Genomic DNA, 55,906 nt, shown 5'->3' with positions numbered 1-55,906 from the left:
CAATTAGGAGACGCACCGTATTCAATATGAAGGGCCCACCATCAAAGGAGATGCAATGCCCGAAGACACCGTCATTCCCGTCATTCCCCCGGCCGCCCCGAGCTTTCTCAGTGAAGCGGCCCGGGCTGGACTCGAAGTCCCGATCGTTCGAACCCCGTTTCCCGCTGTGGACGATGTGGCCGGCTGGACCAGCTACGTCGAGCAGTCCGACGCCTTCGTCGCTGAAATGCTCAGCGGGATGGCCTTCCCGATGGAGTCTTCACTGGAACAGATCGCCGGTGTCCCGACCTATGTCGTCACCCCCTCTGGCGCCCCGACCGGCGACGACTCCCCCGTGTTCCTGAGCATCCACGGTGGGGCACTCATCATGGGAGGCGGCGACCTCACCCGGGTGATGACCGAGATCTCCGCTCTCAGCGCGCCGGTCGTCCACTGGGCGCCGGACTACCGGATGCCGCCCGAGCACCCCTACCCCGCCGGCCTTGACGACGTCACGGCCGTCTACCGGGCGCTTCTGGAAGTCCGCGACCCTTCCCAGATCATCGTCGGTGGCGGCTCTGCCGGTGGCAACCTCGCCGCAGCGCTGATGCTGAAAGCGAAGGACGAGAACCTGCCCATGCCCGCCGGCCTCGTACTGCTGACTCCCGAGGTGGACCTCACCGAATCGGGAGACAGCTTTACCACCTTGGCCGACGTCAGCGTCGGCCTGCAGAGCCTTCTCGACGTCAACGCCCTCTACGCGAACCGGCACGACCTTACCGAGCCATACCTCTCCCCGCTCTTCGGCGACGTCACCGGGTTCCCGCCGACGATCCTGATCTCAGGAACCCGCGACCTCTACCTTTCGAACACCGTTCGCATGCACCGCAAGCTGCGCGAAGCCGGTGTGAATGCCGACCTGCACATCTTCGACGCCCGCCCCCACGCCGGATACGGCAACGCCCCAGAAGAGGCCGCCGTGTCCGCCGAAGTCGGAGCCTTCGTCCAGAGGTGCCTCCAATCGGCCTGATGAGCACATGACCGGTCCAACCCGGTGAATCATGCCCAGGCCGTCGCGATCGTGCTCGCCGCTGATAGAGGCACTCGGCGAACCCGCCACCGCAGACAGTTGGATCCAGGAACTCGCCATCTCCGACGACCAAACGCCGCGCTGGACCGCAACCCTCACCTGGGTCAGCGCGCGTACCACCGCGTGGGCGAAGAACGCCTCGGGACAGACCTACGGCGTGCAGAACGAGAAGGGAACACCCGATCTGATCGCTGTCACGGCCACGAACGGCAAAGACGGATACGTGTATGGCAAAGACCTCGACGAGATCGACGGCACCACCGCCTCAAAGAGCTTCACAACCCCCCAACAAGCGCTCGACTGGCAGAAGACCCACCACGGCGGCGACATCCCCGTCTTCAAATCAGACGGCACCACCAAGATCGGCACCTTTCACGTTGGCCAATAGGAACACGCGCCCGTCCGGCTTGCGCCCCGCCTCACTGACGGCATAGCATCGCAGAAACCGACCACTCGACGGTTTTCCGCATTCTTGCTCGATGGAGACGCTTCGCAATGACCGACCTGCTCACCCGCACGCCGTCGGCCGTGCGCGTCGTGCTCGGGAGTCCGCTCTACCGCGGTTCGACCGTCGCGCTGTTCCTCTCGGGGCTCGGAACCTCGGCAGCGGCGCCGCAGATCGCGCAGTTCCTGGTCAAGGATCTCGGGGCCTCGCTCACGGTCGCGGGCCTGTACTACCTCACCAGCCTCACGGCGCCGATCGCAGGTTATCTGATCGGACGCCGCTCCGACCGCATCGGTCGGAGACTCGGCCTCTTCCGGGTGAGCGCCGTGGCTGGTGCTCTCGGCGGGTTCGCCTTCGCATTCTCCAGTCAGCTCTGGATGCCGTTCGCCATCAGCGCCATCATCCTGGGCTTCGCCGGCGCCGCGGCGTCTCAGCTCTTCGCCGCGATCCATGACGAGCTCGCGGCCGCCCCGACGCCGGCCGGAGACGGTGTCGTCTCGATCGTTCGCATGGCTCTGACGTTCGGATGGGTGATCGGCCCGGTCGCCGGATCGTACCTCGCTGCACAGACCAGCCTCCGAGTGATGTTGATCGCGACCGCCGTCTGCACCCTCGCCCAGATCATCCCCCTCGGGAGGCTGCGCGACGGCGCAGACGCAGCGCCCTCCACGGAGCATGGCGACCCGGCTTCACGTGCGCACGTGCCGGTGCGGGCGATGGTTCCGCTTCTCGCGTTCACCGGGCTATACATCCTTGTCTACGCCGGCGAGTCCATCAAGTACGCCTATCTGCCGATCTACATGAACGAGCAGCTGCACCTTCCCGCGGCTCTCAGTGGCGCCATCATCGGCATCCAGCCACTCGTCGAACTGGCCCTCATGCCGGTGGCGGTCGTCGTCGCGCGTAGGACGGGCATGATCCCGCTCATGGTGGTCGGCGCTCTCTTCGGCATGGGGGCGAACCTTCTCTTCGCGACGACCGGGACCGCGGTCGGCCTCTTCGCCGGTCAGCTCCTCATGGGTGGTGTCTGGGGGATCTTCGCCGGGCTGGGCATCATCGTGGCCCAGCGGCTGCTACCCGTCGCTGTCGCCACGGCGTCGGCGATCTTCATCACGGCGCCGGCGCTGAGCTCGGCCCTCGGCGGTCTCGTCGGAGGCATCGGGGCAGGCACGGTGGGACTCCCACTCGTGTTCCTCATCCCATCCGTCTTCGCCCTCCTCGCATCGATCGGACTCGTCGTGCTTCACCGACAGATGGGGAATCCCGCCTGAGTGGCGCGCGACCCGAGGGATCTTCCTGATATCAGGTGTTCGTTGCAGGGAAGCGCTCGTCGCGCAATACCTCGTCCAAAGGAGGCGCGTCGAAGGCTAAGGGCGATAGTCTTTCTTCTCTGGTTCGTAGAGCGACCTTGCGGAGGCTGAGCGCCCACCATTCAGGCTCCCAATAAGGATCATCAGGATTCGGGCGATACGCGCTGGAATTGTCGCGAGCACTTCTCATCTGTTGCTGCGCCGCGGTTTTTAGGCGCTATTCGACAGAACCCGCCACCTGGATTGTCGTCTCGGAAAGACAATCTTCGTGGCGGAAAGACAATCTATGGTGACGGTCGACACGGGCCAGGCGCGCGCCCGGGCGACGGCGAATCAGCGGCGCCGAAATCACACGGACACGTCTTCAGCGAGCGCCAATTCAAGTGAATCACTGGGATCGAGGCGCGTTTCGCAAAGCGGAGGGCGTGGGATTCGAACCCACGAGACATTTCTGCCCACCAGTTTTCAAGACTGGCTCCATCGGCCGCTCGGACAGCCCTCCTGGCGCCGGCGCGAACCGGCGTCGCCCGATTCTAACGGACGACGACGGCCCGATCAGCCGTCGTACGGCTTCGAGCAGGTGTACTCGCTGGCCGTCTGACCGTGGACGTTCGACGGCAGGTCGACGGTGTCGCCCGCATCCGTCGAGCCGTCGGTCGAGGTGCCCGTCGCGGGCGCGTCGGTCGCCGGGGCCTCCGGGGTGCCGGTCGTCGGCGCGACCGGGGTCTCCGTGGCGGGCGCGTTCGGGTCGACCGTGGAGCCGACGCCCGCGTCGCCGGTGAGGGCGATCGACTGGTCGTTCTTCAGTGCGTTGAAGAGGGCCGTCGCCGCGGACGTCGTGGGCTCGACGCCACCGCCGCCCTCGACGTAGTGGTTCGGGTACTGCACGAACACGACCTTGTTGAGGTCGATGTTCTTCAGCGCGACAGCCATCGAAGCGATCGTGCCGACGTTGTTGAGGCTCTCGGAGAGAGTGATGCTGCTCGTCGCCGCCTTGGCGAGACCGTAGACCTTCACCGGGTTCGCGAGGGTGTCGGCGCTCTTGATCGTGCGCACGAGCGAGGAGAGGAACACCTGCTGGTTGCTGATGCGGCCGAGGTCCGAACCGTCGCCGACGCCGTGGCGCGTGCGGAGGAAGGCGAGTGCCTGCTGACCGAGGAGGGTGTTCTGGCCGGCCTTCACATCCAGGCCCGTGTACGGGTCTTTGATGTCGCCCGCGACACAGACGGGCACGCCGCCGACCGCGTTCGACATCTCGATCACACCGTCGAACTCGATGACACCCGCGTACGGGATGTCGAGCCCGGTCAGCTTCTCGACCGTGAGAACCGTGCACGCGAGCCCGCCGTACGACAGGGTGTTGTTGATCTTCTGCCGGCTCATCGCGGCGAAGTTGCCGCCCTTGGGGTCGGGGCACGACGGGATGGCCACGTACAGGTCGCGGGGAAAGCTGATGACCGTCGCGTTCTTGTGGTCGGCCGAGACGTGCAGCAGCATCGTCACGTCGTTGAGCACCTCGCCGCGCTTGCCGTAGGCCGCGTTGCCGCCGCCGGAGTCGCTGCCGGCGAGGAGGACGTTGAACGCACCGTCCATCGCGCCGACCTGCGGGGTCGCCGGGAGCGGGTCGCCCTTGGCGTTGACGAGCTTGACCGACGGCTTGAGGCTTGTCGACACATCCCAGATCGCATACGCAGCGACGGATGCGCTGCTCACCGCGACGACACCGACGACGGCCGCGATGATCATGGCGATGAAGCGGAAGGGGCGGTGCTGCTTGAGGCGCCCATGGCGCGCGATCGTGGGACCGACGGAGGTCTCTTTCGCACGCAACTGGGTGCGGGTGGGCAACTCGCTCATTCACTCCCTTTCATCGCGCAGACTAGGCGCCCGTGCATGGGCACGGACTTCTAGCGTCTCAAACCACCCTGGCAAACCTCTGGACAGACACGCAAGAAGTGCTGGTCACAGTGAATTGAGAACGCTCGCAAGGCCGTCCTCCACCACCGGTTCGGTGACGTGCGTCGCGACCGCTTTGACCTCATCCGGTGCCTGGCCCATCGCCACAGCGCGCCCTTCTGCGGCCGCCCACAGGAGCATGTCGATGTCGTTGCGCCCGTCGCCGACCGCGACGACACGGGACCGCGGGATGCCGGTCGCCTTGCGAACGCGCTCCAGTGCGGTCGCCTTGTTCACGCCGTCGGGCGCGATGTCGAGCCACGCCGTCCAGCCGATCGCGTAGCTGACCTTGTGCAACCCCATCCGCTCGACGATCGACAGGAACTCCTCCTCGTCGTGCTGCGGCGAGATCACCACCACGCGGGTCGCCGGATGCGCGGTGAGCTCCTCGAACGGAACCTCGATGCCGTTCGCCAGCTCCCACTCGCTCATGCCGGCGGTGTAGCGGCGGAACCCGGTCGCATCTTCGACCATGAAGCTTCCGCTCGGCAGGAAGGGGCGGATCGTCTCCAGCACCTCGGTCGGGTCGAACGACTCGATGAACTCGCGCCGGTACCCGCCCTCGACCCGGTCGTCGCGCTGCATCGTCAAGGCACCGTTCGCGCACACCACGAACTTGCTGGTGAGCCCGAACCGGTCGTGGATGGGGCGGGCCGTCTCCCAGCTGCGACCGGTGGCGAGCATGACCTCGTGCCCGGCTTCGCGCGCGCTGGTGACGGCATCGAGAACGGCCGCACCGATGGTCTCGTCCTCGTGGATGAGCGTGCCGTCGACGTCGAGCGCGATCAGCAGGCGGTTCTCGTCGTTCACCGCGCGATCGGCTCCAGCACGGCGAGCCCGCCGAGGTAGGGCCGCAGCGGTTCGGGGACCAGCACCGACCCGTCCTCCCGCTGGTGCGTCTCGAGGATGGCGACGAGCCAGCGGGTGGTGGCCAGCGTTCCGTTGAGCGTCGCCACCGGAGCTGTCTTGCCGCTCTCGGTGCGGTAGCGGATGTCGAGCCGGCGGGCCTGGAACGTCGTGCAGTTGGAGGTGGAGGTGAGCTCGCGGTAGCGGTCCTGCGTCGGCACCCACGCCTCGATGTCGAACTTGCGGGCGGCGCTCGAGCCGAGGTCGCCGGCGGCGGTGTCGATCACGCGGTAGCTGAGCCCGAGGTCTTGCAGCATGTCCTCCTGCAACTGCACGAGCCGAGCGTGCTCCGCCTCGGCGTCTTCGGGCAGGATATGCACGAACATCTCCAGCTTGTTGAACTGGTGCACCCGGATGATGCCACGGGTGTCCTTGCCGCCCGAGCCGGCCTCCTTGCGGTAGCAGGTCGACCATCCGGCATACCGGAGGGGCTCGGTGACGTCGAGGATCTCGTCGGCGTGATACCCGGCGAGCGCGACCTCGCTCGTGCCGGTGAGATACAGATCCTCACCCTCGATGCGGTACACCTCGTCGGCGTGCGCGCCCAGGAACCCGGTGCCCTGCATGATCTCGGGCTTCACGAGCGTCGGGGTGATCATCGGCGTGAAGCCGGCGGCGAGCGCGCGGTCGAGCGCCAGATTCATCAGCGCGATCTCCAGACGCGCGCCGACCCCGCGCAGGAAGTAGAAGCGGGCTCCGGAGACCTTCGCACCGCGTGCCATGTCGATCGCTCCGAGCAGTTCGCCGAGCTCGAGGTGATCTCTCGGCTCGAAGTCGAACGTCGGCTTCTCGCCGACGGTGCGGAGGGTCACGAAGTCGTCTTCGCCGCCGGCCGGCACGCCCTCGATGATCACGTTTCCGATTCCGCGGACCAGCTCGTCGAAGCGCGCATCCGCGTCGTTCGCGATCTGCTGCGCCTCCTTCACCCGTCCGGCGAGACTCTGCGCCTGAGCGACCAGCTCCTTCTTCTGCTCCTTGGGAGCGGCGGCGACCTGCTTGCCGAAGAGGTTCTGCTCGGCGCGCAGCTCCTCGAAGCGAGTGATGGTGGCACGGCGCTCGCGGTCGGCCTCCAGGGCTTCGTCGACGAGCGCGACGGAGTCGCCCCGTGCCTCCTGCGAACGCTTGATGAGGTCAGGGTTTTCGCGGAGAAGAACTGGATCGATCACTCGCACAGCTTATCGAGCAGGACACCTCGCCATTCGGGTTGTCCACAGGGAAACGAGTAGCGTGAGCGAGGTGACCGATCCCGACCGCGCCGCCCCAGCGCTGGTGGCCGTCGTCTTCAACCCGATCAAGGTCGACGAGACGCGCATCCGCACCGCTGTCGGTGCTGCCGCGACCCGGGCCGGCGTCGGCGGAGTGCTGTGGCTGCCGACGACCGTCGAGAACGGCGGTCAGTCGCAGACGCGGGAGGCACTTGCGGCCGGAGCGACCCTCGTGCTCGCGGCCGGCGGCGACGGAACCGTGCGTGCGGTGGCCGAGTCGCTGCGGGGCGAGGATGCCGAACTCGCCATCCTCCCCTCCGGCACCGGCAACCTGCTGGCCCGCAACATCGGCATCACCCACACCAGCCTCGACGTCGCCTGCGCGATCGCGTTCCAGGGCCGCACGCGAGCCATCGACCTCGGTGTCGCCGTCGCGACCGACGCGAGCGGCGCATCCGTCGAGCACGCCTTTCTGGTGATGGCCGGGCTCGGCATCGACGCAGCCCTGATCGCGAACACCCGCCCCCGCCTCAAGCGGCGGCTGGGCTGGCTCGCCTACGTCGACGCCGGATTCCGCGCACTGCCGAAATCCAAGAAGGTGCGCATCGGCTACAGTCTCGACGACGAGCCCGCCCGGTCGGCGCACGTCAGCACCATCCTCGTCGCCAACTGCGGCAGCCTGCCGGGCAACATCGAGCTCATCCCGGATGCCCTGGTCGACGACGGGATGCTCGACATCGCCGTTCTGCAGCCCAAGTCGCTGTTCGGCTGGCTCATGATCTGGCGAAAGGTCACCTGGGAGAACCGGGTGCTCCGCAAGTCAGCGCTCGGTCAGCGGATCATCCGCATCACGAATCGCGCAGTGCGCACGGAGCTCAGCTATCTGCGCGGACGCTCGGTGCGCCTGACCGTCGAGGCCCCGGAACCGTTCGAGCTCGACGGCGACGGATTCGGGCACGTCTCGACCGTCGAACTCACGGTCGAGCACGGCGGCCTGCGGGTGCGGGTGCCTTCCGCTGCCAGGTGAGCGCCCGCACGAACACGGCTCCGACAGCACTCGCCAGGGCGAACGTGATCGCCGGCGTGCGCACGAGGTCGGCCAGGCCGGCGACGAAGCTCCCCGGCGCCAGGAAGTAGTAGTACCGCGAGCCCGAGGGGAAGAAGGCGGGCACCAGTGCGCTCAGAAGGGCGACGCCCGCACAGGCCAGGGCGATCGTCACCAGGATCCGGAAGGTCTTCCGCACGTCAGTCCCGCTCTGGGCTCGGCGTCTTCGGGCGCGAGCGGAGAGCTGTCAGGAGCACCAGCGCGACGATGGTCGCCAGGCCCACGGTCACGAGCGGGCCTGCGAGCATCCAGCCGATCTGGCTGAAGACGAGGGTGGTGAGGTCGAGCTCCGTCGAGCTGGCGGTGTACGAGGTGTAGACGGAGACCGCGTAGAGCACGATTCCGAGCACGATGAATCCGCCGCCCAGAATCCAGAGGGCCAGAAAGAACGGGTTGCGCCTCGGGGAGACGTCGACACGGTCCAGGATGCTGCCCACTGCGATCGAGACCGGCTCGGCGGCCGCGACCGCGGGTTCGCCCTCGGAGTTGAACGTCTCGAACTGGACCGCCAGCGGATCCTCGGTCTCCGGCTCGCCGAGCAGGTCGCGGTCCATCCCGCGGTCGGCGGTGGGGAGAGGAGCGGCGGCCGGCTCGTCATCGACGACCGGCCGGCGGTAGGGCGACGTGCCGGTGGCCGGTGCGTTCCGAACGCGAGTGCCGAGCCGCTCTCCCGGCTGCGGCCGGTAGCCGCGCTGGAAGGCGGGGTCGTAGTTCGGATCGATGTCCGGGTTCGAACCGCTCGCCGGGGGCTGCTCGCGAGGGGTGTCTGCGCCGCGAGGATCCCCCGGTTCCCGACTCGTCTCATCCAGGATCATGGCGTCTCCTCGCTCCTGGATCGCAGCCTACTCCAGCGATTCGACGTCGGCGGATGCGTCGCTCTCGGCCTCGCTCACGGTGTCGTCCGCGGTCGTCAGCGAGGCGAGCCACTCGCGCGCTTCGGTGAAGACCTCGTCGCGATACCGGTGGTCGAAGTCGACCTGGGCGCCGTCGGCCCGCGGGTAGGAGCCGAGGAAGATGACGGCCGGGCTGAACCGGCGCAGGCCGAGCAGCGCATCCGCGACCCGCTCATCGTGGATGTGGCCGTCGGCGTCGATCACGAACCGGTAGCGGCCGAGGGAGTCGCCGATCGGGCGGGACTCGATGAGGCTCAAGTTCACGCCGCGCGTCGAGAACTGCTCCAGCAGATCGAGGAGGCTTCCCGGTCGGTCGTCGGGCAGCTCGGCGACGAGGCTGGTCTTGTCCGCACCGGTCGGGGCGGGAACGCTGCGCTCCCGGCTGACGAGCACGAACCGGGTGACGGCGTTCGGGTTGTCGCCGATGTTCTCGACGAGCACGACCACGTCGTGGTGGTCGACGATGCCGGGCGGGGCGACGGCTGCATCCGCCGTGCTGCCGTCGAAGAGCGAGGCCGCAGCGGCGACATTGCTCGAGGCCGGCAGATGACCGTGGTCAGGCAGGTTCGCGTCGAGCCACAGGTGGCACTGGGCGTAGGCGACCGGATGCGCGTTGATCAGCTTGACGTCGGCCAGCGTCGTCCCCGGCCGCGCCACCAGCACGAAGTTGACCGGAACGAGGTACTCGCCGACGATGCGCAGGCCGGGAACGGTGGCCAGCGCATCCTGCGCGACGGAGACACCGCCCTCGATCGAGTTCTCGATCGCGATCATCGCAGCGACGCTGCGGCCGGCGACGACGTCGGCGAGTGCTTCGCCCACGTTGTTGACCGAACGCCAGCGCTTGCCCGCCGCCTCGGGGACCTGCCTGAGAGCGGCCTCGGTGAACGTTCCGGACGGGCCCAGGAAGCTGTAGACCTCGTCGACGGCGGAGGGCAGGTCGGCGATGGGCTCAGCAGCTTCGGACATGCGGATCAGCTTAGCCAAGGCTCCTGCCCCCTTCGCGGACGGGAAAAGTTCGCCACATCGTCATCGGACCTGGTGGCGCGACTGGAGCCGAGTGGAAGTATGGAGACATGAACGAACGAGCTGGCACCCCCGCCCAGGAGTCCGACCTGATCGATGTCGATGCGCTGCGCAGGGCGTACTACGACCTCAAACCCGATGTGAGCATCCCTGAGCAGAGGGTGGTGTTCGGCACCTCCGGTCACCGCGGCAGCTCGCTCAACACCGCGTTCAACGAGAACCACATCGCGGCCACCACGCAGGCGATCGTCGAGTACCGGGCGTCCCAGGGCATCGACGGCCCCCTGTTCATCGGGGCCGACACGCACCTCCTCAGCGAGTTCGCGATGACCACGGCGCTGACCGTGCTCGTCGGCAACGAGGTCCGAGTTCTCGTCGACGAGTTCGACGACTGGGTGCCGACTCCGGCCGTCTCGCACGCCATCATCGCCTACAACCGGGCCGGCCACCCCGACCGGGCCGACGGCATCGTGGTCACGCCCAGCCACAACCCGCCCACCGACGGCGGGTTCAAGTACAACCCGCCGCATGGCGGTCCGGCCGACACCGATGCCACGAGCTGGATAGCCAACCGGGCCAACGAGATCATCGCCGACGAGATGCGCGGCGTCCGGATGAGCGAGCCGAGCGCCGTCGAGACGTACGACTTCCGCGGCAGATACGTCGACGACCTCGAGAACATCATCGACGTGAAGGCGATCAAAGACAGCGGAATCCGCATCGGCGCCGACCCGCTCGGCGGTGCGAGCGTGAACTACTGGCAGGCCATCGGCGAGCGCTACGGCCTGAACCTGACCGTGGTGAATCCGACGGTCGATCCGACCTGGCGTTTCATGACGCTCGACTGGGACGGCAAGATCCGCATGGATCCGTCGAGCCCCTCGGCCATGGCATCGGTGCTCGCGCACAAAGACGACTACGACATCCTCACGGGCAACGACGCCGACGCCGACCGGCACGGCATCGTGACGCCCGACGGCGGCCTGATGAACCCGAACCACTACCTCGCGGTGGCGATCGACTACCTCTACCGCACCCGCACCGGATGGCGGCAGGATGCTGCGGTCGGCAAGACCCTCGTCTCCTCGTCGATCATCGACCGCGTCGCAGAATCCCTCGGCCGCCGGCTCTGGGAGGTGCCCGTGGGCTTCAAGTGGTTCGTGCCAGGCCTCATCGACGGGTCGGTCGGATTCGGTGGAGAAGAGAGCGCCGGTGCGAGCTTCCTGCGCCTCGACGGCTCGGTCTGGACCACCGACAAAGACGGCATCCTGCTCGCGCTCCTTGCCAGCGAGATCCTCGCGGTCACCGGCAAGACGCCCTCGCAGCTGTACGCCGAGCTGACCGAGAAGTTCGGCGACCCGGTCTACGAACGCGTCGACGCCCCGGCGAGTCCGGCCGAGAAGTCCGCGCTCGGCAAGCTCGACGGCGACGCCATCGAAGCCACCGAACTGGCGGGTGAGCCCATCACGGCCAAGCTGAGTCGTGCTCCCGGCAACGACGCAGCCCTCGGCGGCGTCAAGGTCGAGACGGCGACAGCCTGGTTCGCGGCGCGACCGAGCGGTACCGAGAACGTCTACAAGATCTACGCGGAGTCGTTCGTCGGAGCGGAGAACCTCCGCGAGGTGCAGGAGCAGGCCAAACGGATCGTGGGCGACGCGCTGAAGGGCGCGTAGCGCCGACGGCGGCTCGGCCCTCGACGAGGGGCGGGGAGCCTGTTACTTGGACAGGCTCCAGAAGTGACCGATGGCGCCGGGGTGGTCGACGGTGATGGTCTCGTCGAGGTCCCGGTAGTCGCTGTCGGTGTTGTGGCCGGCCATCTTGATGGAGATCTTGCCGCCGACGTTCTGCACCCCGGAGACGATCTGCACGTGATCGAGTGAGTTGTTGTCGTTCCAGTCGAACATCACGATGTCGCCGACCTTGATCTTGTCGCGCTGGTCGAGCGGGTACTCGGTGAGGCCGAGAGCGCCCGCGTTCGAGCGGAAGTAGTTGTCCATCGCCGGCACGTAGCCCCAGGACGGGCTCCACTTGGCGGCGGCGTTCTTGTTGTACCAGGCTGCGGTCTGGGTCCAGCCGCGGGCGATCAGCGTCTGGCTCACGAAGTTCGCGCAGTCGCCGCCCACGGGATTGAGGTCGCCCCACTCGGCGGAGTTGTAGTTCTTCCAATACGTCAGGGCGTAGTTCAGCTGCTTGTCGACCGGCGTCACGACTTGATACGAGTACGCGTTCTCGCTGGCGAACGACTTGCCGCTGGCGGTCGTGACCGAGACGGCGACGGTGGCGGGCTGGAAGTTCACGGCGGCAGGCACCGCGACGACCACCTTCGAGCCGGATGCCTCCTGCACGGTGGCGGGCTGGCCGCCGATCTCGACGGTCTTGACGCCGGCGAGATTCGTGCCGCCGATGGTGACCGTTCCGCCGGAGATACTGCCTGTCGCGGGGGTCACGGAGGTGATCGTGGTCGCCTCGACCTTCGCGGGCTCGTTCGCACCTGCGACGGCCTTGGCGACGGGCGAGGGCTGGCCCGCGCATCCGGTGAGCAGCAGAGCGGTCGCTGCAACACCCGCAGCGAAGGCGAGCAGCCTGGCAGGGCGAGAGGATCGGACAGTGTGAAGCATGGGACCTTCGTGGTTCGCGCGCGGGATCGGACTCGATTCGGCTCCCAAGTTACGCCAGCGGAATATACGACACCTGAACACCTCGTGCGAGAGTCGGGAAACTCGCCGGTCCATCCACATAAACGCCCGAAAAATATGGGCACTCTCAGGAATGTTCGCCCTGAGCGAACGGTTCTGCGAGAGCCCTTCTGGTCATTGGTGGAAACCCCACAGAAGGTGTAACTTTGCAGTCTCCGCAAATTTCCTTTGTGCCCACACCGGTGTGATGCCCGTGGCTCGGGCGTCCCATCTTTCGACTCTCGACTCGGAGACTCATGTCAAGCCAAGCATCCCCGGCTCCGGCCGCCCCGACGAACGCGATCATGTCGCATAGGCAGATCCTGTTCGTCATTTTCGGCCTCATGGCCGGAATGTTCCTGTCCGCTCTCGACCAGACCGTGGTCGGCACCGCCATCCGCACCATCGGCGACGACCTGCACGGCCTCAGCCAGCAGGCCTGGGTGACCACCGCCTACCTGATCGTCTCCACGATCTCGACGCCCATCTACGGCAAGCTGTCCGACATCTTCGGCCGGCGCCCGCTCTTCATCATCGCCATCGTCATCTTCGTCGTCGGATCGATCCTGGCGGTCTTCTCGACCTCGATGATCGAGCTCGCGGTGTTCCGCGCCATCCAGGGCCTCGGCGCCGGTGGCCTCATGTCGATGCCGCTCGCGATCATGGGTGACATGCTCGCCCCGCGCGAGCGCGCCAAATACCAGGGGTACTTCCTGGCGGTCTTCGGCATCTCGAGCCTCGTCGGACCGCTGGTCGGCGGTCTCTTCGCCGGCGCGAACGAGATCCTGTTCATCGCCGGATGGCGCTGGGTGTTCCTCATCAACGTGCCGATCGGCATCATCGCCCTCCTCATCGTGCTGCGCTTCCTGCATCTGCCGAAGCACTCGCCAGGATCGGTGCGCATCGACTGGTGGGGCGCCACGGCCGTGGTCGTCGCACTCGTCCCGCTTCTCCTCATCGCCGAACAGGGCCGCGACTGGGGCTGGGACAGCCCGGGCGCCATCGCCTGCTACGTGATCGGTGCCATCGGCATCCTCGCCTTCATCCTCATCGAGAGGGCGATGAAGGACGACGCTCTGATCCCGCTCAAGCTGTTCCGTTCGTCGACGTTCTCGATGGCCACCATCATCGGTGTGTTCGTCGGCTTCGGGATGTTCGGCGCCATGCTGACCCTGCCGCTGTACCTCCAGCTCGTGCTCGGGTCCAGCCCGACCGAGAGCGGTCTCCAGCTGCTGCCGATGATCCTCGGTCTGATGATCTCCTCGATCGCCAGCGGCCAGATCATCGCGCGAACGGGCCGCTACCGGCAGTTCCCGATCATCGGAACCGCGTTCCTGGCGGGCGGGTTCTTCTACCTCACCTTCCTGCACTACAACACGTCGTACTGGTTCATCGCCGGCGCGATGCTGCTCATCGGACTCGGCCTCGGCCAGCTGATGCAGACGCTGACCATCGCCAGCCAGAACTCGGTCGGCCTGAAAGACATGGGTGTCGCGACCAGCGCATCCACGTTCTTCCGGCAGATCGGTGGAACGCTCGGCACCGCGGTGCTGCTCTCCCTGCTGTTCACGGTGTTCCCGACCAACCTCGCCAACTCGTTCACCAACACGGCGACGTTGACGAGCTCCCTGGATGCGGCACTCGACCCCGCTGTGGCGAACGCACCCGAGAACAAGCAGATCATGGCGCTCGCGTACAACAAGATCGTCACGCCGATCGAGCAGTCGCTCCCGCCGGGAACCGACCTGTCGAACGATCAGGTGCGCGCGAACGTCGTCGAGCAGACCGTCGCGCAGATCGAGGCCAACCCGACCAACGGCGCCGGTGCGGCGTCGACCGCGGGGTCCGCATCCCTCGACGACACGTCGTTCCTGAACGGCGCCGACCCGCGACTGACCAAGCCGTTCCTCGAGGGCTTCAACGCCTCGGCCGTCACCGTCTACTGGGTCGCCCTGTTCGTCGTGCTGATCGCGTTCGTCCTGACTCTGTTCTTCAAGACGCCGCCGCTGCGGGCCAAGTCGGCTCTGCAGGAGGCTGCTGACGACGAGGCCGAAGCGGAGGCGAAGAACGAGCGCGAGCGGATCACCGTCAGCGGAGTGCTCGCCTCGGCCGCGGAGGAGGACGACGGGGAGCTCAACACGGGCGTCCTCGCCCACCGCGCGGCAGACGATTTCGGCGCGCTGATCGAGCCGGGAGCGGACACGTCCTCGCTCCGCGCGCAGCGTCCGAATCCGTCCGCGGCGACCGAATAGGCGCCAGACCCAGGTCACGATTCGATCACAGTCCGACGGCCGTCGGCTCCTCCCCCGGAGCCGGCGGCCGTCGCTGTTTCCGAGCGCCGAGGGGCGCTGAGGCACGCTGACTCGCGGCAATTCGACCCTTCCGCGCCCCCGGAAGGTCGATCTGGCGCGAGTCGATCGGGGTCGGTGAGGGCAGAGGAAGGGCGGGCGTGCATCCGGGAGATGTTGACAGCGCCCGCGATGCATGCATATGGTTTGAGCGAACTCGTGAGAGCGCTCTCACGGCACATCGTGAGAGCGCTCTCACCGAGTAGGCACACCAGACCACGCACATCAAACCACGCACAAGGGAGTGACCGTGAAAACCTCACGACGCACCAAGGTCGCTGCGGCCATCGCCGGCGCAGCATCCTTCGCTCTCCTCGCAGCCGGATGCTCATCCAGCGGCGGGGACAGCGGCAGCAGCTCGAACCCGATCACGTTGACCGTCACCACGTTCGGAACCATGGGATTCGACAAGCTCTACTCGCAGTACGAGAAGGACCACCCGGAAATCAAGATCAAGGCCACGAACATCGACACCGGTGACAACGCCTTGACCGACTGGCAGACCAAGCAGGCAGCCGGAAGCGGACTGCCCGACGTGCAGGCCGTCGAAGAAGGCTGGCTCAGCAAGGTCATGCAGGTCTCCGACCAGTTCAACGACCTGAAGGACTACGGGGCGTCGAAGATCGACAGCCGCTGGGTCGACTGGAAGCTGAAGCAGGCCACCGACAAGGACGGCCGTGTCATCGGCTACGGCACCGACATCGGCCCGGAGGGTCTCTGCTACAACGGCAAGCTGTTCGCCGCTGCGGGCCTGCCGAGCGACCGCGAAGGCGTCGCCAAGCTCTTCGGCGGAGCCGACGCCACCTGGGAGGACTACTTCAAGGTCGGCGAGCAGTACAAGGCCGCCACCGGCAAGCCGTTCTACGACCAGTCCGGCTTCCTCTGGAACGCCATGGTGAACCAGCAGCCCGAGGGCTACTACACCAAGGACGGCAAGCTCAACATCGAGGACAACGCCGACCTGAAGGCTCTCTGGGGCCAGCTCGCCGACGGTGCGGCCGCCGGCCTCTCCTCCAACCAGACCCAGTGGGACTGGGGCAAGGGCAAGGCGTTCACCGACGGCTCGTTCGCCACGTTCGTCTGCCCGGGCTGGATGCTCGGCGTCGTTCAGGGCCAGGTCAAGGCCGGCGGCGGAGACGCATCGACCGGCTGGGACTTCGCCAACGTGTTCCCGGGCGGCGCAGCCAACTGGGGCGGCTCCTTCCTGACCGTGCCGAAGCAGTCGAAGCACCCGAAGGAGGCAGCAGCCCTCGCCGAGTGGCTGACCACCGCCAAGACGCAGGTCGCCACCTTCCAGGCAGCCGGCACCTTCCCGTCGGTCACCGAGGCGCAGAGCGACCCCGGAGTCACCGGTGAGAGCGACCTGACGAAGTTCTTCAACAACGCACCCCTCGGCCAGATCCTGTCCGAGCGCGCGAAGGGCGTCGTCGCCCAGTACAAGGGCCCGGACGACTCGGTCATCCAGTCCCAGGTGTTCGGCCCGTCTGTGCAGGAGCTCGACTCCGGCAAGGCGAACGGCGACCAGGCCTGGAGCAACGCCATGACGCTCCTCAACCAGCTCGTCGTCAACAAGTAAGCAATCCGATCGGGTCTCCGGATGCGCGACCAGCGCATCCGGAGACCCGCATCCTGGGGAGATCATGACCACCGTCACCACGCCACCCGCTACCGGCGCAGAGGCTGCCAAGCCCGGCCGCAACGGCAACGGCCGCCGCTCGGAGCGTCGTCCGGACCGCCGCCTCGATCGCGACGCCCGCGCAGCCCTCACCTTTCGGCAGAAGCTCAACCGCTTCGACGTGAAGGCGTCGCCATACTTCTACGTGGCGCCCTTCTTCGTGCTCTTCGGGCTCGTCGGACTGTTCCCCCTCGTCTACACGTTCGTCGTCTCGCTGAACAAGTGGAACCTGCTGACCGGGCCGGGCGAGTGGGTCGGCCTCGGCAACTACATCGCCGAGCTCAGCGATCCGTTCTTCTGGAACTCGCTGTTCAACACGGTGAGCATCTTCCTGCTGTCGGCGATCCCGCAGCTCATCGCGGCCGTATTCATCGCCGCGATCCTCGACCAGAACATCCGGGGCAAGACCTTCTGGCGGATGAGCGTGCTCCTCCCCTACGTCGTCACCCCCGTCGCCGTCACCCTCATCTTCTCCAGCGCCTTCGACGAGAAGTACGGACTGATCAACAACCTCCTCCAGTACTTCCACCTCAACCCGGTGGACTGGAAGACCGAGACCTTCCCGTCGCACGTCGCCATCGCCACGATGGTCAACTGGCGCTGGACCGGCTACAACGCGCTCATCCTGCTCGCAGCGATGCAGGCCGTGCCCCGCGACATCCACGAATCGGCCGCCCTCGACGGCGCCGGCTCGTTCCGGCGGTTCTTCTCGATCACGCTGCCGAGCATCCGGCCCACCATGATCTTCGTCATCATCACGGCGACGATCGGCGGCCTTCAGATCTTCACCGAGCCGAAACTGTTCAACCCGTCGAGCGCTGTTCCCGGAGGCCCGCAACGCCAGTACCAGACGACAGTGCTCTACCTCTGGGACATGGCGTTCAACCGGCAGAACTTCGGTAAGGCCTCAGCAATCGCCTGGCTGCTGTTCCTCATCATCGTGCTGTTCGGCGTGCTGAACTTCCTGATCTCGCGTCGCATCGCATCGACGGAGAGCCGGGCGCTGAAGAAACGCACAGCACGCAGGATCGCTCAGCACCAGGCCGAGAGTGCTGCCGCATCGGCTGCCGCCCCCGGCACTGGCGCCGCGACCACCACCGAGACCGACCCCGAGGAGACGAGAGCATGACCGCCACCGCGCCCCGCGTGAGCGAGTCCGCCCGCACCCCCGAGCGGCGCGCGAAGCGCCGGGCACTCGGGATCGACCGCCGGCCCGGGTTCCTGACCTACGGCCTCCTCATCGCCGTGTTCGTCGGCGGCGCCTACCCGCTGTGGTGGTCGTTCGTCGCCGGCTCGAGCCCGAGCACCGTGCTCACCTCCACCTGGCCGCCGCTGCTGCCGGGCGGACAGTTCTGGACCAATGTCGGGCAGGTGCTCAACACCGTCCCGTTCTGGCTCGCTCTCGGAAACTCGATCATCGTCGCCTCGGTCATCACCCTCTCGGTCGTGACGTTCTCGACGCTCGCCGGGTACGCGTTCGCGAAGCTGAAGTTCCGTGGACGCGAGGGGCTTATGGTCTTCGTGATCGCGACCCTCGCCGTTCCCACCCAGCTCGGCATCATCCCGCTGTTCATGGTGATGAAGCAGTTCGGCTGGACCGGCACGCTCGGCGCTGTGATCATCCCGACTCTCGTCACGGCCTTCGGCGTCTTCTTCATGAGGCAGTACCTCATCGACGTGATTCCGGATGAGCTGATCGAGGCCGCCCGTGTGGACGGCGCGAACATGCTCAGCACGTTCTGGCACGTCGGCGTTCCGGCAGCGCGCCCGGCCATGGCGATCCTCGGCCTGTTCACGTTCATGACCGCCTGGACCGACTATCTGTGGCCACTGCTCGTCGTTCCGCAGAACCCCACGCTTCAGGTCGCCCTCAGCCAGCTGCAGTCTGCGAAGTACGTCGACTACTCGATCGTGCTCGCCGGCGCCGTGCTCGCGACCATCCCCCTGCTCATCCTCTTCGTGCTCGCCGGCCGCCAGCTGGTCTCCGGCATCATGGCCGGCGCGGTGAAAGGCTAAGAATGAATTCCTCCCCGACCGCGACCCCGGCCGGCTGGCCCCACGGCTTCCTGTGGGGATCCGCGACCGCAGCCGCACAGATCGAGGGCGCTGCCCACGAGGACGGCAAAGAGGATTCCATCTGGGACCACTTCGCCCGCGTGCCCGACGCCATCGCCGGCGGCGACACCCCCGAGGTGGCGGTCGACCACTATCACCGGATGCCCGCCGACGTCGCCCTGATGAAGGAGCTCGGCCTGCAGTCCTACCGCTTCTCGACCTCCTGGGCGCGGGTGGTCCCGGGTGACCGTCACGCGAATCCCGCCGGCCTGGAATTCTACAGCCGGCTCGTCGACGAGCTGCTCGAGGCGGGCATCCTGCCCTGGCTCACGCTCTACCACTGGGATCTGCCGCAGGCGCTCGAGGATGCGGGCGGCTGGGCCAATCGCGACACCGCGTACCGCTTCCGCGACTACGCCGAGGTCGTCTTCGACGCTCTCGGCGACCGCGTGACGCACTGGACCACGTTCAACGAGCCGCTCTGCTCCTCGCTGATCGCCTACGCCGCGGGCGAGCACGCCCCCGGACGCCGCGAGTCGAGGGCCGCGCTGGCCGCGGTGCACCACCAGCACCTCGCCCACGGGCTCGCCGTGCAGTCGCTCCGCTCCCGGGGCGAGGCCGCATCCGCTCCCCTCCGATTCGGCATCACTCTGAATCTGACCAACGCCGTGCCGGCCGACCCCACCGACGCCGCCGACCGGGAGGCGGCGCGCCGTATCGACGGCCTCTGGAACCGGATGTTCCTCGAACCGCTCCTGCTCGGCGCCTACCCCGCCGACGTGCTCGACGATGTGAGCGACTACGACTTCGAGTCCCTGGTGCACGACGGCGACCTGGCCACGATCGCCCAGCCGATCGACTTCGTCGGCGTCAACCATTACCACGACGACAACGTCAGCGCGCATCCGTTGCCCGCGAACACTCCTGCGGGGCTCACCCCCACCGACCGACCCAAGGCGTCGCCGTTCGTCGGGAGCGAGTACGTCACGTTCCCCACGCGTCACCTGCCCACGACGGCGATGGGCTGGGACGTCAATCCCGACGGCCTGCGCAGCCTGCTCGTGCGCCTGAGCGAGGACTACCCGACGCTCCCGCCGCTCTACATCACCGAGAACGGCGCCGCCTACGACGATGTCGTCGATGCGGATGGACGGGTGCGGGATGCCGAGCGCGAGCAGTACATCCTCGACCATGTGGATGCGGTGCACGCGGCCATCGCGCAGGGCGCCGACGTTCGCGGCTACTTCGTCTGGTCGTTCCTCGACAACTTCGAGTGGGCGTGGGGCTACGAGAAGCGGTTCGGGATCGTACGGGTTGACTACGCGACGCAGGAGCGGACTGTGAAGGAGAGCGGCTGGGCGTTCGCACGGCTGGTCGCCGCCGCCGTCGAGGCCGACACGAACGCATCCCTCGAGCCGGCCGAAGTGGCGTCCGCCGGGCACCTCTAGCATGGGACGACGGCGAGAAAGGTGACTCGATGACGACGGACCAGGCTGCGCACACACCCGTGCCCACCCTCGAGGCGGTCGCGGCGCTGGCCGGCGTATCCCGCGCGACGGTCTCGCGCGTCGTCAACGGCTCCACCAAGGTCAACCCCGAGGTGATCGAGAACGTCACCAAAGCGATCGCCGATCTCAACTACGTGCCGAACCGCGCCGCCCGGTCGCTCGCCTCCCGGCGGACGCTCGTCGTCGCCCTGGTCGTGCCCGAGTCGACGGCGAAGGTGTTCGCCGACCCGTTCTTCGCATCCATCGTGCAGGGTGTCGCCCTCCACCTCGCCGACACCGACTACACACTCAACATCGTGATCTCGTCGGAGACCAACCCCGACAAGACCCGCCGCTACCTGATGGGCGGCAACGTCGACGGTGCGCTCGTGGTCTCCCACCACTCGGGCGACCACTCGTACGCGCAGCTCGGCAGCTCCCTCCCCATGGTGTTCGGCGGGCGACCGCTCAGCGACACCGAGCACAACTCGTACTTCGTCGATGTCGACAACATCTCCGGCGCCGCGGGAGCGACAGAGCACCTCATCAAGCGTGGCCGGCGCAACATCGCCCTCATCACGGGCCCGCAGGACATGCCCGCCGGCGTGGACCGCCTCACCGGATGGCGCAAGGCGATGGAGGCACACGGTCTCGACTGCACGCTCATCGAGTACGGCGACTTCTCCCCGATCTCCGGGATGGAGGCCATGCGCCGCCTCCTCGCGACCGGCCGTCCCATCGACGGGCTCTTCGCGACGAACGACCAGATGGCGGCTGGCGCATACTCGGCGATCCTCGAGACCGGGCGCAGCATCCCCGGCGACATCGCAGTGGTCGGCTACGACGACGACTACTTCGGGCTCACCGCGACCCCGCCGCTCACGACCGTGCACCAGCCGTCGGTCGGGCTCGGCGAGCGGATGGCGCAGGTGCTGGTGAGGCGGATCGAGGGCGAACCCGTCGACCGCGTGACCCTGCTCCCGACCGAGCTCGTCGTACGCCAGAGCACCTGACGACCGTTCAGGCGAGCGAGCGGAACATCCGGTTCGCCAGGACGGCGAGTGCGAACCCGACGGCGGCGATGGCGGCGACACCGCCGACGTAGGCGATGAAGAAGTGGGTGGAGCCGTTGTTCGCCGAGAAGTAGGTGACGACGAGCGAGACCACGGCTCCCACACCGCAGACCGCCGCGATCCAGACCAGCGGCCAGAGCTTCGTGCGAGGCGGGTTCGGAGTGGTGCGTGCGTGCATCCACGCCAGCACGGCGCCCGCGAGAGACCCCCAGAACGCCACGACGAGCAGCCCCGCGATCACGTCGCTCGGCCGGTGCCACTGCTCGACGAGAGTGGATGCGCCCGCCACGATCGCGAACACGGAGCCGATCACGGCCGCGAGCGGACGCAGCCGCGGGCTGGCCAGGAGGAACACGACGAGGACCGCCGACGCCGCGACCGTCGTGTGACCGGACGGGAGGGAGTTGCTGAGGCCGACATCCACGCCCTGCTCGGGACGGCTGAGGATCGTGTACTTGAGCAGCTGGGTGCTGGCATTGGCGAGCGCAGCGGCGGTGACGGCGACCACGAACACGCGCCAGTTGCGCCGGACGAGCACGATCACGACGGCGACGATGCACGCGAGCACGACCGAGACCACCGGTAGCGCGTTCAGGAACGCGTGAGCGAACGCGAGGGAGTCACCCTTCCACACGTCGGCCCCGGCGAAGGCGGTCTCGTCGACGACCTGCCCCATGTAGCTGCGCACGAACACCAGATAGACGACCACGAAAGCGACCGCGGACCCGAGCGCGCTCCACAGGAACGGAGAGGCCCGGAGGGCGGATGCGGAATCGGATCGCATAAGCACCAACCCTTCCATACGGCACCTGTGAAAGGCCGCATGCGAGCCGCGCGGCACCTGTGTCTCCGCCTGCCCTGCTCCCCCTTGCTGCCACTCCTCACGAATTGGCCGCCGAGTCCACGAACTCTCTGCGGACTCGAGCGTTTTTCGCCGATTTCGTGCGGACTCGACGGATGGGGGGGGCGGGAGCGAGGGGGCGGGGCGGGTCAGGGGAGGAAGTCGATGGGGGCGGCGGCGAAGCGGGTGCGCATGACCTCGATCGCTTCGGGGTTGCGATCGACGAGGAGGAACCGGCGCCCCAGCGCCGACGCGACCGCGCCCGTCGTCCCGCTGCCCGCGAAGAAGTCGAGCACCCAGTCGCCCTCACGGCTCGAGGCCTGAACGATTCGGCGCAGGATGCCCTCCGGCTTCTGCGTCGGATACCCGGTCTTCTCCCGGCCGGTCGGCGACACGATCGTGTGCCACCACACATCCGTCGGCAGCTTGCCGAGTTCCGCCTTCTCGGCCGTGACGAGTCCGGGCGCCATGTACGGTTCCCGGTCGACGGCCGTCGAATCGAAGAAGTAGCGGTCGGGGTTCTTCACGTAGACCAGGATCGTGTCGTGCTTCGTCGGCCAGCGATTCTTGGACTTCGCGCCGTAGTCGTACGCCCAGATCAGCTCGTTGAGAAAACACTCACGGCCGAACAGCGCATCCAGCAGCACCTTGGCGTAATGCGCCTCGCGGTAGTCGAGGTGCAGGTACAGGGTGCCGTCGTCCGCGAGCACCCGCCACGCTTCGATGAGGCGCGGCTCGAGGAACTCCCAGTAGTCGTCGAACCGATCGTCGTAGCTGAGCAGGTCACCCTTGATCCGTTCGTAGCTGCGGCCCTTGAATCCGGTGACCGAGCCGGCGCCGCCCTCCGACCGCACCGACGTGGTGCTGCGGCGGGCCTGCGAACGGCCGGTGTTGAACGGCGGGTCGAGGTAGATCAGGGTGAAGGATGCGTCGGGCAGCGTCGCGACGACGTCCAGGTTGTCGGCGTGCACGACCGCACTCGGGGAGTCCGGGTGCCAGAAGGCGGCGGGGACAGCATCCGCTGCGGTGGCGTCGTCGGGCATGCTCCCATTCTCGCAGTGCGCGGATGCCCGGGGTTGCGCATCCAGATTCCCGGATTAGCCTGTCGGCATGACCCTGACCGTCGAGAAAGAGCCCAATGCCTACGTGCTGATCAAGGACGGCGAACGCATCGGCCTCACCGCGTACGACCTCAGCGACGACACGATCACCTTCACGCACACGGAGGTCGACCCCGAGAAGCGCGAGAAGGGGTTCGCGGAGACTCTCGTGCGGGCAGCGCTGGACGACATCCGAGCCAACTCGACTCTGCGGGTCGCGGCGACGTGCCCGTACGTGCGGCACTTTCTGAAGGAGCATCCCGACTACCAGGACCTGCTGACCCGGGGCAGCGCCGAGCGGGCCTCCTAGAGAACGTCGTCGCGGGCGGCTTCGTCGCGGCCGGGATGGTCGACGTCGCGGCCCTCAACGTGCTGCCCCCTGCCCTGTGCGCCGAGATCGAGCTGGATCTTGCCGTCCCAGATCCCCTTGTCGCCGTCGCCGGCGAGCGGAGCGGGGGCGGGCAACATGCTCTGCCGGTCGAGTTCGACCTGCGCTTCGTGACGGGTCGGGGCGAACACTTCGTCACCGATGCCGACGATGCTGCTCGACGAACCGCCGGTGCTCCTCGTCTTGTTGGAGAGGTCGATCCAGCCGAACTTCGCCGCGAGCACCGCAAGCACGATGACGACGGCGATCACGCCCACGATCCACCAGTTCACCGGTCCAGGGTAGCGGAGACAGTCGATCGCTCCCCGTGGTCCCTGAGACGCGGCGTCACGGCACGCGGTTGAGCCACTCCTCGGTGCCGAACTTCTCGGCGACGAGTTTGTCGGCGGCCGCGTACTCCTCGGGGGTGATGTCGCCCGGGGTCGCGCCGTAGAGCTCGGTGAACGTCCGCATCATCCGGTCGATGATCTCGGCGCGGCTCAGACCGGTCTGGCTGCGCAGCGGGTCGACGCGCTTGGCGGCGCTCGCGATGCCCTTGTCGCTGATCTTCTCGCGGCCGATCCGGAGCACCTCGGTCATCTTCTGGCCGTCCATGTCGTAGCTCATGGTCACGTGGTGCAGCACGGCCCCGGAGCCGAGACGCTTCTGGGCCGCCCCGCCGATCTTGCCCTTCGGGCTCGTGATGTCGTTGAGCGGCTGGTAGAAGGCGTCGATGCCGAGCGACTTGAGGGCCACCAGCACCCACTCGTCGAGGAAGGCGTAGCTGTCGGCGAAGCTCATCCCCTGCACCAGGTCGGCGGGCGCGTAGATCGAGTACGTGATGACGGACCCGGCCTCCATGAACATCGCTCCGCCGCCCGAGATGCGGCGCACGATGTCGAAGCCGTACTTCTTCGCGTTCTCGGCGTCGACCTCGTTGCGCACCGACTGGAAGCTGCCGATCACGACGGCCGGCTCCTCCCACTCCCAGATGCGGAGCGTCGGCTGGCGGCGGCCCTCGCCGACCTCGGTGGCGAGCACCTCGTCGAGGGCCATCTGCTGCACCGGATGCACGGCCTTCGAGTGCACGATCTGCCAGTCGTAGTCGCGCCAACTCGTCGCCCGGGCAAGCGAGCGACGGATCGCGACCGCGACGCCTTCGGGCGAGAAGCCGAGCAGGATCGCTCCCTCCGGCAGAGCGCCCCTCACCGCGGCGGCGATGTCTGTTGCGCTGGATTCGGCGGACAGGCCGTTCACCGCGTTGTCGATCGCCTCCAGGGCGGAGTCTGGTTCGAGGAAGAAGTCTCCCGCGAGGTGGAAATCGGTCAGCTTGCCGTCGACGACGTCGAGGTCTACCACGACCAGTTTTCCGCCGGGCACCTTGTATTCACCGTGCATGACTTCAGCCTAATTCGCGCGCGGGCCTATTCCGACGGGATTCAGCCCTGGGCTGACCGGATGCGCGGGCAGGTCTCAGCCGAGGACGACCAGGAACCCGAGGATCGCGGCGGCGAGCGCGAGCACGAGCAGAACAGCGGCGGGCACCGCGCTCTCCGAGCGGCGGACGTGAACGACGATCGCGCCGACCATGACGACAGCGAGTGCGACACCGGCGATGGGGCTCAGGATGGCGGCGATCCCGGTGAGCAGCGGCAGCACGAGGCCCAGCCCGCCCAATGCCTCTGCGAGTCCGATCAGCTTCACGCTCGGCGAGGCGAAGTCGCCCGCCCAGGCCATACCGGCCGCGGTGAGCGCTTCGCGCGGACGCGCGAGCTTCATGATGCCGGCGGCGAGGAAGACGAGGGCGGCGAGACCGTTGACGATCCAGAAGGCGATGAGCATGTCGCGGACACTCCGAGCGTTGATGGTTACGATTTGTTAGTAACCACATGATGCGTCATCGTCGAGCGCTCTGCAAAAGGCACATCGGTGTTCGTAGCCGTCACACCCCAGGAAGAACCACGACCAGCACGGTCGGGAGCGAGCCCATGCCGCCGAGTCCGTACGAGCGGGTCTGCGAGGGCCACGGCGATGCCGATCACGGCCGCGTGACCCTGCAGCAGGGCGGCGCTCAGGCGCGCTCCGCGCTCAGCCGCGCGCCGCGATCCGCGGGTCGAGCCACGCCGTGAGGTCGGCCATGACCTCCTCGCGGTTGAGCTCGTTGTAGACCTCGTGCCGGGCGCCCGGATAGACGATGGTCGTCACATCCGTCAGCCCGGACCGCTCCCGGTAGGCGCGCTCAAGACGGCGCGCACTGGCCTCCCCGCCGAGCGGATCGTCACCGCCCACCTGGATGAGCAGGGGCAGGTCGCGCGCGAGCCCGCGGGCGGGACGCCCGAGGAGGCGTGCGGCGTCCACCGGGCCGAACAGCTTCGGCAGCGGGGTCGAGGTGGTGAGCGGGTCGTCGACGAAGGCCTGCGACACCGCCGGGTCGCGGCTGAGCCACTCCGCGCCCGTCGTGCCGAGGTGGGCGTGGCGCTTGTTGAGGTTGTATCCGCTGTCCATCGAGCCGAGCATCCGGTACGCCGTGCCCGAGAGCACCGCGGCGTCGTACTCGTCGGAGTGCTTGTTGAGGATCAGCTGCACGACGAGCGACCCCCAGCTGTGGCCGAGGAACACGAGTGGCAGATCGGGGTTCTCGCCCCGGATCAGCCCACTGAACCGGTGGATCGCCTCGACCGCGGCACGCAGTCCGCCGACGCCGAGCTTGCCGAGCATCGCGGCATCGTTCCACTGCGCCATGCCCGTTCGGCCGTGCCCGCGGTGATCGTCGGCGTACACCGTGTAGCCGTTGGCGTTGAGATGCTCCGCGAGCGCACGGTAGCGCGCGGCGTGCTCCCCGACGCCGTGCGCGAGCTGCACCACGGCCCGCGGGTCGTCGACCGGCCACACGTCGTAGGTGATGGCGATCCCGTGGACGTCGGTGTAGGTAGGCACGCGCTCATTCTGGCGCACCGCATCCGGTCACGGGATTTATTTAGCGAGGCTAATTTGATAGGCTAACAATGTATGCCCCAACTCACCACGCACGATCTCAGCACCGCCCTCAGGATCGCGGTCGCCCGGCTCTCGCGCCGCCTGCGCGCCGAGAAGGCGGACGACGAGCTGAGCGACACGCAGATCTCGACGCTCGGGTACGTCGTGCGATCCGGTGCGCGCACGATCGGTGAGCTCAGCGAGTTCGAACGCGTCAAGCCTCCGTCGATGAACCGCGCGATCAACCGGCTGGAGGAGGCCGGGTACGTGGCGCGCACGCCTGACGCCGACGACGGCCGCAAAGTCGTCGTCGTCGCGACGGACGCGGGCCGGGAGCTCGTCGCCGAGACCCGCCGCCGCCGAGATGCCTGGCTGCACAAGCGCCTCCGCACGCTCACCAGAGAGCAGCGCGACACCCTCGCCGAGGCCGCCGAGATCATCCGAGAGCTGGCCGACTCGTGAGCGCCATGTTCCGGTCGCTGGCCGGCCTGAACTACCGCATCTGGGCAGCCGGTGCGATCGTCTCCAACGTCGGCACCTGGATGCAGCGCACGGCCCAGGACTGGATCGTGCTCACCCAGCTCACCCACAACAACGCGGCTGCGGTCGGATTCGTGATGGCGCTGCAGTTCGGTCCACAGCTCCTGCTGCTCCCGGTCACCGGATGGGCGGCCGACCGGCTCGACCGGCGCAAGCTGCTGATGGCGACGCAGGCGGCGATGGGCACGCTGGGTCTCGGGCTGGGCATCCTGACGGTCACCGGAGTCGTGCAGCTCTGGCATGTCTACGTCTTCGCGCTGCTGCTCGGATGCGTGGCCGCCTTCGACGCGCCCGCCCGCCAGACGTTCGTCTCCGAGCTCGTCGCAGGCCCGAACCTCTCGAACGCTGTGGCCCTGAACTCGGCCTCGTTCAATGTCGCCCGCCTGATCGGCCCCGCGGTCGCGGGCCTGCTCACCGCGGTCGTGGGCGCCGGATGGGTCTTCCTCATCAACGCGGCGACCTTCGGGGCCGTGCTGCTGTCACTCAAGTTCCTGCGCACAGACAAGTTCTTCCGCACCGATCGTGCGGGCAAGAAGCGCGGCGGACTGGTCGAGGGCTTCCGCTATGTGCGCCGCCGCCCCGACATCATGGTCATCCTCGTCATGGTGTTCCTCATCGGGACCTTCGGTCTCAACTTCCCGATCTTCATCTCGACCATGTCGGTCAGCGTCTTCCACAAGGGCGCAGGCGAGTTCGGCCTGCTCTCGTCGATCATGGCCATCGGGTCGGTGGTCGGCGCATTGCTGTCCGCCCGACGCGAGCGCCCGCGCGTCTCGCTGCTCTTCGCCGGCGCGGCCTTCTTCGGTTTCGGATGCGCGGTCGCCGCCGTCATGCCCGAGTACTGGCTGTTCGCCCTCGCCCTCATCATCATCGGCATCTCCTCGCAGACCCTGATGACCACCGCCAACGGCACGGTCCAGATGACCACCGACCCCCAGCTGCGCGGCCGCGTCATGGCGATCTACATGGCCATCTTCATGGGCGGAACCCCCATCGGCGCCCCGATCGTGGGCTGGGTGGCCGACACCTTCGGCCCCCGCTGGGCGCTCGGCGTCGGCGCCGCCTCCGGCTTCGCCGCCGCCCTCGTCGGCGTCTTCTACCTGGTGAAGTACCGCAACCTCCGCCTCCGCGTGCAGGCCTGGCGGCCCCGCTTCACCCTCGACGCCCGTGAAGAGGTGCGCGAGGAACTCGCCGAGTCCGAGGCCACCGCCGCCCGCGCATCCTGAACCCACGACAGGGTGCTACGGTGACCCTCGCCGCCCGCCGGCGGTGCCGCTGACGCAGAAGGGACCGACGAATGACCGTCACATCACTGCTGGACATGCACTTCTCCGAAGACCACCTGGAGGACGGGCCGCGAGCTCTCCTCGAGATCCTGAAGCAGACGCGGGCGTTCGACGGCTGCCTCGGCGTCCAGGTCGTCACCGACGTCGCCGATCCCGCCCACAGCGTCGCCGTCGAGCGGTGGGAGTCGATCGCCCACGACGACGCCTACCGCGCCTGGCGCGCAGGCCCCGGCGCCTCCGGTCTCGGCCACTACCTGACCGAGCCGGCGCGACTGACCCGGTTCGAGGACGTCGCCGCGCTCTGACGACGCGGGTGGCGGCGGCAGGAGGATTCGTCGCCTCCGCCCCGAATTCTCCGTCCGAACGGAAGACTCGCCGGGGTTCGCCGCGGATTCTCCTGCAGTGGCGCGCGCTGTGTGAGGAGCTGCCACGGGTCGGGCGTTGCCAGACCTGCGTCAGAGGGCTGCCGTGACCCCCGCGCCGGTGCTCTGCCGCACGACGAGTTCCGGCTGGTAGACGATGTGGCGTGGGGGCAGCGCGGGGTCGGCCGCTTCCTCGAGAAGGATCTGCACGGCCGTTTCGCCGATGAGCATGCTCGGCTGGTGGATGGACGAGAGCGGCACGACTGCGGCGCTGGCGAAGCCGATGTCGTCGTAGCCGATCAGCCCCACCTCGTCGGGCACATGCATCGACGCCTGTTCCATCGCCTGGAGCAGACCCATTGCCAGCAGGTCGTTCGCGGCGAAGATCCCGTCGGGGCGCGCATCCGCGGGTCGTGCTGCGAGCGCCTGACCGGCTTCCCGTCCTTCGGCGACGGTGAGCGCTCCCACCGGTACGACCTCGAGCGTGGCTCCCGGATGGGCGGCGACGGCCCGGCGTGCACCCTCGAGCCGATCGACGACCTGGCGGATCTCGGAGGGTCCGCCGACGTAGGCGATGCGGCGGCGACCGGTTGCGAGCAGGTGTGCGGCCGCCAGCTCGCCTCCGGCTTCGTCGTCCACGGACACCGAGCTGAAGGTCGAGTCCACGCTCGTACGGTCCACCAGCACGGCGGGGATGCCGCGCTCACGAAGTCGGCGCAGGCGCGGGATGATGTCGCCGAACGGGGAGACGAGAACGCCGTGCATCCGCTGCTCCTCGAAGAGGTCGAGGTACGCGGATTCGCGCTCGGCCTTCTCGTCGCTGTTGCCGAGGATGATGGACAGGCCTTCGGCCGCCGCCTTCGCCTCCGCGCCGCGCGCGAGGTCTGTGAAGAAGGGGTTGCCGACATCGAGGATGATCAGGCCGACGGCGCGGCTCCGGCCGGCCCGCAGCTGCCGGGCTGCGTCGTTGCGCACGAACCCGAGCTTCTCGATCGCGCCGTGCACCTTCTCGACGGTGTGCTCGGCGACCTTCTCGGGCCGGTTGAGCACGTTGGAGACGGTGCCGACCGATACTCCTGCGAGGGCAGCGACGTCGCGCACGCTCACCGAGGGCATGGGCACCGCCTTCCATTGGTCGTCGCGGCTCCGTCGCCGCATGAACGCCAGTGTACAGGCAGGAGTTGATATCTGAATCGTTTTAATGCAGTCTTGACGGTAGCGATCGTCCGCCACGGAGTGCAGGCGACCCGGTTCAATTAAAACGTTTCATCACGGCCATCTCTTCGGCGGCCCTCAACGCGGAGGCACAGGTTTCGTCAATGTCGACCGACCAGACACCCACCGGCGCAGCGCCCGGCACGTCGACGGACCCGGCCGCGCACGCCCTGCAACGCGCCTGCTTCCGGCTGCAGGTGCGGCCTGACCGGCTCGCCGAATACCGCGAACGACACGCCTCCGTCTGGCCCGACATGCTCACCGCCCTCAAAGAGACCGGCTGGAACAACTACTCCCTCTTCCTCGCCGACGACGGCCTGCTCATCGGCTACGTCGAGGCCACCGACGGTGTCGCGGATGCGCAGGCACGGATGGCGCTCACCGACGTGAACGCCCGCTGGCAGGCCGAGATGAACGACTTCTTCGTCGGTCTCGACGGGTCTGCACCCGACGAGGGCTTCGACCTCCTGCCCGAGATCTTCCACCTCGAAGACCAGCTCACCACCACCCACACCAATCGAATGACGGACGGCTCATGACTTCCTTCGCTTCCATCGCGCCCCAACTCGAACAGCAGGCGATCGAGCTCCCCTCCTGGGCGTTCGGCAACTCCGGCACCCGCTTCAAGGTGTTCGGTTCGCCCGGCACGCCTCGCGACCCCTTCGAGAAGGTCTCGGATGCCGCGCAGGTGAACAAGCACACCGGACTCGCACCCACGGTGGCCCTGCACATCCCGTGGGACCTGGTCGACTCGTACTCCGACCTGAAGAAGCACGCTGAAGACAACGGGGTCGGCCTCGGCACGATCAACTCGAACACCTTCCAGGACGACGACTACAAGCTCGGCTCGGTCACGCATTCCGACCCGCGCATCCGGCAGAAGGCGATCGACCACCACTTCGCCTGCATCGACGTGATGAACGAGACCGACTCGCGCGACCTCAAGATCTGGCTCGCGGACGGCACGAACTACCCCGGCCAGGACGACATGCGCGCCCGCCAGGACCGCCTCACCGACTCGCTCCAGCAGATCTACGCCCGCCTCGGCGACGACCAGCGGCTCGTGCTCGAGTACAAGTTCTTCGAGCCGGCGTTCTACCACACCGATGTTCCCGACTGGGGAACCAGCTACGCCCAGGTCGCGGCGCTGGGCGACAAGGCGATGGTCTGCCTCGACACCGGCCACCACGCACCGGGCACGAACATCGAGTTCATCGTGATGCAGCTGCTGCGCCTCGGAAAGCTCGGCTCCTTCGACTTCAACTCCCGGTTCTACGCCGACGACGACCTCATCGTGGGTGCGGCCGACCCGTTCCAGCTGTTCCGCATCCTCTCCGAGGTGATCCGCGGCGGCGGCTACGGTTCCGACTCGGGCGTGGCCTTCATGCTCGACCAGTGCCACAACATCGAGAAGAAGATCCCCGGCCAGATCCGTTCCGTGCTGAACGTTCAGGAGATGACCGCGCGCGCCCTCCTCGTCGACCGGGATGCGCTGGCCGCCGCCCAGGCGGAGGGTGACGTTCTCGGCGCCAACGGCATCGTGATGGATGCCTTCTACACCGACGTCAGGCCCGACCTCGCAGCGTGGCGCGAGTCCCGCGGCCTGCCCGCCGATCCGATGGCCGCCTACAAGGCCTCCGGCTACCAGGAGAAGATCGAAGCCGACCGCGTGGGCGGCACCCAAGCCGGATGGGGAGCATGATGACCAACCCGACCGTTGAAGCGCTGATCGAGCGCTCCAATCGCCTGGGCTCCGACCCGAAGAACACGAACTACGCCGGCGGCAACACCTCCGCCAAGGGCACGGAGACCGACCCCGTCACGGGCGAGCCGGTCGAGCTGCTCTGGGTGAAGGGATCCGGAGGCGACCTCGGCACCCTGACCGAGAGCGGCCTCGCTGTGCTCCGGCTCGACCGGATGCGCGCCCTCGCCGACGTCTACCCGGGAGTCGAACGCGAAGACGAGATGGTCGCCGCCTTCGACTACACCCTGCACGGCAAGGGCGGCGCGGCCCCCTCGATCGACACGGCCATGCACGGCCTGGTGGATGCGGCGCACGTCGACCACCTGCATCCCGACTCCGGCATCGCCATCGCGACCGCGGCCGACGGAGAACGACTCACGGCCGACGCGTTCGGCGGCAGGGTCGTCTGGGTGCCGTGGCGCCGCCCCGGCTTCCAGCTCGGCCTCGACATCGCAGCGATCAAGGCGGCGAACCCGGATGCGATCGGCACCATCCTCGGTGGCCATGGCATCACTGCATGGGGCGACACCAGCGAGGAGGCGGAGGCCAACTCGCTGTGGATCATCGAGACGGCTGCTTCCTACATCGCCGAGCACGGCCGGCCGGATCCGTTCGGCACGATCCTCCCCGGCTACGAGGCATTGCCCGAGGACGAGCGGCGCGCCAAGGCCGCCGCGCTGGCCCCGCACATCCGGGCGCTCGCGTCGACCGACCGCGCTCAGGTCGGCCACTTCACGGATTCGGACGTCGTGCTCGACTTCCTGGCGTCGTCCGAGCACCCGCGTCTGTCGGACCTCGGCACCAGCTGCCCCGACCACTTCCTGCGCACCAAGATCAAGCCACTCGTGCTCGACCTGCCGGCCGACGCCTCGATCGAGGACTCCGTGGCCCGGCTCGAGCAGCTGCACGAGCAGTACCGCGCCGACTACCAGGCGTACTACGACCGGCACGCGACCTCCGACTCGCCCGCCATCCGCGGCGCCGACCCCGCCATCGTTCTCATCCCGGGCGTCGGGATGTTCTCCTACGGCGCGAACAAGCAGACCGCCCGCGTCGCCGGCGAGTTCTACGTCAATGCGATCAACGTCATGCGGGGAGCCGAGGCCCTGTCGACCTACGCCCCGATCGACGAGGCCGAGAAGTTCCGCATCGAGTACTGGGCGCTCGAGGAGGCCAAGCTGCAGCGCATGCCGAAGCCGAAGCCGCTCGCATCCCGGATCGCGCTGGTCACCGGCGCCGCATCCGGAATCGGAAAGGCCATCGCCACCCGGCTCGCGGCCGAGGGCGCCTGCGTCGTCATCGCCGACCTCGACCTCGAGAAGGCCCAGGCGGCGGCAGCCGAACTGGGCAACACGGACGTCGCGATCGGCATCAAGGCGGACGTCACGGACGAGCGCGCGGTCGCCGCCGCCGTCGACGCGACCCTGCTCGCCTTCGGCGGACTCGACCTCGTCGTCAACAACGCCGGGCTCTCCCTGTCCAAGTCGCTCCTCGACACCACGGTGGCCGACTGGGACCTGCAGCACAACGTGATGGCCAAGGGCTCGTTCCTGGTATCGCGCGCTGCGGCCCGGGTGCTCATCGACCAGAAGCTCGGCGGCGACATCGTCTACATCTCGTCGAAGAACTCGATCTTCGCCGGTCCGAACAACATCGCGTACTCCGCCACCAAGGCGGACCAGGCCCACCAGGTGCGCCTCCTCGCCGCCGAGCTCGGCGAGTACGGCGTGCGCGTGAACGGGATCAACCCCGACGGCGTCGTGCGCGGCTCCGGGATCTTCGCCGGCGGCTGGGGCGCCAAGCGCGCGGCCGTGTACGGCGTGCCCGAGGAGGAGCTCGGCAAGTACTACGCACAGCGCACCCTGCTGAAGCGCGAGGTGCTCCCCGAGCACGTCGCCAACGCGGTGTTCGTGCTCTGCACCAGCGACCTCGACCACACCACGGGGCTGCACATCCCGGTCGACGCGGGCGTTGCGGCCGCGTTCCTGCGATGAGCGGGACGCACGGTGCCGGTGACCGTGCCGGCGACGCGGACGCGGTCGGTGCCGTCGCGGCGGTCGACCTCGGCGCGACCAGTGGACGGGTCATGCTCGGCCGGGTGGGCCCGAACACGCTGGAGCTCACCGAGGTCGCGCGCTTCGACAACACCCCGGTGCGCCTCTGGGACGGCACGCGGGCCGCTCTGCACTGGGATGTGGTCGGCCTCTTCTCCGAGGCCGTCCAGGGCTTGGCCGCGGCCGTGCGCAGCGAGCCCGGACTGCGCAGCATCGGGGTCGACTCCTGGGCCGTCGACTACGGCCTGCTGTCCGGCGGCCGTCTGCGCGGCATCCCCCACCACTACCGCGACGAACGCAGCGAGCGCGGAGTCGCGGCCGTGCACCGGATCACCGACCCCGCCGCGCTCTATCAGGAGAACGGCCTGCAGTTCCTGCCGTTCAACAGCCTGTACCAGTTCGCAGCCGACGCGGAAGACGGACTGCTTCAGGATGCGGACACCGCGCTCCTCATCCCCGACCTGATCGCCTACTGGCTCACCGGTCGCCGCGTCGCCGAGCGCACGAACGCCTCGACCACGGGCCTGCTCACCCTCGCCGGCGAGTGGAACGACCAGCTGATCGACCGGCTCGGACTCCCCCGGCGCATCCTTCCCCCTCTCGTCGACCCCGGCGAGGTCATCGGAACCCTGCTCCCCGCGATTGCGAGCGAACTCCAGCTTCCGTCTGGCGGCACGGGCGCACCGGTCGTCACCGCCGTCGGGTCGCACGACACCGCATCCGCAGTGCTCGCGGTCCCCATGCGGCCGGAGACCTCGGTCTACATCTCGTGCGGAACGTGGGGTCTCGTCGGCGTCGAGCTCGACCACGCCGTGCTGGGCGAGGCCGGCCGACTCGCGAACGTGACCAACGAGCGCGCCGTCGGGGGGCGCATCCGGTATCTCCACAACGTCATGGGGCTGTGGCTGCTGAGCGAGTCGCTGCGCACGTGGCGGGCACGGGGTGAGGATGCCGACCTCGCGTCGCTGCTCGAACGCGCCGGGCGTCACGGGGTGCCGTTCACCGTCTTCGACGCCGAGGATCCACGCTTTCTCGCGCCCGGCGACATCCCGTCGCGGATCGCGGACTGGTGCCGCGAGCACGATCTGTCGACTCCGGCCGACCACGTCTCGATGGTGCGCAGCATCATCGAGAGCCTCGCAGAAGCCCTGGCGTCGACGGCCCACCAGGTGGCTTCGCTCGCCGGCGTCCCGGTCGAGACCGTGCACATCGTCGGCGGCGGCGCCCGCAACGCGCTCCTCTGCCGTGCCGTCGCCGACCGCTCGGGCCTCCCAGTGGTCGCCGGGCCGGTCGAGGCCACCGCGATCGGCAACGTGCTCGTGCAGGCGGGTGCTGCGGGGCTCACGGATGCGTCGCCGGAAGCCCTGCGAGCCCTGGTCGCGACCGCCTTCCCCCCGACCCGCTACGTGCCGGCCGCCGAGCGCTGACGCGCCGCGCCCCGCTCGCGGGAACGCGCCCCTCGCGCCGCGGGAACGCGTGGCTGGGAACGTCTCTCAGCGTCGCCGCATAGGCTCGAGGGATGACTTCTTCCACTGAGACCTTCGACCGCGTGACCATGTTCGGCGCCGACTGGTGCCGCGACTGCCGCCGCTCCAAGGCCCTTTTCGAGCGACTCGGCACTGAGTTCGAGTACGTCGACGTCGAGGCCGTCGCCGATGGAGCCGACCGGGCCAAGGCCATCAGCGGTCGCACGAACATCCCCGTGATCGTCTTCCCCGACGGAGCCCACCTCGTCGAGCCGTCCGACGCCGAACTCGAAGAAGCCCTCGCGGCCCGCTAGCCACCCACCCGGGCCGCACGAACGCGAGTACGCCCGAAAGAGCAATCGAGTACGCCCGAAGTCGCCGTCTGAAGCGTTCGGTCGGAGATTTTGGGCGTACTCGATTGCGTTTCGGCGTGGGACTGGAGGCGGGTCAAGCCCGCAGGCGGTCGGGCTTTCCGTGGCCGGGGCAGACCAGGCGCGGGCGCAGGGAGGCGATCAGTTCGGCGGTGGCGAGCGCCGCATCCTTGTCGCTGATGAGGAAGGCCGGAAACTGCACGAGCCGCCCATCCTGAATCCGCACCGCATCCCCGCAGAACACGACGCCGTGCCATGTGAGGATCAGATGCCCGGGCGTGTGACCCGGTGCAGGCAACGCGGAGAGTCCGGGGATGATCGACGTCTCTCCATCGATCTCACGCAGCTCGGCGGGCGGATGCATCGGGTTGACCTTCTTCAGCAGCCTCCGCGCGCGCGTGGGCGGCTCCACCTCCCCGCGCAGGATCGCCGCATCGGCGCGACCCATCCACACCGTCACGCCGAGCGCCTCCTGGAGGGCCGGCGCCGCGCCCGAGTGATCGGGGTCGTAGTGGGTGAGCACCACATCCGTCACCCGCGGGATGCGTCGGTGCGCGCCGGCCAGTTCGGCCAGGACCGCCTTGGCTCCGGATGCGAGGCCGGGGTCGATCAGCACGCTGCGGCCGGACCCTGCCACGAGATACCCGTGCGCGCCGGCTGTCTTGTCGAGGGCGTAGACATTCTCGGTGAGCTCACGCATGGGTCCAGCATCCCACTCGCCCGCAGGGAATCCACGCACTCAGAAACTGGCGTGAATAATCCCATACACGCTTCCTGTTGGACATCTGACTCGCGCAGACGGATGCTGACCATATGGAGTACACACACCTCGGCCGTTCCGGCCTGACCGTCTCGCGTCTTGCGCTCGGCACCATGAACTTCGGTCCGCAGACGAGCGAAGAGGATTCGCACGCGATCATGGACACCGCCCTCGAAGAGGGCATCAACTACTTCGACACCGCCAACGTCTACGGCCAGCACAAGGGCCGCGGCGCCACCGAGTCGATCGTCGGCGACTGGTTCGCCAAGGGCGGCGGACGCCGCGAGAAGACCGTGCTCGCCACGAAGCTGTACGGCAACATGGGCGACTGGCCCAACGAGGGCAAGCTGTCGGCGCTGAACATCCGTCAGGCTCTAGATGCGAGCCTCGCCCGTCTGAAGACCGACCACATCGACATCTACCAGTTCCACCACGTCGACCGGGACACCCCCTGGGACGAGATCTGGCAGGCGATGGAGGTCGCGGTCGCGCAGGGCAAGATCCTCTACGCCGGCTCCAGCAACTTCGCCGGCTGGCACATCGCCACGGCACAGGCCGAGGCCCGCCGCCGCAACTACACGGGGCTGGTCAGCGAGCAATCGATCTACAACCTCCTCACGCGCCAGGTCGAGCTCGAGGTGCTGCCGGCCGCTCAGGCGAACGGTGTCGGCGTGATCGCCTGGTCGCCGCTCCACGGCGGCCTGCTCGGCGGCGTCATCCGCAAGCAGAACGAGGGCAAGCGCCGCCTCGAGGGGCGCTCGGCCGAAACGCTCGCGACCCACCGCGACGCGATCGAGGCGTACGAGGCGTTCGCCGACGAGCTCGGCCACGAGCCCGGCGACATCGCCCTCGCGTGGCTGCTCCACCAGCCGGCGGTCACCGCTCCCATCATCGGCCCGCGTACTGCCGGGCAACTGGATGCGGCCGTGCGCGCTCTCGACGTGAAGCTCGACGAAGCGGCACTCGCCCGCCTCGACGAGATCTTCCCCGGGCACAAGACCGCGCCCGAGGACTACGCCTGGTAGCCCGAGCATCCGGAACCCGCCGAGTCCCCTGAAACACCTGAACACCCGTAACACCCGAAGACCCCGGAAGGACTTTTCGACCAGATGAAGACCCGTACCATCGCCGACGTCGAGGTGAGCGCGATCGGCCTGGGCGGCATGCCCATGTCGATCGAGGGCCGCCCCGACGAGGCGCGCTCCATCGCCACCGTGCACGCGGCACTCGAGGTCGGTGTCACCTTCTTCGACACCGCCGACGCCTACCACCTGCACGCCGACGAGGTCGGCCACAACGAATCCCTCATCGCGAACGCGGTGCGGAGCTGGGGTGGCGACACCTCCGCCGTGCTCATCGCCACGAAGGGCGGACACCTCCGCCCAGGCGACGGCAGCTGGACCATCGACGGCCGGCCGGAGTACATCAAGGAGGCCGCAAAGGCGTCACTCGCTCGGCTCGGGGGCGACGCGATCGGCCTGTACCAGTTCCACCGGCCCGACCCCGAAGTGCCCTACTCGGACTCCGTCGGGGCCGTGCGAGACCTTCTCGACGAGGGCGTGATCCGGTTCGCCGGAATCTCGAACGCCGACCCCGCGCAGATCGAGCTGGCGAACGAGATCCTCGGCGGACGCCTCGTCTCGGTGCAGAACCAGTTCTCGCCGGCGTTCCGTTCCAGCGAGCCCGAACTCGAGCTGTCGGACCGGATGGGCATCGCCTTCCTCCCCTGGAGCCCGCTCGGCGGCATCACGTCGGCCGGTGCCCTCGGGCAGCGTTTCGCCCCCTTCCAGCAGGTCGCGGATGCGCGCGGCGTCAGCCCCCAGGTCGTCGCCCTGGCCTGGCACCTCGCCAAGAGCCCGCACGTCATCCCCATCCCCGGCGCATCCCGCCCCGAGTCCATCCGCGACTCGGCGACGGCCGTCGACCTCGCGCTCACCCCGGAGGAGTTCGCGGCGCTCGACGCTGCGTAGCCTCCGGCTCTCGCCACGCGCATCCGGGTGCCGGTTACCCCCGGATGCGCGTGATCCGGCTCCACGCAGGAGAAATCGCGGATCGCGACGGCGAGTCTTCCGTCCCGACGGAGATTTGGGCGCGGCCGCGTCAGAATCACCGACGCGCCAACCGCCCGCCGGACCGGCTGCCCGCTACCCCTCGATGTTGCTCACCAGCGCGGCCACCTCGGCCGCGCGTTGCTCGCGTGTGTCCACCCGGCCCGGGATGCCCGGGCGCGTCTGCCACGGCAGGGGCCCGGATGCGCGCCGGTACTCCACCCCGACAGCGTCCAGCCGGGCACGGTGCGCGTCGAGCCGGCCGGAGAACTCGCAGAAATCGCGCGGCCCCGACGACCACAGTGCCTCGGCCAGCGCGCAGAGGCGCGGGAACGCGAAGTAGTCGAGTGTTCGCGGCGAGTCCATGTACTCGGTCCACAGGTTCGCCTGGCCGCCCAGCACGTGTGCACGCTCCGCCTCGTCGAGGCCGGCCGGTACCGGGTCGAAGCGGTAGACGTCTTCGACCGTGATCACCACGACCAGCGGGATGGGCTCATCCGCCCGCTCCGACTGCCGGTAGTTGAGGTACATCGTGTGATCCGGGCACAGCACCACGTCGTGTCCGGCACGTGCCGCGGCGAGCGCGCCCGTCTCCCCTCGCCAGGAGGCGACGACCGCGCCGGGAGCGAGTCCGCCCTCGAGGATCTCGTCCCACCCGAACAGCCGTCGCCCGCGTGCCGTCAGGTGGTCGTCGAGCTGCCGGATGAACCAGCTCTGCAGCTGGTCCTCGTCGCCGATGCCGAGCTCGCGCATCCGCTCCTGGGTGCGCGCGTCCGTTCGCCACTGGTCTTTCACGCACTCGTCACCGCCCACGCCGATGTACGGCGACGGGAAGATGTCCAGCACCTCGTCGAGCACGTCGCGGAAGAACCGCAGCGTGGACTCTTCGACATTGAGCACGTGCGGGATGATCCCCCAGCGGGTGCCGACGTCGAGCGCTTCACCGGTGACACCGAGCTCCGGATACGCCGCGATCGCCGCCTGCACATGCCCGGGCATCTCGATCTCGGGCACGACCGTGATCCCGCGTAGGGCGGCGAACGCCACAATCTCACGCAGGTCGTCCTTGGTGTAGTACCCGCCGTGCGGGCGGCCGTCGCCGGGCGCGTCCTTGCCGTAGCCGACCTGCGACTCCCGGCGCCACGCCCCCACCTCGGTCAACCGCGGGTACCGGTCGATCTGGATGCGCCAGCCCTGGTCGTCGGTCAGGTGCAGCTGCAGCACGTTCAACCGGTGCATCGCCATCAGGTCGACGAAGCGCAGCACGTCGTGCTTGGGAAGGAAGTGGCGGGCCACGTCGAGCATCACGCCGCGCCAGCCGTACTGCGGCGCATCCTCGATCTCGCAGGCGGGCGCCGCCCAGCGCACGCCCGGCACGAACGCGCGGCGGTACACGTCGGCGGGCAGCAACTGCAGAAACGCCTGCGAACCGTGGTGGACCCCGGATGCGCTGCCGCCGACGATCCGCACGCCCTCGATCGTGACGCTCACGCGGTAGGCCTCCGCGGCGAGCTCGGGGTCGATGGCGAGGCGGATGCTGCCGGCCGATTCTGCGGGAGCACCGGCCACCGCATCCGGGAGCCCCAGCCCGGTCGACGCCGTGAGCACCGACCGCAGCCAGGCCGCCGGATGCTCGGCACCCGCATCCGCCTCGAGCCGCGTGCCGTGCGTGAGGGCGAACTCGCCGTCACCGTCGACCACTCGTGCGGGTGCGGGCAGCAGGCGAGCGGCGGCGGTCACGCGTCGTTCTCTTCGGGCGGGACACTCTGCCCGTCGTGCTGCCGTTCGGGATACCGCTCGGCCAGACGCTCCGCATGCCGGTCGCTGTGCCGTTCCGGCGCGAGCCGCTGGCTGCGCACCGCCTCGTACGTCAGCCGCAGGGACTCCGTCATCTGGTCGTAGAGCTGCTGTGCGATCCGCACGAACAGGAAGTCGACCAGGGCGAGTTGCGCGATCCGGCTCGACATCGCACCCGACCGGTAGAGACTCTCGCGAGCCTGGGTCGTGAGCACGAAGTCGCACACGTCGGCGATACGCGAATCGGGGAAGTTCGTGATCGCCACCGTCGTCGCTCCCGCCGCGTGGGCCACGGCGAGCGCGTGATTCGTCTCCGCGGTCAGCCCCGAGTGGGAGACGCCGATCGCTACGTTGCCCGGCTTCTGCAGCGCCGCCGAGGAAAGTGCGAGGTGCGAGTCGGGCGAGCAGAACGCGGTGATCCCGATGCGGGAGAGCTTCTGCTGCAGGTCCTGGGCGGTGAGGCTGCTCGATCCCACCCCGTAGACGTCGACACGGGGTGCGCGGACGACGGCGGCCACCACCTTGTCGAGGGTCTCGACGTCGAGTTCCTTGGCGGTCTGCTCGATCGCGATGACCTCCTGATAGGCGATTTTCGCAACAACCTCCTGCACCGAGTCGGTGGGGTCGATCTCGCTCTCGGTGAGCTCGAAGCGCTCGCGGGTGACCTGCTCGCGGCTGGTCGCGGCCGCGACGGCCAGGCGGAAGTCGCGGTACCCCGAATATCCGAGCCCTTGGCAGAACCGGGCGACGGTTGCCTGGGACGAGTCGCAGACGGCCGCGAGTTCGGTGATGGTGAGATCGACGACGCGCACAGGGTCGTCCATGATCACCCTCGCGACGCGGGCCTCGGCGGCGCTCAGGCGCGGGAGGGCCTGCCGCACCGCGGAGAGCACGTCAGCGGACATGGGCCGCCTCGGCTGCCTCGAGAGCGTCGCGCAGGCGTCCGCCGTGCTCGGTGAGCAGACGCACGGCGCTGACCGCGTCGAGGGTGGTCTCACTCATCAGGATCGCCGCCTTTATCCAGCCGCCGGTCGCATCCAGCGTCTGCGCAGCGGTTTCCGCATCGACGCCCGTCGCCAGCATAACCGTCCGCTCAGACCTCGCCCGCAACTTGTCGTTGGTGGCACGCATGTCGACCATGAGGTTGCCGTGCACCTTGCCGAGACGCACCATCGTGATGGTGCTGATCATGTTCACGACGAGCTTCTGCGCCGTGCCGGCCTTGAGGCGCGTGGACCCCGTGAGGATCTCGGGCCCCACCACGACCTCGATGCCGACGTCGGCCGCGCGTCCGAGCGCCGACCCGGCGTTGCACGCGATCCCGGCGGTGAACGCTCCCACCTGCCGGGCGTACGCGATCGCGCCGAGCACGTACGGCGTGCGACCGGATGCGGAGATCCCGACCACCGAGTCGTCCGGCCCCAGAGCCAGCTCGCGCAGATCGGCCGCTCCCGCGGACTCGTCGTCTTCTGCGTTCTCGATCGCGGTCCGGATGGCATCGCTGCCGCCCGCGATCACCCCGACGACCAGTTCGGGCGGAGCGCCGAACGTCGGCGGGATCTCGCTCGCATCGAGGATCCCCATGCGTCCCGCCGTGCCAGCGCCGACGTAGATCAGGCGGCCGCCGCGGCGCATCCCCTCGACGACGCCGTTCACGGCTGCCACGATGTGCGGGGTCTCCCGGGCGACCGCGAGCGGCACTTCGGCGTTGTGCGCGTTCATGCCTTCGACGAGCTGCTCGACGGTCATCAGGTCGAGGTCGCCGTAGCGGTCGCTCACGGCCTCGGTCGCGAGAGTGCCGAGCGTGGCTCGGAGGTCGGCGAGTGGATGCGGCTCAGCCACGGAGGATCCTTTCTTCGTAGGGCAGTGAGCGGTGCACGGCGATCAACGTGACGCCGGAGAGCGCGTCGCCTTTCGGTGCCCGTTCGCGCAGCCCGTGCGCTTCGAGTGCGGCGGTGATCCTCGCCGCGAAGAATGGATGCGCGGCGAGCCCGCCCGCGACGCAGACGGTCGCGAGTCCGGCGGCCGCGCAACTGTCGGCGAGGTGCCCGGCGGCACGCTCGACGATGTCGACCGCGACCGCGTCGCCGGCGGCCGCCCGCTCGATCACGGTCGGGGCGAAGGTTCCGAGCTGCCTCGCCGGCGCCCCGCTCTGCGAGACCCAGTGCGGCAACGACGTGATCGTTCCGGTGAGCTCCGTCGCATCGTCGAGCAGAGCGGTGCGCGGACCGCGCCGGTCATGGGCGCGCATCGCGGCCATGAGCCCGTGCCTGCCGATCCACTGACCGCTGCCCTCGTCGCCGAGCCAGGGGCCCCATCCGTCGACCTGGTGCACGCGCCCGGCGGGATCGACCGAGAAGACGACCGCCCCGGTGCCGGCGATGAGCACGGTTCCGGGGTCGCCGGCGAACGCGCCCGCGTGTGCGGCCAGGGCATCGTTGATGATGGCGATCGGGCCGGAGAACCGTTCCCGCAGCATGGTGATCAGGCTCTGGGCGGCAGCGGGAGCGGCCTCGCGTCCGGCCGCGCCGATGCCGACCGCGGTCGCCTCGGCCAGGGGGATGCGCATCCGCTCGACCGCGTCGACGATCGCCCGGAAGGAGAGCACGGCGCCGTCGGCCTCCGCCAGGCCGGGTGCACCGGTCGTATGGGCTTCGCCGGCGACCTCGTCGTTCACCGAGAGCCGCACGCGGCAGCTGGTCTTGCCGAGGTCGACCGCGAGAACGGGCATCGTGTCGGTCATTCGTGGCCCCTCCCGATCGTGAGGCCCGCGATTCCGCGCAGTCGCGGGCCGAGCGTCGTCTCCGGCCTCAACGTGAGCTGGCCGAGCACCCGCGCGCGGCCCTCCGGGGTGGCGGGGAGCGCGGCCGGAATGCCGTGCCAGCTCAGAAAGCCGACGAGCGCGAACAGCAGCGACTCCTTGTCGTCGGGTGAGATCCCCCACTCGTCGCTCGTGCTCACCGCGATCCCGTGCAGCGCGAGGATCGCGGCGATCCCCCGCATGAGCGCGGGATTGTGCACTCCTCCGCCCGAGACGATCACGCGACCGGGCGGCTCGGGCGTCGCCGAACGGACTGCGCCGGCGACGGTGCGAGCGGTGAGAGTGGTCAGCGTGGCGACCAGGTCGGGCAGCGCCGGCTCCCGCCCGGCCGCAGCGACGGCCCGGTCGACGACACCGAGGTCGAACGTCTCACGGCCGGTGCTCTTCGGCGGAGCGGCGAGGAAGTACGGATGCGCGAGCAGCTCGGAGAGCACCCGCTCGTCCACCTGCCCCGCGCTCGCGAGCGCTCCCTCCGCGTCCCGTGTATCGCGTCCGCCGGTAGCGCGCGAGACCACACCGTCGATGAGCGCGTTGGCCGGCCCGCTGTCGAACGCGACCAGACCGCCGTCGGGCGAGACGACCTGCACGTTCGCGATTCCGCCGAGGTTGACCGTGGCGATCGGCCGTCCGCTCGCAGCCGCCTCGCCGGCGAGCCAGGCACGATCGAACAGCCCCATGAGCGGAGCCCCGTCGCCACCGGCGGCGATGTCGGCCGAACGGACGTTGGAGAGCACCGGGGCACCGAGCGCCTCGGCGATCCACGCGGGCTCTCCGATCTGCAGCGTGCCCTGGGCGTGGCCCCCGTTCACCCAGTGGAAGAGGGTCTGCCCGTGCGAGACGGCGAGGTCGATTCCTCCGACCTCGTGCGCCGCCGGTTCGGCCGCCGATGCGAACTCGCGGCCCGCGAGGGTGTCGAGCTCGCAGAACCCCGCCGGCGTCAGGCTCGCTCCATCGACAGCAGCGATCAGGCGATGCCGCAGACCGGGCGACCACGCGACCGTGCGCGTGAGCAGGGGGCGGATGCTCACCTCCGGCGTCGGGGAGTCGTCGAGCGCCTGCACCTCCGCCACCGCGACGTCGATGCCGTCGACGGAGGTGCCCGACTGCAGCGACAGGATCTTCATCGGCCCGCCCCTCCGGTCACGAGCTCGGCGACCGCCTGCGCCGTCACCCTGCTCACCCCGAACGCATCGATGGTCGGCACGGCCAGCGGCTGCTGCGCCGGAAGTCCGGCATTCACTGCGATGCTCCCCGGACGTGCGGCGGCGAGCACCCGCACGGCCTGTCGTTGCGCAGAACCCGGCTGCACCGCATCCACCAGAGCCACGACGGCGCGGTCCGAGGGGATGTGGGCGAGCGCGTCGGCGAGCACCGCCACGACGTCCCGCTGCAGCAGCGGGCCCACGCCGACCCGCTCGCAAGCGACGGATGCGCTGAGCGCCTCGGTGAACGGATCGGCCGTGGACGCGACGGCGACGGTGGCGCGGTCACGAAGGTCGAGCACTGTGAGTTCGCGGCCCGCGAGCTCGACCGGATCGCTCACCCGGATCGCACCCCGCACGACCGCCTCGGCGTCGAACGTCGCTTCGTCCGGCACCGGCACGTGCTCCCCGGCGGAGACCCAGGCCGAGAGATTTGCAACGGAGCGCGACGCCCGCTCGACCTCGGCGACGCTCAGCTCGCCGTCGTCGAGGGCCGCGAGGATCGCATCCCGGACCTCCCGGTAGTCGGCGAGGTCGTCCGTCGTCCCGCCTTTGGGTCCGAGAGCGGACGGATTGCCGATGCAAAGCAGGTCGGCGCCCGCTTTGAGTGCCAGCACGGCACCGCGTCCCGACCCGAATCCGGAGCGGATCGCGGCCATGTCGAGCGCGTCGGTGACGATCGTGCCGGCGAAGCCGCGCTCGCGCAGGTCGCCGAGCAGCGCGGCGTTGAGTGTTGCAGGCAGTTCGCCGAAGGCCGGTACGACGACGTGCGAGGTCATGATCGCGGCGACCCCTGCCTCGATCGCGGCCTGGAACGGCGGCAGATGCTCGGCCTCGAGCGTCCGGCGATCCAGCTCGACCCGCGGGAGGCCGTGATGCGAGTCGACCACGGTGTCGCCGTGACCGGGGAAGTGCTTGGCGCAGGCGGCGACCCCGGCCGACTGAATACCCTCTGTCATCGCTGCGACGTGGCGCCCGACCAGCTCGGGCGTGCTTCCGAACGAGCGCACGCCGATCACCGGATTGCGCGGGTTGGTGTTCACATCGGCCACCGGTGCCAGCACGACGGTCGCGCCCGCCGCCCGCACCCGGCGACCGAGCTCCACGCCGACCGCGCGCGTCGTATCGACGTCATCGACGCGACCGAGTTGCGCGGCGCCGGGCAGGGTCGAGCCGTGCGCCGACTCGAGACGGGAGACGCTGCCACCCTCTTCGTCGACACCGAGCAGCACCCCGGGTCGCGCATCCTTCAGGCTGCGGGAGAGGGTCGCGAGCTGGTCGGGCGAGCCGGCGTCGACGTTGTGCCCGAAGTAGACGGCTCCCGCCAGGCCTTCGTCGAGTGCGCGCAGGAGCCAGTCCGGCGCCCGGTGGCCGAGGAATCCGGGCCAGAGCACGCCGGCCACGAGGGCGCGCACCGCGGGATCGGTGCTGTGGCTCATCCCTTCACCGCGCCTGCGACGAGTCCGCTGGAGAGCTTGCGCTGCACCAGCACGAAGAAGATCATCACGGGGATGGTGATGATCGTGGAGGCCGCCATCACGTAGCCCCACTCGTTGGAGTGCTCTCCGAAGAACTGCTTGAGCCCGATGGCGACCGTGTAGTTGTCGGTCGCCCCGCCGAGCAGGGTCATCGCGAAGATGAACTCGTTCCAGGCGGTGATGAACGAGAACACGCTCGTCGCCACGAGACCCGGCATGACCAGTGGGAACAGGACGGACCGGAACATCCGCCACCAGCTCGCGCCGTCGAGGTACGCGGCCTCCTCCAGCTCGACCGGGACCGCGGCGACGAAGCCCCGCAGCATCCAGATGCCGAACGGCAATGAGAGAGCGATGTACACGATGACGAGTCCGAGCAGCTGGTTGAGCAGCCCCAGGTCGCGCACCTGGACGAACAGCGGGATGACGAGCGCCTCCAGCGGCACCATCTGCACCGTGAGCACGGTGAACAGGATCGCGGTGCGGAACTTGAACTTGAATCGCGCGACGGCGACGGATGCGAGCAGCGCGACGATTCCCGCCAGCACGACGACGGCCACCGCGACGATCGCCGAGTTGCGCAGGAAGACGTCGAATCCACCGGTGGTGAGCACGTACGTGAAGTTGTCGAACGTGAACTCCTGCGGGATGAGCGACTGACCGCCGCTCGACGCCTTCTTGTCGAAGGCGCTGGAGATCATCCAGTAGACGGGGAAGAGCGTGAAGACGAGGAGCAGGGTGACGAGGATCGCCTTGATCACGTTGCCGCGGATGGTTCGCGTCACAGCTTGTCCTCCTTCAGCATCGTGCGCACATAGACGACGGTGATGGCGAGCAGCACGAGGGTGAGCAGAACGGCGATCGCCGATCCGAACCCGTAGCGGTTCTGGCCGAACGACTCGACGTACGACCACACGCCGAGGTTCAGCACCGAACGGTTGGAGCCGGCACCGCCCGGCATCAGGTAGACCTGCGCGAAGACTTTGAAGTCCCAGATCGTGGAGAGGATGATCACCACGGCGAACACCTGTTTCAGCGACGGCACGATGATGCTGAAGAAGCGGCGGATCCCGCCGGCGCCGTCCATCTCGGCGGCCTCCAGCATCTCCTTCGGCACGCCGAGCAGCCCGGCGAGGATCGTGATGGCGATGAACGGGAAGCCGTGGTGCACGATGTTCAGCAGCACGATCCCGTAGAAGCTCACCGGGTTGGTGAACCAGTTGTAGGACTCGGTCATGAGCCCGAGGTTCTTGAGGGTCTGGTTGACGATGCCGTTGTCGGCGTCGAAGATCCACACCCACACGTACGTGCCGGTCACGGCCGGCATCGCCCAGGCGACCATGATCGCGCTGCCGACGATGGTGCGCCAGAAGGGGCCGAGCGAGGCCATCAGCAGCGCGACCAGGGTGCCGAGAACGACCGTGCACGAGACCGACAGGATCGCGAACACCACCGTGTTGGGGAGCGCGACCGTCCACAGCGTGGAGTTTCCGAAGACCTCGGCGTAGTTGGCGAGCCCGATGAAGTTCGTCTTGCCGCTGACGATCTCGCGCAGGCCGTAGTCCTGCAGCGAAAACAGCACGACCCGGATGAGCGGCCACAGCAGCAGCCCCGCCAGCACCACCAGGGCGGGAGCGAGGAGGAGCCAGGGGCGTGCGACGGAGAGCCGGCGCGTGCGGCGCTGCGGCCGGTCGCCGGCCGCACGCGGGTTGCGCACGGCCGGCGGCTGGGTGTGGACGTCAACGGACACGGACGGCTACTTCGTGTTCAGGATGGTGTCCATCTCCTTGGCAGCGTCGCTGGTGGCCTGTTCGACCGTCTTCTGCCCGGAGAGGATGGACTGCATCATGGCGTTGGTGGTCTGCTTGGCCTGCACGGCGCCGAACTGAGGTGTGACGGGCACGGATGCGCCGCCCTCGACCATCTGCGTGGCGAACGGCTTGACCAGCGGGTCGTCCGAGTTCTGCGCCGGCTTGAGCAGCGAGTTCAGGCCGGGGAAGTATCCGGTCTGCGAAGCCCACTCGCTGGCGTACTTGCCCGTGGTCATCATCTTCACGAACTGCCAGGCCAGGTCTTTGTTCTTGGCCGTGTTGAAGATGCTGAGGTGCGAACCGCCGAGCACGGACGGGCTGATGCCGCTCTCCTGGCCGGGGATCGGGGCCGCCGCGATCTTGCCCTCGAGATCGGGGGCCTTCTGCACGATGGTGGCCGGTGTCCAGGAGCCCTGGATCGCCATGGCGACCTTGCCCTGGTTGAAGTTGTCGAGCACGTCGGTCTCCTTCCAGGTGGTGGCACCCGAGGTGGAGAACCCGTACTTGGTGGCGAGGTCGGTGTAGAACTGGATCCCCTCGCGCGACTTGGCGCTGTCCATCCCGGAGACCCACTTCTTGCCGTCGAGTTTCGCGACGTCGCCGCCGGCGCCCCAGACCCACGGGTACACGCCGAACTCGGCATTGCCAGGAACCGCGAACGGGATCATGTCGGGCTTGGCCGCCTTGATCTTCTCGCCGGCTGCGACGATGTCGTCCCAGCTGGTCGGGGCCTTCAACCCGAGCTCCTCGAACACGTCGGAGCGGTAGACCAGGGAGCGGACGCCCGCATACCAGGGCATGCCGTAGAGGTCGCCGTCGTAGGTTCCGGACTCCTGGAGGCCCTTGACCAGGTCGCTCTCGATACCGGCCTTCTTCACGTCGTCGGTGATCGGGGCGAGCGCCCCGGCGTCGGCGAACTCGGCCGTCCAGGTGGTGCCCGTCTCTGCGACGTCGGGGGTGGTGTTGCCGGCGATCGAGGTGACGAACCGGTCGTGAGCATCCGCCCACTGCACGAACTCGACTTTGAGTGTCGCGCCGGTCTCCTTCTTGAATGCGTCGCCGACCTCACTGAAGAAGTCGGAGGAATCGGGGTTGGTGCCCTGCATGATCCACACGGTGAGCTTCTGGCCCTTCGCGTCGACCGTGCCTCCGTCTCCGCTCGTCCCACTGGAACAGGCGGTGAGCCCGAGCGCAGCGATGGCGAGTGCGGCGATGGAGAGATAGCGCTTCTTCATGGTGCTGTCTCCTCTTCGAAACTGTCAGGGGGCGAGTGCCCGAACATGATTGGAAGTAGTCTCCAGGACCAGCACGAATTCTGCAAGTTATTTCCAGCGCGGTGTGTAAAGAGTTTGTTACGACTGACCGCGACGGGCGTTCAGGCCGTCTGCAGTTGACGGAGGAACGCCCCAGCGGCCGGGCTCGGCTCTTCCGCCACGGCGACGGCGACCGTCCACGACGGCACATCGCCGAGCAGGCCGACGGCCCTCAGCTGGTCGGGACGCTTCTTGGCGAAGCTAGCCGGAACGATCGCGACACCGAGGTTGTAGCCGACCAGGTCGAGCAACGGATGCACGTCGTTCACTTCCATCGCCGCCCGGTAGTCGAACCCGGCCGCGGCGAAGGCACGACGGGCGAGCGCCTGAGCACCCCACCCCTCCTGGAAGCCGACGAGCGGCTCCCCGCGCAGCTCCTCGAGCGGGATGCTGACCTCGGAAGCGAAACGGTGCTCCGGATGGCACAGCACGAGCATCTCCTGCGTGCTCAGCGGCCGCAGCTGCACACCGGGCGGCGTGTGCCCGGTGTCGACGACGAGCGCGACATCCACGCGGCCGCCGGCAACCGCATCCACCAGCTCCTCGGAACCCGAGTAGCGCAACCGCACCTCGACGCCCGGGTTGGCGGTGCGGAACGAGGCGAGCTCAGCGGGAAGATCGACCGCGCCCAGGCACGGCTCTGCGCCGATCGTGAGGCGGCCGCGCACGAGTCCGCGAACGGCGGCGACCGCGTTGCGGGCCGCTGCAGCGCTGGCGAGGGTGCGCACCGAGTCGGCGAGCAAGGCCTGGCCGGCGGTCGTCAGCTCGACGCGGCGGGTGCTGCGGATGAAGAGGGAGGTACCGAGCTCCTGCTCGAGCGAGCGGATCGACGCCGAGAGTCCCGACTGCGAGATCTGCAGCAGTTCGGCGGCCCGAGTGAAGTGCCGCTCTTCGGCGACGGTGACGAAATGCTCGAGCTGCCTGAGTTCCATTCAGCGATTCTACGTCTGAATCGACCCTCGTTTCATCGCCGTGGTGATCAGGTGGGGCGCCGTCGGCCCTAGCCGACTATGGGGGCGTCGTGAGCGTGACCGAGAATCCGGCGCCCCACCTGTCAGCGGCCGCAGTATCCCTGCGGCTCGCTTCCGGCGGGGACGTCTCCGCGTCGCCGGGGGTCGATGTCGTGCAGTCGCACGGAACCGCGTGCGGGGACCGCGATCAGGTCGCCCTCGCGGAGGTCGCCAGGCAGTTCGAGCACGGCAGCACGGATATGCACCATCACGTCCCGCGCCGTCGAGATGCGCCCGATGAGTCGGGCTTCGGCCGTTTCGGCCGCCACTGTGGTGAGCTCGCCGTCGAGATCGACGGTCAAGCCCCCGTCGGATCGTCGGTGGACCGCGGTGACGGAGACGACGACAGCGGATGCGAGCTCGGTGTCGCTGGGGCGTCCGCCGGTCCCGGGGATCACAGCTGCGGCGCTGTGAACGCACGGGGTTCCGCACCATTCTGCGAGGCGGACGAGGGAGACCCCCGCGATCACGACATCCGAGGTGGTGACCGAGGTGAACTCGGGCCAGCGGTCGCAATTGAGGGGGTCGGGGATGGATTGTCGAAGGGTGGGAAGGATATGAGTGAGTGTCACAACGACAGGTCTACGCCTGCTGAGAGAGCTCTCATCGAGCCCTAACGGTACTCGTGCGCCTGTGACTCGGAAGCTAACGAATCCCTATCGAGGCGTCCCTCTGCGCGACCTTGGCCATCACCTCGAGCATCTCCGGCACGAGGGCGACCGAGCCCGCACGGGCGGCGACCTCGAGCGCTTCGGCCTGGTCGGCATCCGCATCCGTGAACCAGGATGCGATGCTCACGCCGTGACCCGGACGCGACAGCACCTCGATGCGGTCGCCGGCGCCGATGGTCCCGGAATGAACGATCCTGAGGTAGGCGCCCGGGCGGCCCGCGGCGGTGAAGCGCTTGACCCACTGCGGTTCGCCCATCCAGCGCTGGAAGGTCGCGCACGGCATCCGCGGGCAGGTGACCTCGACCACCAGTTCGTGGCCGATCCGCCACCGCTCGCCGATCTCGGCCCCGCTCACGTCGAGCCCCGCCGTGCGGAGATTCTCGCCGAACAGTCCCGGCGTGATCTCGCGATCGAGCTCCGCCGCCCAGTAGCGCGCATCCTCGTCCGCGTACGCGTACAGCGCCTTCGTCGGGCCGCCGTGATGCTTTCTGTCGGCCTGCACATCCCCGAACAGGCCGTACGGACGAACCCGCAGCGGCGCACCGACGGGCTGCTTGTCGATCGCGGTGACCCCGACGGTCCCCGCATCCGGAAGCAGTTTCTCGACCCTGCACAGCGCCAGCAGCTCAGCCATGCGTCCATCCTGCCCTGTGAGTCGCGGCGAATCGATGTTGCCAGGCCGCCGGAGGGTCGATGTGCCGCGACTCAGCGCACCCCGCGCATCATCTTGAGCACCCACGGACTGATGATGGCGAGAATCACGCCGATCACGATCGCCACGGCACCGAGCACCCCGAAGTAGATCCCTTCCGTCTCCGGCGAGTACAGCTTGGCGAGCTGTCCGGCCAGCGCGGTCCCCAAGGAGACCGAGAGGAAGTACAGCGCGATCATCTGCGCCCGGAAGGCGTGCGGCGCCAGTTTGGTCGACACCGACAACCCGACCGGCGAGATGAGCAGCTCGGCGATGGTGAAGACGAAGAGGATTCCGATGATCGCCAGCAGAGGCGTGCTGTTCGGGCCGCCTCCCACCCAGAACAGGAAGAGGAGGAAGGCGATGCCCATCACGACCGTTCCCGCGGCGAACTTCAGCGGCGTCGACGGCTGCTTATCGCCCCACTTCGTCCAGATCGCCGCGAACACCCCCGACAGGATGATGACGAAGATCGGGTTGATCGACTGCACCCACGAGACTGGGAACTCCCATCCGAAGAGGTTTCGGTTCAGGCGCTCGTCCGAGTAGATCGTGATGACCGTGAACTGCTGCTGGTAGAGCGACCAGAACGCCGCGTTCACCACGAACAACGGGATGAACGCCACGATCCGGCTGCGCTCCTCACTGTTCACCAGCTTCGAGGTGAGGATGACCACGAAGTAGGCGATCGTCGCCACGATCACGAGGCCGATCACGATCAGGGTCAGATTCTCCGCCGTGATGACGCCGGTGAGCACCAGGACGACGACCACGACGATCGCCGCGACCGCGATCCCGATCACGAGCGGCCGGCGCGAGGCGGGCAGCGGGTTCGGCACCTCGCGCGCTTCGTCCGGGAGGCGTTTGCGACCGAGGGAGTACTGGATGAGGCCGATCGTCATCCCGACGGCCGCCAGTCCGAATCCCCAGTGGAAGCCGAGCGTGGTCTGCAGCAGGCCGGTGAGGAGCGGACCGAAGAACGCGCCCAGGTTGATGCCGAGGTAGAAGATCGAGAAGCCCGCATCCCGCCGGCTGTCATGCTCGTCGTAGAGCGTGCCCACGATCCGCGTCGCGTTCGCCTTCAGCCCGCCGCTTCCGAACGCGATGAAGATCAGCCCAGCGATCACACCGGATACGCCCGGAAGGATCGCCAGGGACAGGTGGCCGATCACGATGACGAAGGCGCTCCAGAACAGCACACGCTCCGAGCCGAACATGCGGTCGGCCAGCCAGGCGCCGAGGATGGTGGACAGGTAGACACCGCCGCCATACGCGCCGACGATGCCTGCCGCCGTCGCCTGGTCGATTCCCAGACCGCCGCGCGCGACCGAGTAATAGAGGTAGATGAGAAGGATGCCCTGCATCCCGTAGAACGAGAACCTCTCCCACATCTCCACGCCGAAGATGTTGGCGAGTGAACGAGGCTGGCCGAAGAAGGTCTTGTGCTCCCCCGCCGGCCCCGGTGTCTCTCTCCGCGCCGTCGCGTTGCTCATGCGCACATGCTCCCACTCCGCACGGCGAAGCGGAATGCTTTCAACGAAGGTCTTCGAGCACCGCCGCCAGCTGGTCGACCGCCCAGTCGAGGTCGGCGGGGTCGATCACGATCGGCGGGGCGAGCCTGATCGTGGAGCCGTGCGTGTCCTTGGCGAGCAGGCCGCGCTCCATCAGCAGTTCGCACACCTCACGGCCGGTCGCCAGCTCCGGGTCGATGTCGATGCCCGCCCAGAGTCCGGCCCCGCGCACCGCGACGACGCCGTGACCGACGAGACGCTCGAGTCCGGTGTGCAGGCGCCGGCCGAGCAGCTGCGCGCGCTCCTGGAGCTCGCCTGTGGCGAGCATCCCGACCACCGCTCGGCCGACGGCCGCTGCGAGCGGGTTGCCGCCGAAAGTCGAACCGTGCTCGCCGGGCTGGAGCACACCGAGCACATCCCTGTTTCCGACGACCGCCGACACCGGCACGATGCCCCCGCCCAATGCCTTGCCGAGGAGGTAGAGATCGGGGACGACCCCCACGAGGTCGCACGCGAACGTCGCGCCGGTGCGGCCGAGTCCCGACTGGATCTCGTCGGCGATGAAGAGCACGTTGCGCTCGTCGCAGATCCGGCGGACGGCCGGCAGGTAGTCGGCGGGTGGAACGAGGATGCCGGCCTCCCCCTGGATCGGCTCCACCAGCACAGCGACGGTGTCGTCGTCGATCGCGGCGGCGAGCGCCTCGGCGTCCCCGTACGGAACCATGCGGAACCCCGGCGTGAACGGACCGAAGCCGTCACGCGCCGTCGGGTCGTCCGAGAAGCTCACGATCGTGGTGGTGCGCCCGTGGAAGTTCCCCGACATCACGATGATGTTCGCCATCCCGTCGGACACCCCCTTCACGCGGTAGCCCCAGGCGCGCGCGACCTTGATCCCCGACTCGACGGCTTCGGCTCCGGTGTTCATCGGCAGCACCATGTCCTTGCCGGCGAGAGCGGCCAGCGCCTCGACGAACGGACCGAGCTGGTCGTTGTGGAAGGCGCGGCTCGTCAGGGTGACGCGGTCGAGCTGAGCCCTGGCCGCATCCAGGAGCACCGGATTCGAGTGCCCGAAGTTCACCGCGGAGTAGGCGGCCAGGCAGTCGAGGTAGCGACGGCCGTCCACATCCGTGACCCAGGCGCCCTCGCCCTCGGCGACCACGACCGGAAGCGGATGGTAGTTGTGCGCGGTGTGCGCCTCCTCGCGCTCGATCGCCACGGCCTGTCGCTCGGTGGCGGCCTTCGACACCGGGTGGATGCGGTGGGCGACTGTCTCGGCGTCTGCGCCGTGGGCCGTCGTGTCTGTGTCGGTCATGGACTGTCCTCTCAGCGACGCAGTTCGAGCGTGCAGCATTTGACGCCGCCCCCGCCGAGCAGCAGCTCGGACAGGTCGACACCGATCGGGTTGTAGCCGTGCCCGCGCAGCTGCCGCTCGAAGTCGAGCGCACGGGATGCGATGACGACGTTGTAGCCGTCGGAGAACGAGTTGAGGCCCAGCACGGATGCGTCCTCGTCGTTCACGATGATCGCATCGGGATAGCGTGCGCGAAGGATCCCCAGGCTCGGCTCGTCGAACGCGCTCGGCAGGTAGGCGATGTGCTCCCGACCGGGTGTGCCGTCGAGCACCGCCAGCGCGGTGTCCAGGTGGTAGAAGCTCGGGTCGATCAGGGTGAGACTGACGACCTCGCGACCGTACAGCCGGCCGAGCTCGAGGTGGCTGTCGCTCGCACTGCGGAACCCGGTGCCGGCGAGGATCGTGTCGCCGACGAGCAGGAAGTCGCCCTCCCCCTCGTTGATGTGCTCGGGCTCGGCCACCTCGAATCCGTTTCGCCGGAACCAGTCCATGTATGCCGGACCCTCCGGCTGCCGTTCGGGGTAGGTGAAGCTCGCGCCGTACGCGATGTTGTCGATGACGAAGCCGCCGTTGGCCGCGTAGACCATGTCGGGCAGCCCCTCGATCGGGTCGATGAGCTGAACGTCGAAGCCGAGTTCGAGATACGTGCGGTAGAGCGCATCCCACTGGCTCATGGCCAGCGATGTGTCGGTCGGCAGCTGCGGATCCATCCACGGGTTGATCCGGTAGACCACGGTGAAATGCTCCGGACGGCACATCAGCACCGACCGTGCGGTGGCCGTGCGCTCGGGCCGTTGCACCCGGGGCTCCGCATCCTCGTGAATCATCGACATGGGGATAGTGTCACACACGAATGTCGCCGAAATTCGGCCGATGTGCGCACGAAATCGTCGTGCATCGGTATCACGTGGCGATTATCTGCATCAGGTCTCCCCCACGACGGATTCTGACCGACCACAACCGCTCCGCGCGGCGCACGGAAACGTCGCGCAGGATTTCTGCGCACCCTGCCCTGACCGCGCAACGATCCGCCGTATGCTTGCCGCGTGGACAACCTCGATCGCAGCATCCTCGACCTCCTCCGGCAGAACGCCCGCGCCGGATACGGCGACATCGGCTCGGTCGTGGGGCTGTCCGCGTCCGCCGTCAAACGGCGCGTCGACCGACTCGTCGCCGACGGCGTCATCCGTGGATTCACCATCCAGGTCGACCCGACCATCGACGGGATGAGCACCGAGGCCTACGTCGAACTCTTCTGCCGCGGAACGGTCGCACCGGACGAACTGCTGCGCATCCTGTCGGCCGTCCCGGAGGTGGTGGAGGCGGGAACCGTCACCGGAAGCGCGGACGCCATCGTGCACATCCGGTCGCGGGACATCCCGAGCCTCGAGGCGGCCCTGGAGAAGGTGCGGCTCGCCCCCAACGTCGACCACACCCGCAGCGCGATCGTGCTGTCGCGGCTGATCCACCGCGGACACGACTGACCGGCACCGCTCGGACCGTCGTCTTTCTTCAAGCATTCCGCACCGGATGCGCGCAGCATGGTCCCATGACCGAGACAGCAGAAACCAGCATCCTCGTCGCCGCGCCGCAGCACGCCGTCTGGCGCGCGCTCACCGAGCCCGCCGCGATCGCGGAGTACCTGTTCGGAACCCAGGTCACCACCGACTGGAAGAAGGGCAGCCCGATCGTCTACCGGGGCGAATGGGAGGGCAAGCCCTACGAAGACAAGGGGACCATCCTCGAGATCGACCCGCCGCGCCTGCTGGCGACCAGCTACTACAGCCCGCTCAGCGGCAAACCGGATGCGCCCGAAAGCTACCAGAATGTGACCTACACCGTGGAGCCCGAGGGGTCGGGGACACGAGTGACGGTCAGGCAGGACGGCTGCG

At 68.2% G+C, this 55,906-nt stretch carries 54 protein-coding genes and 1 tRNA gene (1 of these 55 cut by a window edge); 24 read left to right on the top strand and 31 right to left on the bottom strand.

What is annotated here, in order from left to right; translation table 11 throughout:
• The first annotated feature begins 55 nt into the window (after positions 1-55).
• The 3 genes from ACFVV0_RS03255 (at position 56) to ACFVV0_RS03245 (ending at position 2,785) form a co-directional block, all read left to right on the top strand.
• A complete protein-coding gene (locus ACFVV0_RS03255) occupies positions 56-1,009 on the top strand; it encodes an alpha/beta hydrolase fold domain-containing protein (RefSeq protein ID WP_387058146.1) in 954 nt (317 codons plus the stop codon).
• Positions 1,010-1,040: 31 nt separating this feature from the next.
• Positions 1,041-1,457, top strand: coding sequence for a hypothetical protein (locus ACFVV0_RS03250; protein WP_387058144.1), 417 nt, complete (start codon positions 1,041-1,043; stop codon positions 1,455-1,457).
• 107 nt (positions 1,458-1,564) lie between these two features.
• Positions 1,565-2,785 (top strand): MFS transporter, encoded by a 1,221-nt coding sequence (locus ACFVV0_RS03245; protein ID WP_387058141.1) that lies wholly within the window; start codon positions 1,565-1,567, stop codon positions 2,783-2,785.
• A 456-nt stretch (positions 2,786-3,241) separates the two neighbouring features.
• On the opposite strand, the gene ACFVV0_RS03240 is transcribed toward ACFVV0_RS03245, so the two are convergent.
• The 4 genes from ACFVV0_RS03240 to serS form a co-directional block, all read right to left on the bottom strand.
• Positions 3,242-3,326 (bottom strand) — tRNA-Ser (locus tag ACFVV0_RS03240).
• A gap of 53 nt (positions 3,327-3,379) precedes the next feature.
• Positions 3,380-4,681 (bottom strand): LCP family protein, encoded by a 1,302-nt coding sequence (locus tag ACFVV0_RS03235; RefSeq protein ID WP_387058138.1) that lies wholly within the window; start codon positions 4,679-4,681, stop codon positions 3,380-3,382.
• A 105-nt stretch (positions 4,682-4,786) separates the two neighbouring features.
• On the bottom strand, positions 4,787-5,590 hold the full coding sequence (locus ACFVV0_RS03230; protein ID WP_387058136.1) for an HAD family hydrolase: 804 nt from the start codon (positions 5,588-5,590) through the stop codon (positions 4,787-4,789).
• Positions 5,587-6,852, bottom strand: coding sequence for a serine--tRNA ligase (serS, locus tag ACFVV0_RS03225; RefSeq protein ID WP_387058133.1), 1,266 nt, complete (start codon positions 6,850-6,852; stop codon positions 5,587-5,589). Before serS ends, ACFVV0_RS03230 begins: the two co-directional genes overlap by 4 nt.
• A gap of 70 nt (positions 6,853-6,922) precedes the next feature.
• Between serS and ACFVV0_RS03220 the strand changes: the two genes are divergently transcribed.
• Complete coding sequence (locus ACFVV0_RS03220) at positions 6,923-7,918, top strand: diacylglycerol/lipid kinase family protein (protein ID WP_387058130.1); 996 nt, start codon at positions 6,923-6,925, stop codon at positions 7,916-7,918.
• On the opposite strand, the gene ACFVV0_RS03215 is transcribed toward ACFVV0_RS03220, so the two are convergent.
• The 3 genes from ACFVV0_RS03215 to pheA are packed head-to-tail and all read right to left on the bottom strand — an operon-like array spanning position 7,866 to position 9,858.
• Complete coding sequence (locus tag ACFVV0_RS03215; protein WP_387058127.1) at positions 7,866-8,135, bottom strand: hypothetical protein; 270 nt, start codon at positions 8,133-8,135, stop codon at positions 7,866-7,868. The genes ACFVV0_RS03220 and ACFVV0_RS03215 overlap by 53 nt on opposite strands.
• A 1-nt stretch (position 8,136) precedes the next feature.
• Entirely contained in the window at positions 8,137-8,811 is a 675-nt protein-coding gene (locus ACFVV0_RS03210; protein ID WP_387058124.1) for a hypothetical protein, read from the bottom strand.
• A gap of 27 nt (positions 8,812-8,838) precedes the next feature.
• A complete protein-coding gene (gene pheA / locus ACFVV0_RS03205; RefSeq protein WP_387058122.1) occupies positions 8,839-9,858 on the bottom strand; it encodes a prephenate dehydratase in 1,020 nt (339 codons plus the stop codon).
• Between the two features lie 107 nt (positions 9,859-9,965).
• Between pheA and pgm the strand changes: the two genes are divergently transcribed.
• Positions 9,966-11,588, top strand: coding sequence for a phosphoglucomutase (alpha-D-glucose-1,6-bisphosphate-dependent) (gene pgm / locus ACFVV0_RS03200; RefSeq protein WP_387058119.1), 1,623 nt, complete (start codon positions 9,966-9,968; stop codon positions 11,586-11,588).
• Positions 11,589-11,630: 42 nt separating this feature from the next.
• Here pgm and ACFVV0_RS03195 read toward each other — a convergent pair whose 3' ends face one another.
• A complete protein-coding gene (locus tag ACFVV0_RS03195; protein WP_387058116.1) occupies positions 11,631-12,533 on the bottom strand; it encodes an amidase domain-containing protein in 903 nt (300 codons plus the stop codon).
• A 314-nt stretch (positions 12,534-12,847) separates the two neighbouring features.
• On the opposite strand from ACFVV0_RS03195, the gene ACFVV0_RS03190 reads away from it, so the two are divergent.
• From ACFVV0_RS03190 to ACFVV0_RS03165, 6 genes are all read left to right on the top strand, one after another.
• Positions 12,848-14,842, top strand: coding sequence for an MDR family MFS transporter (locus ACFVV0_RS03190; RefSeq protein WP_387058114.1), 1,995 nt, complete (start codon positions 12,848-12,850; stop codon positions 14,840-14,842).
• A 346-nt stretch (positions 14,843-15,188) separates the two neighbouring features.
• On the top strand, positions 15,189-16,514 hold the full coding sequence (locus ACFVV0_RS03185; RefSeq protein WP_387058111.1) for an ABC transporter substrate-binding protein: 1,326 nt from the start codon (positions 15,189-15,191) through the stop codon (positions 16,512-16,514).
• Between the two features lie 64 nt (positions 16,515-16,578).
• Positions 16,579-17,742: a carbohydrate ABC transporter permease gene (locus ACFVV0_RS03180; protein ID WP_387058108.1), complete on the top strand. Its 1,164-nt coding sequence runs from the start codon at positions 16,579-16,581 to the stop codon at positions 17,740-17,742.
• Positions 17,739-18,629 carry a carbohydrate ABC transporter permease gene (locus tag ACFVV0_RS03175; protein ID WP_387058105.1) on the top strand — a complete coding sequence of 297 codons (891 nt, stop codon included), beginning with the start codon at positions 17,739-17,741 and terminating at the stop codon, positions 18,627-18,629. The genes ACFVV0_RS03180 and ACFVV0_RS03175 overlap by 4 nt, the downstream gene beginning before the upstream one ends.
• 2 nt (positions 18,630-18,631) lie before the next feature.
• Positions 18,632-20,116 (top strand): GH1 family beta-glucosidase, encoded by a 1,485-nt coding sequence (locus tag ACFVV0_RS03170; protein ID WP_387058102.1) that lies wholly within the window; start codon positions 18,632-18,634, stop codon positions 20,114-20,116.
• A 29-nt stretch (positions 20,117-20,145) separates the two neighbouring features.
• Complete coding sequence (locus ACFVV0_RS03165; RefSeq protein WP_387058099.1) at positions 20,146-21,168, top strand: LacI family DNA-binding transcriptional regulator; 1,023 nt, start codon at positions 20,146-20,148, stop codon at positions 21,166-21,168.
• 7 nt (positions 21,169-21,175) lie between these two features.
• Here ACFVV0_RS03165 and ACFVV0_RS03160 read toward each other — a convergent pair whose 3' ends face one another.
• The gene (locus ACFVV0_RS03160; RefSeq protein WP_387058096.1) at positions 21,176-22,012 is read right to left on the bottom strand and encodes a phosphatase PAP2 family protein; all 837 of its coding nucleotides are present in this window, start codon (positions 22,010-22,012) and stop codon (positions 21,176-21,178) included.
• 206 nt (positions 22,013-22,218) lie between these two features.
• The gene (locus ACFVV0_RS03155) at positions 22,219-23,112 is read right to left on the bottom strand and encodes a DNA-methyltransferase (protein WP_387058093.1); all 894 of its coding nucleotides are present in this window, start codon (positions 23,110-23,112) and stop codon (positions 22,219-22,221) included.
• A gap of 67 nt (positions 23,113-23,179) precedes the next feature.
• Between ACFVV0_RS03155 and ACFVV0_RS03150 the strand changes: the two genes are divergently transcribed.
• The gene (locus tag ACFVV0_RS03150) at positions 23,180-23,479 is read left to right on the top strand and encodes a GNAT family N-acetyltransferase (protein ID WP_387058090.1); all 300 of its coding nucleotides are present in this window, start codon (positions 23,180-23,182) and stop codon (positions 23,477-23,479) included.
• On the opposite strand, the gene ACFVV0_RS03145 is transcribed toward ACFVV0_RS03150, so the two are convergent.
• The 4 genes from ACFVV0_RS03145 to ACFVV0_RS03130 all read right to left on the bottom strand — a co-directional run bounded on the left by ACFVV0_RS03145 (position 23,476) and on the right by ACFVV0_RS03130 (position 26,473).
• Positions 23,476-23,829, bottom strand: coding sequence for a hypothetical protein (locus tag ACFVV0_RS03145; RefSeq protein WP_387058088.1), 354 nt, complete (start codon positions 23,827-23,829; stop codon positions 23,476-23,478). The genes ACFVV0_RS03150 and ACFVV0_RS03145 overlap by 4 nt on opposite strands.
• A gap of 55 nt (positions 23,830-23,884) precedes the next feature.
• Positions 23,885-24,934 (bottom strand): biotin/lipoate A/B protein ligase family protein, encoded by a 1,050-nt coding sequence (locus ACFVV0_RS03140; RefSeq protein WP_387058085.1) that lies wholly within the window; start codon positions 24,932-24,934, stop codon positions 23,885-23,887.
• Between the two features lie 75 nt (positions 24,935-25,009).
• The gene (locus ACFVV0_RS03135; protein WP_387058082.1) at positions 25,010-25,378 is read right to left on the bottom strand and encodes a DoxX family protein; all 369 of its coding nucleotides are present in this window, start codon (positions 25,376-25,378) and stop codon (positions 25,010-25,012) included.
• Between the two features lie 246 nt (positions 25,379-25,624).
• Positions 25,625-26,473, bottom strand: a complete 849-nt coding sequence (locus ACFVV0_RS03130) for an alpha/beta fold hydrolase (RefSeq protein ID WP_387058080.1) — start codon at positions 26,471-26,473, stop codon at positions 25,625-25,627.
• 72 nt (positions 26,474-26,545) lie between these two features.
• Here ACFVV0_RS03130 and ACFVV0_RS03125 point away from each other — a divergent pair, with 72 nt between their 5' ends.
• From ACFVV0_RS03125 to ACFVV0_RS03115, 3 genes are all read left to right on the top strand, one after another.
• The gene (locus ACFVV0_RS03125; protein WP_387058077.1) at positions 26,546-26,974 is read left to right on the top strand and encodes a MarR family winged helix-turn-helix transcriptional regulator; all 429 of its coding nucleotides are present in this window, start codon (positions 26,546-26,548) and stop codon (positions 26,972-26,974) included.
• A gap of 5 nt (positions 26,975-26,979) precedes the next feature.
• Positions 26,980-28,278, top strand: a complete 1,299-nt coding sequence (locus ACFVV0_RS03120; RefSeq protein ID WP_387059460.1) for an MFS transporter — start codon at positions 26,980-26,982, stop codon at positions 28,276-28,278.
• Positions 28,279-28,349: 71 nt separating this feature from the next.
• Entirely contained in the window at positions 28,350-28,643 is a 294-nt protein-coding gene (locus tag ACFVV0_RS03115; protein ID WP_387058074.1) for a putative quinol monooxygenase, read from the top strand.
• Between the two features lie 150 nt (positions 28,644-28,793).
• Here ACFVV0_RS03115 and ACFVV0_RS03110 read toward each other — a convergent pair whose 3' ends face one another.
• The gene (locus ACFVV0_RS03110; protein WP_387058071.1) at positions 28,794-29,858 is read right to left on the bottom strand and encodes a LacI family DNA-binding transcriptional regulator; all 1,065 of its coding nucleotides are present in this window, start codon (positions 29,856-29,858) and stop codon (positions 28,794-28,796) included.
• A gap of 161 nt (positions 29,859-30,019) precedes the next feature.
• Between ACFVV0_RS03110 and ACFVV0_RS03105 the strand changes: the two genes are divergently transcribed.
• The 5 genes from ACFVV0_RS03105 to ACFVV0_RS03085 all read left to right on the top strand — a co-directional run bounded on the left by ACFVV0_RS03105 (position 30,020) and on the right by ACFVV0_RS03085 (position 35,493).
• Entirely contained in the window at positions 30,020-30,454 is a 435-nt protein-coding gene (locus ACFVV0_RS03105; protein ID WP_387058069.1) for an L-rhamnose mutarotase, read from the top strand.
• A complete protein-coding gene (rhaI, locus tag ACFVV0_RS03100; protein WP_387058066.1) occupies positions 30,451-31,617 on the top strand; it encodes an L-rhamnose isomerase in 1,167 nt (388 codons plus the stop codon). The genes ACFVV0_RS03105 and rhaI overlap by 4 nt, the downstream gene beginning before the upstream one ends.
• Positions 31,617-33,653, top strand: coding sequence for a bifunctional aldolase/short-chain dehydrogenase (locus ACFVV0_RS03095; protein ID WP_387059457.1), 2,037 nt, complete (start codon positions 31,617-31,619; stop codon positions 33,651-33,653). Before rhaI ends, ACFVV0_RS03095 begins: the two co-directional genes overlap by 1 nt.
• Positions 33,650-35,140, top strand: a complete 1,491-nt coding sequence (locus ACFVV0_RS03090; RefSeq protein WP_387058063.1) for a rhamnulokinase family protein — start codon at positions 33,650-33,652, stop codon at positions 35,138-35,140. Before ACFVV0_RS03095 ends, ACFVV0_RS03090 begins: the two co-directional genes overlap by 4 nt.
• A gap of 92 nt (positions 35,141-35,232) precedes the next feature.
• Entirely contained in the window at positions 35,233-35,493 is a 261-nt protein-coding gene (locus tag ACFVV0_RS03085; RefSeq protein WP_387058060.1) for a glutaredoxin family protein, read from the top strand.
• A 133-nt stretch (positions 35,494-35,626) separates the two neighbouring features.
• Here the strand turns inward: ACFVV0_RS03085 and ACFVV0_RS03080 are convergent, their stop codons facing one another.
• On the bottom strand, positions 35,627-36,250 hold the full coding sequence (locus ACFVV0_RS03080; RefSeq protein ID WP_387058058.1) for an MBL fold metallo-hydrolase: 624 nt from the start codon (positions 36,248-36,250) through the stop codon (positions 35,627-35,629).
• Between the two features lie 113 nt (positions 36,251-36,363).
• Between ACFVV0_RS03080 and ACFVV0_RS03075 the strand changes: the two genes are divergently transcribed.
• Entirely contained in the window at positions 36,364-37,335 is a 972-nt protein-coding gene (locus ACFVV0_RS03075; protein ID WP_387058055.1) for an aldo/keto reductase, read from the top strand.
• Positions 37,336-37,419: 84 nt separating this feature from the next.
• On the top strand, positions 37,420-38,280 hold the full coding sequence (locus ACFVV0_RS03070) for an aldo/keto reductase (protein ID WP_387058052.1): 861 nt from the start codon (positions 37,420-37,422) through the stop codon (positions 38,278-38,280).
• A gap of 174 nt (positions 38,281-38,454) precedes the next feature.
• Here the strand turns inward: ACFVV0_RS03070 and ACFVV0_RS03065 are convergent, their stop codons facing one another.
• From ACFVV0_RS03065 to ddaH, 15 genes are all read right to left on the bottom strand, one after another.
• The gene (locus ACFVV0_RS03065; protein ID WP_387058049.1) at positions 38,455-40,098 is read right to left on the bottom strand and encodes a beta-N-acetylhexosaminidase; all 1,644 of its coding nucleotides are present in this window, start codon (positions 40,096-40,098) and stop codon (positions 38,455-38,457) included.
• Positions 40,095-41,060, bottom strand: a complete 966-nt coding sequence (locus tag ACFVV0_RS03060; protein WP_387058046.1) for a MurR/RpiR family transcriptional regulator — start codon at positions 41,058-41,060, stop codon at positions 40,095-40,097. Before ACFVV0_RS03060 ends, ACFVV0_RS03065 begins: the two co-directional genes overlap by 4 nt.
• Entirely contained in the window at positions 41,050-41,997 is a 948-nt protein-coding gene (gene murQ, locus ACFVV0_RS03055; RefSeq protein WP_387058043.1) for an N-acetylmuramic acid 6-phosphate etherase, read from the bottom strand. The genes ACFVV0_RS03060 and murQ overlap by 11 nt, the downstream gene beginning before the upstream one ends.
• Positions 41,990-42,898, bottom strand: coding sequence for an N-acetylglucosamine kinase (locus tag ACFVV0_RS03050; protein ID WP_387058040.1), 909 nt, complete (start codon positions 42,896-42,898; stop codon positions 41,990-41,992). Before ACFVV0_RS03050 ends, murQ begins: the two co-directional genes overlap by 8 nt.
• Positions 42,895-44,100, bottom strand: coding sequence for an anhydro-N-acetylmuramic acid kinase (locus tag ACFVV0_RS03045; protein ID WP_387058038.1), 1,206 nt, complete (start codon positions 44,098-44,100; stop codon positions 42,895-42,897). Before ACFVV0_RS03045 ends, ACFVV0_RS03050 begins: the two co-directional genes overlap by 4 nt.
• Entirely contained in the window at positions 44,097-45,617 is a 1,521-nt protein-coding gene (locus tag ACFVV0_RS03040; RefSeq protein ID WP_387058035.1) for a glycoside hydrolase family 3 protein, read from the bottom strand. The genes ACFVV0_RS03045 and ACFVV0_RS03040 overlap by 4 nt, the downstream gene beginning before the upstream one ends.
• Positions 45,614-46,441, bottom strand: a complete 828-nt coding sequence (locus tag ACFVV0_RS03035) for a carbohydrate ABC transporter permease (RefSeq protein WP_387058032.1) — start codon at positions 46,439-46,441, stop codon at positions 45,614-45,616. The genes ACFVV0_RS03040 and ACFVV0_RS03035 overlap by 4 nt, the downstream gene beginning before the upstream one ends.
• Positions 46,438-47,406: a carbohydrate ABC transporter permease gene (locus ACFVV0_RS03030; RefSeq protein WP_387058029.1), complete on the bottom strand. Its 969-nt coding sequence runs from the start codon at positions 47,404-47,406 to the stop codon at positions 46,438-46,440. Before ACFVV0_RS03030 ends, ACFVV0_RS03035 begins: the two co-directional genes overlap by 4 nt.
• 6 nt (positions 47,407-47,412) lie before the next feature.
• Positions 47,413-48,702: a sugar ABC transporter substrate-binding protein gene (locus ACFVV0_RS03025; RefSeq protein WP_387058027.1), complete on the bottom strand. Its 1,290-nt coding sequence runs from the start codon at positions 48,700-48,702 to the stop codon at positions 47,413-47,415.
• 140 nt (positions 48,703-48,842) lie between these two features.
• On the bottom strand, positions 48,843-49,712 hold the full coding sequence (locus ACFVV0_RS03020; RefSeq protein ID WP_387058024.1) for a LysR family transcriptional regulator: 870 nt from the start codon (positions 49,710-49,712) through the stop codon (positions 48,843-48,845).
• 122 nt (positions 49,713-49,834) lie between these two features.
• The gene (locus ACFVV0_RS03015; protein WP_387058022.1) at positions 49,835-50,362 is read right to left on the bottom strand and encodes a hypothetical protein; all 528 of its coding nucleotides are present in this window, start codon (positions 50,360-50,362) and stop codon (positions 49,835-49,837) included.
• 73 nt (positions 50,363-50,435) lie between these two features.
• A complete protein-coding gene (locus ACFVV0_RS03010; protein ID WP_387058020.1) occupies positions 50,436-51,095 on the bottom strand; it encodes an MOSC domain-containing protein in 660 nt (219 codons plus the stop codon).
• A 71-nt stretch (positions 51,096-51,166) separates the two neighbouring features.
• Positions 51,167-52,645 (bottom strand): peptide MFS transporter, encoded by a 1,479-nt coding sequence (locus tag ACFVV0_RS03005; RefSeq protein WP_387058017.1) that lies wholly within the window; start codon positions 52,643-52,645, stop codon positions 51,167-51,169.
• 40 nt (positions 52,646-52,685) lie between these two features.
• Positions 52,686-53,975, bottom strand: coding sequence for an ornithine--oxo-acid transaminase (gene rocD, locus ACFVV0_RS03000; protein WP_387058014.1), 1,290 nt, complete (start codon positions 53,973-53,975; stop codon positions 52,686-52,688).
• 11 nt (positions 53,976-53,986) lie between these two features.
• Entirely contained in the window at positions 53,987-54,841 is an 855-nt protein-coding gene (ddaH, locus tag ACFVV0_RS02995; protein WP_387059454.1) for a dimethylargininase, read from the bottom strand.
• A gap of 219 nt (positions 54,842-55,060) precedes the next feature.
• Here ddaH and ACFVV0_RS02990 point away from each other — a divergent pair, with 219 nt between their 5' ends.
• Both ACFVV0_RS02990 and ACFVV0_RS02985 read left to right on the top strand, forming a co-directional pair.
• Complete coding sequence (locus ACFVV0_RS02990; protein ID WP_387058012.1) at positions 55,061-55,498, top strand: Lrp/AsnC family transcriptional regulator; 438 nt, start codon at positions 55,061-55,063, stop codon at positions 55,496-55,498.
• 65 nt (positions 55,499-55,563) lie between these two features.
• On the top strand, positions 55,564-55,906 hold the 5' portion of the coding sequence (locus tag ACFVV0_RS02985; RefSeq protein WP_387058008.1) for an SRPBCC family protein. Its footprint extends 86 nt past the window's final position; the window shows 343 of its 429 coding nt (coding positions 1-343); the start codon lies at positions 55,564-55,566; the stop codon falls past the right edge of the window.

Origin of the sequence: Leifsonia sp. NPDC058230 (genome assembly GCF_042882245.1) — a bacterium.
GTDB lineage: Bacteria > Actinomycetota > Actinomycetes > Actinomycetales > Microbacteriaceae > Leifsonia.
The sequence above is the reverse complement of the archived record's forward strand: the minus strand, read 5'-3'. Positions and strand labels throughout refer to the sequence as shown.

Bases quoted from the DNA above. Each gene is read 5' to 3' on its own strand.
- ACFVV0_RS03060 (WP_387058046.1), bottom strand. From the start codon at position 41,060: ATGTCCGCTGACGTGCTCTCCGCGGTGCGGCAGGCCCTCCCGCGCCTG.
- ACFVV0_RS03250 (WP_387058144.1), top strand. From the start codon at position 1,041: ATGCCCAGGCCGTCGCGATCGTGCTCGCCGCTGATAGAGGCACTCGGC.
- ACFVV0_RS03040 (WP_387058035.1), bottom strand. From the start codon at position 45,617: ATGAGCCACAGCACCGATCCCGCGGTGCGCGCCCTCGTGGCCGGCGTG.
- ACFVV0_RS03070 (WP_387058052.1), top strand. From the start codon at position 37,420: ATGAAGACCCGTACCATCGCCGACGTCGAGGTGAGCGCGATCGGCCTG.
- ACFVV0_RS03115 (WP_387058074.1), top strand. From the start codon at position 28,350: ATGACCGTCACATCACTGCTGGACATGCACTTCTCCGAAGACCACCTG.
- rocD (WP_387058014.1), bottom strand. From the start codon at position 53,975: ATGACCGACACAGACACGACGGCCCACGGCGCAGACGCCGAGACAGTC.
- ACFVV0_RS03155 (WP_387058093.1), bottom strand. From the start codon at position 23,112: ATGCCCGACGACGCCACCGCAGCGGATGCTGTCCCCGCCGCCTTCTGG.
- ACFVV0_RS03085 (WP_387058060.1), top strand. From the start codon at position 35,233: ATGACTTCTTCCACTGAGACCTTCGACCGCGTGACCATGTTCGGCGCC.
- pheA (WP_387058122.1), bottom strand. From the start codon at position 9,858: ATGTCCGAAGCTGCTGAGCCCATCGCCGACCTGCCCTCCGCCGTCGAC.
- ACFVV0_RS03045 (WP_387058038.1), bottom strand. From the start codon at position 44,100: ATGAAGATCCTGTCGCTGCAGTCGGGCACCTCCGTCGACGGCATCGAC.
- ACFVV0_RS03075 (WP_387058055.1), top strand. From the start codon at position 36,364: ATGGAGTACACACACCTCGGCCGTTCCGGCCTGACCGTCTCGCGTCTT.
- ACFVV0_RS03105 (WP_387058069.1), top strand. From the start codon at position 30,020: ATGTCGACCGACCAGACACCCACCGGCGCAGCGCCCGGCACGTCGACG.
- ACFVV0_RS03150 (WP_387058090.1), top strand. From the start codon at position 23,180: ATGACCCTGACCGTCGAGAAAGAGCCCAATGCCTACGTGCTGATCAAG.
- ACFVV0_RS03190 (WP_387058114.1), top strand. From the start codon at position 12,848: ATGTCAAGCCAAGCATCCCCGGCTCCGGCCGCCCCGACGAACGCGATC.
- ACFVV0_RS03050 (WP_387058040.1), bottom strand. From the start codon at position 42,898: ATGACCGACACGATGCCCGTTCTCGCGGTCGACCTCGGCAAGACCAGC.
- ACFVV0_RS03095 (WP_387059457.1), top strand. From the start codon at position 31,617: ATGACCAACCCGACCGTTGAAGCGCTGATCGAGCGCTCCAATCGCCTG.
- ACFVV0_RS03005 (WP_387058017.1), bottom strand. From the start codon at position 52,645: ATGAGCAACGCGACGGCGCGGAGAGAGACACCGGGGCCGGCGGGGGAG.
- ACFVV0_RS03180 (WP_387058108.1), top strand. From the start codon at position 16,579: ATGACCACCGTCACCACGCCACCCGCTACCGGCGCAGAGGCTGCCAAG.
- ACFVV0_RS03140 (WP_387058085.1), bottom strand. From the start codon at position 24,934: ATGCACGGTGAATACAAGGTGCCCGGCGGAAAACTGGTCGTGGTAGAC.
- ACFVV0_RS03110 (WP_387058071.1), bottom strand. From the start codon at position 29,858: ATGCGGCGACGGAGCCGCGACGACCAATGGAAGGCGGTGCCCATGCCC.
- ACFVV0_RS03195 (WP_387058116.1), bottom strand. From the start codon at position 12,533: ATGCTTCACACTGTCCGATCCTCTCGCCCTGCCAGGCTGCTCGCCTTC.
- ACFVV0_RS03125 (WP_387058077.1), top strand. From the start codon at position 26,546: ATGCCCCAACTCACCACGCACGATCTCAGCACCGCCCTCAGGATCGCG.
- ACFVV0_RS03020 (WP_387058024.1), bottom strand. From the start codon at position 49,712: ATGGAACTCAGGCAGCTCGAGCATTTCGTCACCGTCGCCGAAGAGCGG.
- ACFVV0_RS03175 (WP_387058105.1), top strand. From the start codon at position 17,739: ATGACCGCCACCGCGCCCCGCGTGAGCGAGTCCGCCCGCACCCCCGAG.
- ACFVV0_RS03135 (WP_387058082.1), bottom strand. From the start codon at position 25,378: ATGCTCATCGCCTTCTGGATCGTCAACGGTCTCGCCGCCCTCGTCTTC.
- ACFVV0_RS03235 (WP_387058138.1), bottom strand. From the start codon at position 4,681: ATGAGCGAGTTGCCCACCCGCACCCAGTTGCGTGCGAAAGAGACCTCC.
- ACFVV0_RS03090 (WP_387058063.1), top strand. From the start codon at position 33,650: ATGAGCGGGACGCACGGTGCCGGTGACCGTGCCGGCGACGCGGACGCG.
- ACFVV0_RS03165 (WP_387058099.1), top strand. From the start codon at position 20,146: ATGACGACGGACCAGGCTGCGCACACACCCGTGCCCACCCTCGAGGCG.
- ACFVV0_RS03025 (WP_387058027.1), bottom strand. From the start codon at position 48,702: ATGAAGAAGCGCTATCTCTCCATCGCCGCACTCGCCATCGCTGCGCTC.
- ACFVV0_RS03210 (WP_387058124.1), bottom strand. From the start codon at position 8,811: ATGATCCTGGATGAGACGAGTCGGGAACCGGGGGATCCTCGCGGCGCA.
- ACFVV0_RS03120 (WP_387059460.1), top strand. From the start codon at position 26,980: ATGTTCCGGTCGCTGGCCGGCCTGAACTACCGCATCTGGGCAGCCGGT.
- ACFVV0_RS03160 (WP_387058096.1), bottom strand. From the start codon at position 22,012: ATGCGATCCGATTCCGCATCCGCCCTCCGGGCCTCTCCGTTCCTGTGG.
- pgm (WP_387058119.1), top strand. From the start codon at position 9,966: ATGAACGAACGAGCTGGCACCCCCGCCCAGGAGTCCGACCTGATCGAT.
- ddaH (WP_387059454.1), bottom strand. From the start codon at position 54,841: ATGATTCACGAGGATGCGGAGCCCCGGGTGCAACGGCCCGAGCGCACG.
- ACFVV0_RS03080 (WP_387058058.1), bottom strand. From the start codon at position 36,250: ATGCGTGAGCTCACCGAGAATGTCTACGCCCTCGACAAGACAGCCGGC.
- rhaI (WP_387058066.1), top strand. From the start codon at position 30,451: ATGACTTCCTTCGCTTCCATCGCGCCCCAACTCGAACAGCAGGCGATC.
- ACFVV0_RS03010 (WP_387058020.1), bottom strand. From the start codon at position 51,095: ATGGCTGAGCTGCTGGCGCTGTGCAGGGTCGAGAAACTGCTTCCGGAT.
- ACFVV0_RS03170 (WP_387058102.1), top strand. From the start codon at position 18,632: ATGAATTCCTCCCCGACCGCGACCCCGGCCGGCTGGCCCCACGGCTTC.
- ACFVV0_RS03245 (WP_387058141.1), top strand. From the start codon at position 1,565: ATGACCGACCTGCTCACCCGCACGCCGTCGGCCGTGCGCGTCGTGCTC.
- ACFVV0_RS03255 (WP_387058146.1), top strand. From the start codon at position 56: ATGCCCGAAGACACCGTCATTCCCGTCATTCCCCCGGCCGCCCCGAGC.